The sequence below is a fragment of the Borreliella spielmanii genome, assembly GCF_014201705.1.
In the GTDB taxonomy this organism is placed as follows: Bacteria; Spirochaetota; Spirochaetia; order Borreliales; family Borreliaceae; genus Borreliella; species Borreliella spielmanii.
The window spans coordinates 1-57,671 of sequence record NZ_JACHFA010000001.1 but is presented as its reverse complement, the minus strand read 5'-3'; the positions used below and the strand labels follow the sequence as shown (position 1 = coordinate 57,671).

Genomic DNA, 57,671 nt, shown 5'->3' with positions numbered 1-57,671 from the left:
TACTATTGTTTATAATAACCGAGAAATAACATTTTTAGACACTCCTGGTCATGAAGCTTTTACTATGATGAGAAGTCGTGGGGCTCAAGTTACAGATATTGTTGTTCTTGTTGTTTCAGCAATTGATGGCGTTATGCCTCAAACTATTGAGGCTATTAATCATGCAAAAGAAGCAAATGTTCCGATTATTGTTGCTATAAATAAGATTGATTTGCCAGATTCAAATCCCGATAAAATTAAACATCAGCTTTCAGAATACGACTTAGTACCCGAGGATTGGGGAGGAGACACCATTTTTGTGCTGATTTCTGCTCTTAAAAATATGGGAATTTCTGAGCTTCTTGATATGATTCTTTTGCAGTCAGATATGATGTTATTAAAGGCAAACCCATCTAAAAGAGCTATTGGAAAAGTACTTGATGCTAAGATTGATTTAGGGCGTGGAATAGTTTGTTCTGTTATTATTGAGGATGGAACACTTTATATAGGAGATTCTTTTGTAGGTGGAGCGTGTTATGGTAAGGTTAAGGCATTAATTAATGATAAAGGTGTTTCTGTCAAGAGTGTTGGACCTGCTAAGGCTATTAGTGTTTTAGGGTTTTCTTCAATGCCTCAAGCCGGGGATCCTTTTCAAGTAGCTAAAACTGAAAAAGAAGCAAAATTGATCAGTTCCAAAAGGCAAGATCTTAAAAAATATGAATCTTCTAAAAATGTAAAGAAGGTTACCATGTTAAATCTTTATGATTCAATCAAAGAAGGAGCACTTAAGGAGCTTAAAATAATTTTAAAAGCAGATGTTCAAGGTTCAGTTGAGGCTTTGAAAAATTCTCTTGAAAAATTAACAAACGATGAGGTTCGAGTAAAAGTTGTGCATTCTTCAGCAGGTGTAATAACTGAAACAGATATTAGCTTTGCTTCAGCAAGCGATGCTATTGTAATTGGATTTCATGTAAGACCTACTGTAAAAGCTCAAATACTTGCAGATCAGGAAAAAGTTGAGATTAGAAAGTATAATGTTATTTATGATGCTATAAGTGATGTTAAATCAGTTCTTGAGGGGATGCTTGAGCCAGATGTTGAGCAGCAGTTTATTGGCTTTGCTGAAGTGCGGGCTGTAATAAATGTCCCTAAAGTTGGGGTCATAGCTGGTTGTTATGTTTCTCGGGGGCTAATAAAACGAGATGCGATTACTAATGTGATGAGAGATGGTTTACAGATCCATTCTGGCAAAATTTCATCTTTAAAGCGATTTAAAGATGATGTTAAAGAAGTTGCTGAGCAGTATGAGTGTGGAATTATGATTGATAATTATGCTAATATTAAAGAAGGAGATATAATTGAAGCATTTGAGGTAAAAAAGGTAAAAAAATCTTTTAAAACTTAGTTTTGCTTTATTTATATGTGTTTATGTATAAGGATATAAAAAAGTTCAAACTCGAAAGTTTTATTGCTCAAGAAATTGGCAATTTAATAGTGAGTAGGGGAATTAAAGACCCCAGGATTCATTCATTTTTAACCGTTGTTAAAGTAGAATTTTCAAAAGATTTAATAAATGCTAAAGTGTTTATGGGTTCAATCAAGGAAGGTGCTTCTTTAGATAATGCAGTTAAAGCTTTAAATAACGCTAAGGGATTTATTCAAAGTCAAATTATTAAGCGAATTAAAGTTAGAAGTACCCCTAAATTACTATTTGTTAAGGATGATTCTCTTTCTAAATCATTTTATGTTAATAAAATAATTGAAGGATTAAATACTACAAGAGAGAATTAAATTTGGAAAATGGATTCCTTTTAGTTAATAAAGAACAAGGCAAAACTTCTTTTGAAACTCTTTTTCCTGTAAAAAAATATTTTAATACAAATCGTGTTGGGCATGCTGGTACACTTGATAAATTTGCAAGTGGAGTTTTGATTGCTCTTGTAGGAAAATATACAAAGCTTGCAAGCTATTTTATGTCTTTAGATAAAGAGTATGTAGCAGAATTTAGATTTGGATTAGAAACAGATACTCTTGATCCAAATGGAAGAATAATTGATAAAACAGATTATATCCCTAATTTAGAAGATATATCTTTAAAGCTTAAAGATTTTATAGGAGAGATTTATCAAAGTCCTCCCAGATTTTCTTCTATTCATATTGATGGTAGTAGGGCTTATAAACTTGCTTTGAATGGAAAGTTTTTTGAAATTAAAAAACGAAGAGTAAATGTTTATAATATTCAAATATTAAGCTATGATTTTAGCTCTTCTTTACTTAGTTTAAAAATTAGCTGTTCAAAAGGTACTTACATTAGGAGCATTGCAAGAGATTTGGCTTATTCTTTAAATTCTTGTGCGTATGTTAGCAGTTTAAAAAGAACTAAAGTGGGTATGTTTAGATTAGAAGATTCCACCCTGTGGAAAAATTTAAGTAAGGCTTCCTTAATTAGTTTAGAATCTTTAAGAGACTTTGAAAAGGTTTGCGTTGATTCTAGTAAGATAAATCTTATTAAAAATGGGGCTTATGTTGAAATTCAAATCAATATAAATGAACTTAAGATTTTAAAATCCAAAGATGGGGAAATATTAGCGATCATTAAAGGAATAGGTTTGAATAAATATAAATATGTTATTAAATTTTAGTTTAATATTTGTTTTTGTAAAAAAAAAATAATTTTTTTACTATTAAAAATACCATTGAAAATGGTAAATTATTTTTGTGATTTTTAACAAAAAATATTATAATCTATCATAGTAGTTAGTTTAAATTATAGCAATAGGTTCGTTAGGGCTTTGCTATAATGGTATAGGAGTTGCTTTATGATAGATAAAAAGCAAAAGCAAAAAATAGTTTCTGAATTTGGGAAAAATGATGGTGATACTGGTTCTGTTGGGGTTCAAATTGCACTTATTACAGGTAGAATAAAGTATTTAACTGAGCATTTAAAGGTAAATAAAAAAGACCATAGTTCAAAAAGGGGCTTGTTAAAGTTGGTAGGGCAAAGGCGTAGTTTATTGCGGTATTACCAAAAAAAAGATTTAGAAGCTTATAGGACACTGATATCTAAACTTGGTCTTAGAAAATAAAAGAGGTTGAATTTTGAGGAAAATATTAAAGTTGAAAATAGGTAGAGACGAGTTAGTGTTTGAGACGGGATTTATGGCTAAGCAGGCTAATGGATCGGTTCTTGCAACTTATGGGGGATCTTCGGTTCTTGCGACTGTTTGTTGTTCAAGTAATGCAAGAGAAGATTTAGATTTTGTTCCGCTTTCTGTTGAATATAATGAGAAATATTATGCAGCTGGTAAGATTCCAGGAGGATTTATTAAAAGAGAAGGAAAACCAAAAGATAAAGAAATACTTGTTTCTAGATTAATAGATAGGCCAATGAGGCCTCTTTTTGATAAAAGATTTGGTCGAGAAATTCAAGTAATTCCTACGACTTTGGCTACAGATCAGCTCAATCCTCCTGATATTGTTGGAATGAATGCCGCTTTTACAGCAGTTTTTTTGTCAGATATTCCGTTTAATGGCCCAATTGCAGCTGTTAGAATGGTTTATTTAAATGGTAAGTTTATAGTAAATCCTTCGTTTGAAGAGATTCATGATTCTGATCTTGATATTGTTGTTGCAGGAAGTTTAAATGGAATTACAATGGTAGAAGGCGGTGCTAATGAGGTTAGTGAAGATATTTTGCTGTCAGCAATAGACAGTGCACATGAATATATTAAACAAATTTGCAATGCTCAAAAAGAATTTTTAGATATTGTGGGGGAGAAGGAAAAACTCCCTTTAGCTTTTGAAGAAAAAATATTTGAATTTAAAGAGGAGCTTAGGGATTTTGTTTATGCTGATCTTAAAGAGGCTTGTTTTGTTAAAGGAAAGCTTAATAGAGATAAAGCCATAACTTTGCTGCGAAATAAATCTTATGAGCATTTTTCTTCTCTTGAGAAATTGACCGATACTAATGAGTCTCTTTTTCATAAAGCTTTTGATGATTTTGAGAAGGAGATTGTTAGAAATTCTATTCTTAATGATAAGATTAGAACGGACGGTAGAACGCCTAATGAGATAAGAGATATTCTTGCAGAAGTCGATATTTTAAGTAGAACGCATGGATCTGCACTTTTTACAAGAGGAGAGACGCAAGCTTTAGCAGTAACTACTCTTGGTACAAGTATTGATGAGCAAATAATGGATGATATTGATGGTGATAAGCGTCTTAATTTTATGCTTCATTACAATTTTCCTCCATTTTCAGTTGGTGAAACTGGTAGGCTTATGACTGGTAGGCGTGAGATTGGGCATGGTCATTTAGCTCAAAGAGCTTTAGAATCAATGGTTCCTGGAAAAAACGATTTTCCGTATACTATTAGAGTGGTTTCTGAGATTTTAGAATCTAACGGATCTTCTTCAATGGCTACTGTTTGCGCTGGAAGTATGTCTTTAATGTCTGCAGGGGTTCCTGTTAAAAGGCAGGTCGCAGGAATAGCTATGGGCCTTATTAGCGAAGGGGATAAATATGTGGTTTTAAGCGATATTCTTGGAGAAGAGGATCATTTAGGTGATATGGACTTTAAAGTGGCTGGTACAGAAAATGGGATTACTGGATTTCAAATGGATATTAAGATCGAAAATGTTACTAAGCATTTAATGAGAGATGCTCTTGAGCAGGCAAGAATAGGTAGGATACACATACTGTCTATTATGAATTCTATAATTTCTAATTCAAGAGTTGGTATATCTAAGTATGCTCCCAAAATTATTCAACTGCAAATTGATATTGATAAGATATCTCTTGTAATAGGGTCTACTGGAAAAACTGTTAAAGCCATAACAGATGAATTTGAAGTTAAGGTGCAAATTGAACAAAATGGAAAGATTATTCTTTTCGGTGATGATGATTTTAAGATGCAAAAGGCTAAAGAAAAAATAGAGAGCATTGTAAGGGAACCAAAAGTAGGTGAAATTTATGAAGGAGTAGTTAAAAAGATTAATAGCTTTGGAGCTTTTATTGAACTTACTCCTACAAAAGAAGGATTTTTAAGTACTCGCTTGAGATCTAGAGATAGTAAGTATGGTTCTGGAAGATTTGGGAATAATAGTAATAGATATTCCAGATTTGGTGGTGCTGGTGGAGACAATATAAGGGGCAATACTGGATTAATTAGACCTCCAAAATTAGAAGAAGGTCAGCAAATTAAAGTTAGAATAGTTGATATAGATAAATTTGGAAAAATTGATCTTGAAATTGTTAGAGATAAAGATTATTAAAATAATATGAAATTTGTTTTGAATAATTTATTTAAAGTTTGTCTTGTATGTTTTGGCTTGTTTTTTTCCTGTCTTACTACAAATGATTCTATTCAAGATGAGTCTATTCAAAATAGATCGATTCAAGATTCTAATATTAGTGATCTTGTAGAGAAGAAAAAAGAAGTAGTTGTCATTAGTGACAATAATATTTTTAATGAGAGTAAATTTAAAAGAGACTATTTAATAGGATTAAAAGATAATGAATCCTTTTTCCTTAGTAATGCTTTTTTAAAAGAAAATAATTTTTATTTTAAAAAAGCTAGAGAAAGTTATGCTAAGAAAGATATTGGTTTGACGAACTATTATTTGAATAAAATTGTATCTAATGAGAATCAATATGACAGGGAATTGTTAGCTAAGGCAAATTTGTTTTTTGGATATGTTAATTATGAGAATGGTTTTTATGATCTTTCTGAATATAATTTTGATCTTTTTCTAAAAGATTATAAATATTCTCATGCTAGTTTAAGATCAGCTGAATTGAAATATCTTATTAAAGAAAAATCAGATGCAATTTCTGCATTTAAAGAGATTAATGAATTTTCTATTTCAGGCTATGACAAAGAGATTTATACTTTTTTAAGTAATAAACTTGGGGTGAGTCATTTAAATTTAAAATCTTTAGGATTTCTTGATAATAGTGTTTTTGATGCATTTATTTTTAATGAGAATATATTTGTAACTAATATATTAGGAGGACTTTTAAGGTATAATATTAAAAAAAATGATTGTAGAATCTATCTTAAAGATAAAAAAAGCATTTTTTTAAATGGCATCAGGGGTTTTGCAGATTATAATGGAACAATTTATATTGGGGGGAAAAATGTTGTTTACTATATAGATAATGCTGATGGGGATTTAAAGCAAATAAATGTTCCTAATAATGCTGATTTTAGTAATATACAAGTTTTGCTTGGTGTTAAAAATGGAATATTTGTTGGTACTTTAAATTCTGGACTATGGTTTTATGATTTAAAAAATTGGAAAAATATACCGCTTGGGTCTAATAAAATTTCTTCAATGTGTTTTGATGGTTTGAAAAATTTATTATTAGTTGGAACGGTTGACAAGGCTATTTATAGTATTAATGTTGATAATTTGGAGAAGATCGAACATTTAGATTTTTTTAGCAAAAATGATAGTGAAAAAAATATTAATTTTATAAAAGCCTACAAAGATAGTTATTTTATTGGAACATATGGTGGGGGGCTTTTCGAGCTAAATTTAAATAAAAATAGCTATAAAAAGCACGTTATTGCTAATAATATTGATGTTAATTATTTTATGGACATGGAGATTAAAGATAAAAAGTTGTTGTTTGCAACCTTTGATCATGGGCTATTAATTTATGATTCTGAAAATGACAATTGGGATTATTTTGGACCTAATAATGGACTTCTTAATTTAAATTTAATAAAAGTTTCTAGATTCGAAAATTATGTTATACTGGGTACTCTTAATAACGGCTTGGTTTTTGTAGATGAAAATATTAAAAAACAGTTATGAATCTTACATAATTGCTGAATTTTTTAAATATTTTTTAATTACGTTTTTATTTTTCTTTTTTGTATTTTTTATAAATCAAATTTTATTCTTTATGAGAATACTTCTTCAAAATTATGTTCCCTTTTTTAAAGCTTTTATTTTTATCATATATTCTCTTCCTATGGTGATTGCGCTTTCTCCCCCTTTTGCTTCTTTGATTTCAGTAATTCTTACTATTCATAAATTCAAGATTCACAATGAAATTTTAGCTTTTCGTTCTATTGGTATATCAATTTTTGATTTGCTTGTTCCATTTTTTAAATTAGGAATAATTATTGTTTTTATATCTTTTATATCTAATGATATTTTACTTCCACTTGGATCTATTGGTAGGTTAAAAATTTTTAATGAAATAAAAGAAGAAGTTCCTCATTTGGTGTTAAAGCCTTATTCAAGCAAACAATATGGAGATTTAATTTTTGTTTCTGGTGAAAAATCGGAAAATGGTTATAAAAATGTAACTTTTTTTGATAACACTAGACTTAAAGGATTTGATAGAATATTTATGGCAAAAAATCTTGATATTAGAAAAGAAAATTTTCAAGTTTATTTTATTTTAAATGATGTTCTATCTATTGCTTTAACAGATAGTGAGAGTGGATTTTATGATTATTTTTATGCAGATAAGATGAAATATTCAATCGATCAGGTCACATTTAGTGATAGTTTTTTGTTAAATTATGTAACTCCTTCGCAAATGAGCATGAGAGATGTTATAAAATTAATTAAAAAGCAAAACAATTTAATTGCAGATTCAAATATAAAAAATAATTTAGAAGGAGACTTTTTAAGTTTAAATTTTTCAAATCTTTATTTAAATTATTTATACAATCAAAATTATTATGTGGATGAATCTTATGTATTTGAAAATTTAAACTATATGTATAATTTAAGTTTAAATTTTAAACCTTATCAAGATAGAAGCATGAAACAAAATTTGGCTTTGTTTAATCTTGAATTTTATCAAAAAATTAGTTTGCCACTTTCAGTTTTATTTTTCATTTTTTTAGCTTTTTCAATGGGGCTGTATTCTAATAGGAAATATTCTATTATTCTTGAGCTTGTAATTTCAATTATTATTTGTGTTTTTTATTGGGTAATGTTTATTGGTGGTAAGGTTTATACTGTTCAGTATGCACCAAATCCTATTATTGTTACTATTTTGCCCAATTTGATTTTAATCATTGCAGGAGCAATTCTTTTTTTAAGAATATTAAAAAAATGAAAATAGATAAACTTTTTGTAAAAAGTATCATTCTTACTTTTTTATCTATGAACCTACTTTTCATGATTTTAATTATGCTTGGTGATTTATTTGTCAATCTTCTCAATTATCTTGAAAAAAATATTAGCTTTAAGGATATTCTTTATATTTACTATTTGTATTTGCCAAAAGCTTTCTCAGATGGAGTTGCTTTATCTTTTCTTTTTGCTATTTCTAATCTTATTGGTAATCTTTCTATGAGAAATGAAATAATAGGTCTTTTTAGTTGTGGAGTTTCTCTTACAAGGATATTAAGACCAATAATTTTAATTAGTGTATTTATTTCAGTTATTCTTTTCTTTTTTGATAATTATTTGGTAATAGATACTGTAGCAAAAAGAGATCTTTTGATTAAAAATAGCGTTGGTAATAGTGGATCTAGCGACAAAACTATAATAATTAGAGACCTTGCCAGAGAAATTTATAATATTAAATCTTATGATATTGATGAGAATACTTTTTCTAACTTGATGATTATAATTAAAGACAGTAAAGATGAGTTTCAAACAAGGTATGATATAAATAAAGCTAAATGGAAAGATAATAAATGGAAGCTTTATGGTGTTAGAGAGTTTGTTAAGGTTGGTAGAAAAATTAAGGAGAATGCCTATGATGTTCTTGATGGAACAGGAATTATTAAGCTAGAGCCTGATTACATAAGAACTGTGATGTTATCGTCAAAGGCATTAAATTTTACTAAACTTGTTAATTGGATAAGTTTTCTCAAGAGTGAACGTTTAAATTATTCTGATGCATTGTTTGATTTGCTAAATAGGGTATTCTTTTCATTTAGATTAATGCTTCTCAGCTTTACTGTTGGATTTATTGCGCTTGCTCTTAAGAAAAATATTTTTATACTCAGTTTATTAAATAGCATTGCTTTTGCCGTTGTTTATGTCATTTCTATTGTAATTTTTAGTTTTTTAGCAGATCTTGGTTATTTAAACATATATATGGCAAGCTCTTTTACAACTATATTTTTTTTAATTATCAATTTTTTTGTTTATAGGATTGTTAGAAAATAATATATATAATAATTATTTAGGATGTTTATATGTTTAGCATAATTAAGAATGACAAACATTCTAATGCAAGAGTTGGATTTTTAAATCTTCCTCATGGCAGAGTAGATACCCCTTGTTTTATGCCAGTTGGTACTTTAGGGGCAATGAAAGGATTAAAACATACCGTTCTTGAGAAGTTAGAATGTAATTTGATGCTTGCAAATACTTATCACTTATATTTAAGACCAGGCATTAAGACTATTGAAAAATATGGCGGTCTTCATAATTTTACAACTTGGAATAAAAATTTTTTAACTGATTCGGGTGGATTTCAGGTATTTTCTCTTTCTAGTTTGAGAAGAATTGATCTAAAAGGCGTACATTTTAAATCCCATTTAGATGGATCTTATCATTATTTTACTCCTGAGGGAGTGTTTGCTATGCAAGAAGCTTTTGGCAGCGATATTATTATGCCACTTGATATTTGTAGTTCTTATGGGATTGATTATAATGAAGCCAATTTGTATACAAATATTACAACCAATTGGGCTCGTAGTACATTCAAGGCGTATAAAAATAAAAAAGAGGGATACAACGGGCTTTTGTTTTTAATAACTCAAGGAAATTTTTTTAAAGATTTAAGGAAAAGAAGCATTAATGATATATTAGAATTAGACAGTCCAGGTATCGCCATTGGGGGTATTTCTGTTGGAGAACCAAGAGAAAAATATTTAGAAATTCTTGAATATAGTTCTTTATTAATACCAAGAGAAAAACCAAGGTATGTAATGGGCATTGGTACTCCCCATTACATACTTGATGCCATATACCATGGCATTGATATTTTTGATTGTGTTAATCCTGCAAGAATTGCTAGGCATGGGTCTCTTTTGACGGATAGTGGAATTATGCGCATTAGTAGAAAAGAATACAAAGATGATATTTCGCCGGTAGAAAAAAATTGCAGTTGCACTTTGTGTACAAGGTATTCAAGAGGATATTTAAGACATTTGATAAAATCGAGAGAGCTTTTTGGAATAATTTTGGCAAGTGAGCATAATATTTACTATATGTTTAGATTAATTTCAAAGATTAGAGCTGCAATTTTAAATGATGATTTTTTAAACTTTAAAACTTCATATTTAAAAAAGTATGAAGAGGGAAATTTCGATGAATAAATATGTTGTTTCTACAGTTTTGGTCATGATTTCTACTTTTTGTTCACGAATAATCGGCTTTGCAAAGGTAAAGATTTTCTCTTATTATTTTGGTGCAAATCTTGATGCTGATATTTTTAATTATGTTTTCAATATTCCTAATAATTTACGCAAAATTCTTTCAGAAGGCGCAATGACATCGGCTTTTTTGCCTGAATTTACATATGAAAAAAACAAATCGCACGAAAAAGCTGTTTCTTTTTTCAGAACCGTTATGACCTTTAACATTATTTCTATTAGTGTAATTGTTTTAGTTATGATTATTTTTGCAAAGCCTATTATGTATTTTTTATCTTATTATAGAGGAGAAAACTTAATTTTTGCAAGTTCTATATTTAGTTATTTGGTATTATATATTTTATTAATAAGTCTATCATCAATTTTCATATCTGTGTTAAATTCATATAAAATTTTTTTTATTCCTTCATTTTCACCTATTATGTTTTCTTCAGGAATAATATTGAGCATATTTTTATTGTATGGCCGTTTTGGAATATATAGTGCTGTTATTGGTGTAATTTTTGGAGGGGGATTGCAATTTTTAGTTCCGTTTGTAAATTGCCTTATGATTGGTTTTACCTGGAAACCAACATTTTATTTTAGAGAAAAAGTATTTTTAAATTTTTTAAGCAGATGGGTTCGTATGATTTTTGGATTTTCTATTTCAATTGTTACGCAACAGATTTCATTTGCATTAGCATCTACTCTTGATATAGGAAGTGTTTCTATTCTTAGTAATGCTGTGGTTTATTATCAGCTTCCTGTAGGGATTTTTTATATTTCTATTGCAACAGTAATTTTTCCTAAAATGGCAGAGTATGCTGTTTTAGGAAATAATATAAAATTAAATACTCTTTTAGTAGATGGAATTAAAATTTTATTATTAATTTTTATTCCAGTGTCTTTTTTAATGTTTATTTGGTCTGATTATATTTTAAATTTATTTCTTATGGGGGGCAAGTTTTCTATTTATGATACTCAAAAAACAGCGGGTGTTTTGAAATGTTTTCTTTTAGGTTTACTTTTTTATTCGATGTTTAGTTTTTTCCAAAAATATTATTTTTCTATTCGTGATGCAAAAACACCATTTTATTTGAGTGTTTTATTTTCTATCCTTGATATTCTACTTTCTGTTTTTGGTATTAATTATTATGGTTTGAATGCTTTGGCATTAGCCCAATCTATTTCTTTTATGATTTGTGTTATTGTTTTTTATTTTATAATCTTAAAAAGCGGAGTTAAAATCAATTTAATTGAGATTTTATTTGTTCTTATAAAGTCGATTATTACACTTTTTCCTTTATATGTAATTTATTTCTTATTTGAAAAGTTTGAGTGGGATGTAGGTTTTAGTTTTAAAAATCTTTATTTTTTAATTATGGCAGGAATTATTAGTATTTTTATTTTGTTTATTTGTTATTCTGTTTTAGGAATAAATAAATTTTTTAGGTTTATTAGGAGGGATACTTTATGAAATATTTTAATTTTTTATTTTTTTTGCTTTTTTTAAATGTGTATGCTCAAAATGTTAATTCTCCAGCTCTTCCTAATCCCCCTTTATTACCCGAAATTACAGAAAATAAGCTTGAGAAAAAAGATTCTTTTAGGGATGAGAATTTTTCTAATGTTGGTTTAGATGGCAAGTATGTTAACGATACAATTCTTTATGGACTTGATAGTCAAGTTACAAGTATTATAAAAGCTCTTAAAAAATCAAACGATAGCCAATATAATTTTTCTCTTAAAAAAAGACTTGAGAAAACCTTTAATGCCGAGATTAAAAAAGAAATACTTGAATTATTTATTTCTCTTAAGTATTCAGGCGGTATTGATGCAGCAAATTATATTCTTGAAAATTATGAGAGTAAAAGATATTCAAACGCTTTACTTGGCTTGGCAATTTCGTATCTTAAAGAATTTGATGATAAAGAGAAATTAAAAAAAATTCTTATTGAGATTCTTGAAAATAAAGAGGGCAATGTGGTATCTATTGCAGCCTATTATTTAGGAGAGCTTAATTCTCTTGAGTATTCTAAAAATATAATGGAAGTTTTTGAAAAATATTCTGGAAATGATGGCGCTAGAAGAGAAATACTTATTGCTCTTGGAAAAATGGCTGCTGTTGATTATCAGGATAGAATTTATGAAATTTCGTTAGATAATTATGAGAGTCCATCAATTAAGGCTGCTGCAATAGAAGCGTTGTCATATTTTGCTCCAGAGAAAGTAACTGCCAATGCTGATTTATATCTTCAGAGTAATAATAACAATTTAAATGTTAAATTAGCTATTATTGCTTCTTTATCTAAAGATCCTTCTTTAAAGTCTAAAGAGATTTTACAAGGATTTTTAAGAGATTCTGATGATAATATTAGATTTAAAGCTATTAATGCTATTAAAGGACATAATGACTCTTCAGCAAAGGATATTTTGATTTATAAGATTAAAAGCGATCCATCTCTTAAAGTTAGGGAGGCTTCTGCGAAGGCTTTAATTGATATGGATCTTGGAGATATTGAGATAAAAAACATTATGTTTGATTTTAAGATTGATAATAATTTTAAAATTTCAATGTTTAGTTACCTTTTAGACAAGGATTCTCTAAAAGCATTGTCGATTGCTTTAGAAATGGTTAATAATGATAATATTAACAGACCTTCAAATGTTTTAAAAGGTATTGCTTCAATGTTAGCTGCTAAAAAGGGTAATTTTGATAATTTTTATTCTAAAATCATTGATAGTAAAAATGTTGATTTAAGACATTTTGCATTAAAAGGAGCTATTTATAATAAATCTTCATCACTTTCTGACAAGCTTAAGAAAATTAAAAGTGAAACTAATTCTGAATATATTAAGATGCTTTTAAAAGATTATTGATTGTTAATAGGCTGTTGAGGCAGTATTAGTACAAAATTTTTAAAATTTCTTTAGCTACTTCTGATTTTTCCATTTCTGGTAGTTCTTTTATGCTTTGTTTATTTATTATATAAACTTTGTTCAATCTTGAACCAAAATATTTAAGTTCATTTGCAATAATAAAGTCTAAATTTTTCTTTTTTAATTTTTCTTTGGCTTTTTGAATTAAATTTTTAGAATTCTCAGCGCAAAATCCAACAACAATTTGGTTTTTAAGTTTGTTGTGTCCTATATGTTGGATTATGTCAGGATTTTTTACTAATTTTATATATAATCTATTGATTTTACTTTTTTTAATTTTACTATTGAAAATGTGTTTGGGTCTAAAATCGGCAACAGCTGCTGCTCCAATTATTATTTCAAATTTATTATATATTTTGAGAACTTCCTTATACATTTCCATTGCAGTTTTTATTTTTATAATATTAACCCCCTTAGGTTCATTTTCATTAGTTGGTCCTGTAATGATTGTAACTTGAGCTCCCAGTTTGATAGCCTCTTGTGCTAAACAAAATCCCATTTTTCCCGTTGATGTATTTGAAAAATAGCGAATTGGGTCTATTAATTCTTCAGTTCTGGATGCTGTTATAAGTATTTTTTTATTTTTTAGGTAATTTTTTTGATTAAATTCATTTAATATTATTTTTATAATTTTATCTTCATTTTTAAGGCGTCCTAAACCATTTGATGAGCAAGCCAAAAACCCTTTATCAGGCTCAATGAATTTATAATGATAAGTTTTAAGCTTTTTTATATTTTCTTTTAAAATAGGATTTGAATACATTGCGCTGTTCATTGCTATTGCAAAATAAGTAGGAGCTGTGCTTGCAGATATTATTGTAGTTAGTGCATCATTAGCAATTCCTGATGCAATTTTAGATATTGTATTATAGGTAGCAGGAATAATAAGAATTAGGTGAGCCCATTGCGCAATTTTTATATGTTCAACTTCATTATGCTCTAAATCCCACAAATTAGTAATTATTTTGTTCTTAGAAATGGTTTCTAAGGTTAATGGAGTGATAAATTTAGTTGCATTTTTTGTCATTACAACTTTAACGTTGTATCCTAATTTAACTAAACTAGAAATTATGTAAACTGACTTGTAAGAGGCTATGCCCCCACATATACCAATTAATATATGTTTATTTTTATTCATATAATGTATATTATATAATACACATTATATTTGAATTTATAAGTTTTAATACTCTTTAGTCAAGGTTGTTTTAAATGAAGAATAGGATTTTGTACGCTATATTATTGTATGTTTGTATGTTTTTTTTGTGGTTTTGTTTTGCCTATTTTATCAACACATCGGTTACTATATTTAATATTCCTTTGTGGTTTTTTTTGTCAGGAATTTTGTTTCCCAGCATAAATTTTTTTTGGTTTGTTTTTTTATTTTATTAATTAGTAAAAATTGATATTTTTTATTTTTAGATTTCTTTTAAAAAAAGAAATAGAGGTAATTTTTTGTTATTAAATAAATACTTTCTTGCAAATCGAAGTATTAATTTTATTGTAATGGCCTTGTTATTTTCTTCTAGCTATATTAGTGCTAGTAGTTTTATTTCTGGCCCTTCTGCTGTTTATAAGTATGGGTTGTCTTTTATATTATTAGCTACTATACAAATTCCTACAACTTTAATTGCTTTTGTTATTGTTGGCGAGAGATTAAATCGCGAATCAAAAAAAATTGATGCAATAAATATTATTGACTATATTAGATATAGATATAAAAGTGATTTTTTGGCGCTATTAAGTGGATTTGTATTAAGTTTTTTTTTAATGTTTATGATTTCTGCCCAATTAATAGGTGGCGCTAAGCTTATAGAAGTTTTTTGGGGCATTGATTATGTGCTTGGTCTTTTGTTTTTTGCCCTGTTGGTTTTTATTTATGTATTTTTTGGAGGATTTAAGGCAGTAGCTTATACGGATTTGATTCAAGCATTTTTAATGCTAGTTTCGTCTGTTATTTTATTTTCCAAGATGTTAGATTTGGGAGGAGGTATTAATAATTTATTCAAGACGGCAACGTCTAGTTTAGATAAAAATCTTTTGCTTCCTTCAAATTTTGACTTAAAACCACAATATATAATTTCTTTTTGGATATTAATAGGAATAGGAATATTAGGGCAGCCTCAGATTATTAATAATTTTATAGCATTTAAAGATGAAAATTCTATAAAATTATCTCTTCCCATTTCTACTTTTATTATCAGCTTTTTAATTGTTTTGATGCATTTAATAGGATTTTTCGCTATTATTCTTTTTCCAGATTTAAGTCCAAATGATAAAGTTGTTTTAAATGTAGCTTTAAAAGTTTTAAATCCTTTTTCTTCTTTTATTTTTTTTATAGGTCTTTTGTCTGCAATAATGTCTACAGTAGATTCAAATTTGCTCTTAATAACGTCTGTTTTAATAAAGTCAATATTTATTTATAAAAAAGATTTAAAAGAAGATATAAAGGTTAGTAGAGTAATAAGGATTTCTAATATTTTTTTTATTTTAATAATACTTGTATTTTCTTTATTTCCTCCCAATTTTTTATTCTTTGTTAATATTTTTGCTTTTGGAGCTTTAGAAGTTTCATTTTTTTCTATTATCATTTTTGGACTTTATTTAAATTTTGTAAGTAAAATAGCAGCATTTGCTTCTATGTTTTTAGGTTTGATATTTTATTTGTGTATTTTATGTTTTGAATTGAATATTTGGTTTTTTCATCCCGTTTTTCCATCGTTTTTTGTTTCTATATTCACATTTTTAATAGTTAATTTTTTTTGTAAAAAATATAGCAAAGTTTGTTAGGATGATTATTTCTTGCGTTTGGATAAGTATATTTTTTTAGAAATTCTTGCTAATGATAATGGCAAGCGGCTAGATTCAATTTTAATTAAAATTTTAAATTTGTCTAAAGCTAGAATAATAAAACATATTAGAAAGGGTGATATTAGGCTGAATGGTATAAAACCACATTTTTCATATAGAGTTTGCAAAGGTGATAAAATTTATTTGTATAAATCTTTAGCCCAGGGTCTGAACTTAACTATTAATGAATGTTATAAAAGTGATCTTGATTTTCAATATATTCGAGAAAGAATAATTTATGAGGATAGTGATTTACTTGTTTTGAACAAGCAAAGAGGCATTTTAGTTCATGGGGACAGAAATTCTCTTGATTTTTTAGTGAATGCTTATCTTTCAAGGGAAGATTTAAGATCCTTAAGCTTCAAGCCTTCGGCAGTGCACAGGCTTGACAGAAATACTTCTGGAATTATTGTTTTTGCAAAAAATATAGATACTGCAAGAAAGCTAAGTATATTGTTTAGTAGGGGGTTTGTAACTAAAAAATATTTTGCAATACTTTTTGGGGAGGTTAAGTCAACGGTTGTTTATGAAAATCATTTATTTAGGAATAAAAGATTGAGAAAAACTTTTGTTTTAGAAGGTAAAGATTTTATTAATGCAATTACAAAGGTTAATCCAATATTGTCTTCCAAGAGGGCTACTCTTGTTGAAATTATTATTAAAACAGGCTTTACTCACCAAATAAGGGCCCAATGTTCGTTTAATAATCATCCTTTAATCAATGACAAGAAATACTGCGATAAATTTAAGAAAAGTAATTACTTTTTACATGCTTTTTTGGTAAAATTTAATGAAGCATTCTTTAAAAAGAATGAATTTTACGCTAAGCCTAGTTTAGAATTTTTAAAGCAAGTAAAAGATATTTTTGATGTTTATGAATTTTCAGAATTTTTCAAGTAATTTTTTTTTGAAAAAAATATTTAGCAAGGTTAAAAACTTTGCAACTAGTATTAAACATAAATTTGTTAGAGTGAAGGTGTATGCATTGGTAGGATCTGCTGGAACTGGTAAGAGCTTTAGATCGCATTTGGTAGCAGATAAATATTCAATACCTTTAATCATTGATGATGGTGTGTTAATTAAAAACATGAAAATTATTGCTGGTAGTTCTGCCAAGTTTGAAGATAATGTTTTTAGAGCAGTAAAGCGATCTGTATTTGAAGATGATGCTCATTGCAATGAAATGCTTGAAGTTCTTGGAAGAGAAGAATTTAATAAAATATTAATATTAGGAACAAGTCTTAAAATGATAGATAAAATAATTTCAAGACTTTTGTTGCCAAATGTTTTTAAGATTATTTACATAACAGATGTCTCAACTAGGCAGGAAATAGAAAAAGCAAGGATTTCAAGGCAAATGGGGGAGCATGTTGTGCCAGCAGCTGCTTTTGAAATAAAGTCTGTTAGACCTAATTTACTATTAAACCCAATTAAAGTTTTTTTTAAAAGCGGTTGGTTTTTTACTAAGAAGAAAAATTATATTCGATCTGTTGTAAGGCCTCATTTTTATGAAGAAGGAGTTTTGTCTATTTCTAAGAGAGCTGTAAGGCAAATTATTGAACATTGTGTTTCTGAATATGATAGAAGTTATATTGTTTATGATCTTAAAATTAAAAAAGATGGAAGTAATTACCTTTTTAAACTGTTTTTGAATATTCCTCTTGGAAATAACTTACTTAATAATACAGAAATGCTTAGAACCTATATTATTACTAACGTACTTAAGTATACAATAATTAATATATTGTCTATTGATATAGTTATACATAAATTTTATGACAAAAAAGATTATTTAGAAGAGAGCTATGAAGGTTGATTTTGACAGTTTGAAGAATATTTTTTTTGTAGGAATAAAGGGGAGCGGAGTTTGTTCTCTTGCTTGTTTTTTAAATTCAAAAGGATACCTTGTAGAAGGGGTAGATGTTTCTGATAAATTTCATACCGATGAGATTTTAAGTAATAATAAAATATCTTATTATGAAAATATTTATGAGTTTTCATTAAAAGAACTTGGTAGATCTTTTGATTTAATAGTATATTCTTCAGCTTATGATAAGGGCGGTTTGCAAGTTTTGCTTGAAGCAAAAGAATTGAATATACCCGTTTTATCTTATCCTGAGGTTCTTGGTGAGCTTTCTAGAAAATACTATAGTATTGGAATTGCAGGTTCTCATGGTAAAACCACCACTACGGCGTTTTTAGGTCTTCTTTTTAACAAATTGGGATTAAATCCCAATGTTATTGTGGGATCAAGTGTTAAAGATTTTGGAGATAATTCTGCAATAGCGGGTATTAGTAATATTTTTATTGCTGAAACTTGTGAGTATAAAAAACATTTTTTGTATTTTAGCCCCAATATGCTTATTTTAACTAATATTGACTATGAGCATGTTGATTTTTTTAAAAATTATGAGGCTCTTGAAGACGCTTTTTTACAATATATTAATAAGTTAAAGAAAAATGGGATATTAATAATTAATTCTGATGATAATAATTTACTTAAAATTAAAAGGCAAATCAATAGAAAAGATATAAATATTTTTAGTTTTGGATCTAAAGATTTGTCGAATTTTCAAATAAATAACATTGTAGTTGAGAATGAATATTTTTGTTTTTCTTTTTTGGGCTTGTGTAATATTAAACTTAAGACGGCTTTATTTCACAATGTATTAAATTTTTCGGCAGCGCTTTTGGCTTTAAATCTTTTTTTAGAAAGTAATGGAAAATCGATTTTTAATTTTGAAGAAGCGGTAAAGAAAATTGCAAAAAATTATAGTGGTATAAAAAGAAGGGTTGAAGTTATTAAAGAGAAAAAGGGAGTGATTTACATGGATGATTATGCTCATCATCCTAGAGAAATTAGAGATACGCTTTTTGGTATTAAAAATTTTTATAAGAATAAACGTATAATTTTGGATTTTATGCCACATACCTTCACAAGAACAAAAGAATTTTTTAATGATTTTGTTGAAGTTCTAAGTATTGTTGATATATTAATTTTGCACAATATATATCTTTCTAATAGGGAGAATTTTAATCCAGATGAACTTTCTGTTCAATTGTTTTTAAATATTAAAAAAATAAATAAAAATACTTATTTTTTTAAAGATGTTAAAGATTCTATTGAATTTATAAAAAGTTTATTAATATCGGGAGATTTGTTTATTACAATGGGCGCAGGAAATAATTTTATTTTACACGATTTTCTATAAGGGTATTATAGTGAAAAGCATGACGGGATTTTTTTATTTGGAAAAGATAATTGGTAACTATATGTTTAGTGTTAATTTGAAGTCTTATAATGGAAAATTTTTGGAATTTAAACTTAGGTTACCAGAAATTTTTTCTGGTTATGATCTTGATATAAGAAATTTGATTTCAAAGTATATTAGCAGAGGTAATGTTTTTTTAAATGTAGGATATAAAGAATTGGTTCCCCGTATGAATTTTACAGTTAATCCCAATTATATTGAGGCTATTTCTAGACTTAGAGATTCTTTGGCACATACTGATCTTAATATTAAGAATGAACTAAGTTTGGGCGATTTTTTATCATTAAAGGGAGCTTTAATAATTGATGAGGATAGTGAGCATCAAGAAGAAATTTATGGTTTGTTTAAAGGTGTTTTAGAGGAAACCTTATATCATTATAATAATGGGAGAAGTTTTGAAGGAGAAAATACTAAATCAGATATAATATCAACTCTTGTGCTAATAGAGCGGGATCTTAAAATTATTAAGGATGCTTGTAGTGATATAAATCTCAGATTATTTGCAAGCATTAAAGAAAATATCTCTAAATTAATGGATGAATTTAGAGACTTAACTATTGCAGAAGAGGCAGCTAAAATGGCAATTCGCCTAGACATTAATGAGGAGATCATGCGTTTAGATTCTCATATAGAAACTTTTTATAAAAATCTTGAATATGAGATATGCGGTAAAGTTCTTGAATTTATTTCTCAAGAAATGCATAGAGAAATAACAACTATGAGTAATAAAGCGGTTGATCTTGATATCAAGAATTTGATTTTAAACATGAAGTTAAATTTAGAAAAAATAAAAGAGCAAATAAGGAATGTTGAATGAAAATAGCACTTTCTGGTAAGAGTGGTTGTGGCAATACTACTGTAAGCAGCATGATTGCAAAACATTACGGTCTTGAGTTTATTAATTATACTTTTCATGATATTGCAAGAGAGCATAATATTCCTTTTTCGGAATTTTATGAAAAAGAAATAATAGGAAGAGATGATTATTATTGGGATAGGTATCTTGATAAGAGATTGTCTGCACTTTCTAAAAAGAATAATACAGTGCTTGCTTCTCGGCTTGCTATTTGGATTTCTAAGAGCGCTGATTTAAAAATATATCTTTATGCTAAAATGGAAGTCAGGGCTGAGAGAATAATGACTAGGGATGGAGGTATGTATTCTGATGTTTTAAGCAGTACTTTTAATAGAGATGAAAATGATAAAAAAAGATATTTAGCTATCTATAATATAGATATTGATGATTATTCTTCAGAAACTGATTTAGTGATTGATGTTACAAATATTAATTCAAATGAAGTTTTTGAATTAATTCGAGATGAAATTGATAAAAGAAATTTGAAAAATTAGCCAAACTTATCTAATATGTTAGTTTGTAAGGAGATTAAATGACTAAAGTGCCTTTAAAAAAAATACAAGATTTTGATGGAAATTTTTATGAACTTGTTGTTGCTACTATAATACGTACAGAGCAAATCATAGACAATATTTCTTTAGCAGAGCATATCATTTTTGATGATAAAATATTAGGACAAGCTTTTAATGACGTTTTAACTGGTAAATTTAACTATTCAATTGAGGGAAGATAGAATAGTTTTTATTTTTGGCCCCACGGCTGTGGGCAAAAGTAATATTTTATTTCATTTTCCAAGAAATAAAGCTGAAATTATTAATGTTGACTCTATTCAAGTATATAAGGAGTTCGATATAGCTTCTTCAAAGCCAAGTAAAAATTTGTTGAAGCATATAAAGCACCATTTAGTAGATTTTTTAGATCCCGGAAAAGAGTATACCCTTGGAATTTTTTACGAACAAGCTTTAAGAATAATAAAAGAAATAAGACAGAAAAAAAAAATTCCTATATTTGTAGGGGGTACTGCTTTTTATTTTAAGCATTTAAAGGATGGATTTCCTTCAACACCCTTGGTTACTTCTAAAATAAGAAGTTATGTAAATAATCTTTTAGATCTTAAAGGTAAATTCTATCTTCTAAAAGAATTAGAAAATGTAGATCCTATCAGATTTAATATGTTAAATAAAAATGATATTTATCGTATCAAAAGATCGCTTGAAGTTTATTACCAAACAGGAATTCCTATTAGCCAATTTCAAAAAAAGCAAAATAGTGAATTTAAAGATATTTTGATTATAGGGCTTAGAAGACCTTTTGAAGATTTGAAAACCAGAATATCAATAAGAATTAATGAGATGCTTAATGCTGGATTGCTTTCCGAGATTAAAGGTTTGTTTGGTAAGGGTTACAATGAAAATACCCCAGCTTTTAAAGGGATAGGCTATAATGAGTTTTTGTTATGGAAAAGTAGACCTTGGTATAGTTTAAATGATATAATAAGTTTGATAAACAAAAATTCGTTTTTATATGCAAAAAGGCAAATGACCTTTTTTGCCAAGATTTCTGATGTTTTATGGTTTCATCCAGAGGATGATTTAGATGACATTTTGAATTTAATTTTTAAAGTTGATAAGGAGATTTAAGGAGTGCCTTGCGGAAGAAAAAGAAAATTAAAAAAAATTTCTACTCATAAAAGAAAGAAAAAAAGAAGGAAGAATAGGCATAAGAAAAAAAATAAGTAATTTACTTATTAATCGGACTTTTTCACGGTTATAGTGTAGTGGGCTATTTGGAATGCTCAATTATTATATTGTTGACTATGTTTATATCTTTACTAAAGATGTAGCTTTTAGTTCCTTTATAATTGACTAGGATCCAATTCCCCTCAATTCCATATCGTTCTGTTTTTTCTAGTGTTTTTTCGATTTTTACTACTTCGTCTTTTCTAAGTAGAATTGCGTAATCATAATTCAATTCGCTATTTTTCTTAGTGTTTTTACTAAGAAAAGTATAGTCTTTTATTATTATACCCACTTTATTGCTAAAGCCAAGAATACTGCTTTTGGGCAAATTCAATTTTTGAATGAGAGGAATTTTGTTATTACTATTGCAAGCTAAAAGAATTAAGGATGTTAAATATAATGTTTTTGTATTCATAATTTCCTTGATTTTTTATATACTACTATATATTAGTACTATAATAATAACAAATAATATGGTATTTTTTAGAATTTTTAAGGATTGTTAATGAAGAAATATCTTTTTTTTATTTTATTTCTCATCTCTTCTAATAATTTAATTATTTCTTATCCACTTTCTTTTGGTGGAGGTTTTTCTTATCAATTTACTAATTATACTGATAAAACAAGCTCCACTAAATTTGCTCCAAATTTTACTAGGGCAGATCATGGGATTAATTTTAATTTATTTTTTGATGCAAATTATGCACTTTTTGAAATATCTTATAAAGAGGCTTTTGTTACTACTCACAATGGAAGATATTTTTCATTAGGGCTTTATGGAACATATCCAATGATTTTTAAAGAGCAGATTAGAATGCTTTTCCCATTGATTGGGTTAAAATATGCCTTTGATTTGAGTTCTAATAGGCACAATCTCTTTTTTTTAAGCATGGGGCTTGCTGCGGATCTTTTTATTCCCGATCTTGAGGGTTTATATGTTAGGCCTTTGTTTATGCTTTCCATCTCTCCATTTTCTAATTATAAAAATTTTTCTGGGTTAACAACTGAGATTATGCTTGGATTTAATATTGGTTGGAGATTTTCTAATTAGGGAGTTTTATTCCCAAATGAAATGGGACAGATCTTTCTTGTCCAAAGATGTTCGCAGTAAAGTTTAATTTATGGGGGGCATTATTTGACTTTACCACAAGAGTGCTTGAGCCCCCTCCATCTAGATTAATAGCATTAGTCATGCCATAGCTTAATGCAAAATCAATAGCTTCATTTAGAGAAGCCCCTTTGCTATTGTTAACGCCCCTTCCTTCTATTGTAGCGAGAAATAAATACTTATTATTTTTGTCAGTTCCTATTATTGTTCTTGGGTGCCTTGTTTCTTTAAAGTTTTTTTTATAATTTCCGTTTTTGATTAAAACAAAAAATCCGCTAAATCCGTAATCGGAATCTTTAATTTCGTCTTCTTTGGGATTTAATACAATTTTATTGTGTTTTATTGCAATTTCTCCGTAGTTAGCTATTTGTTTTGAAATCATTTTTTTATTATATATGTACAGTCCTTTTGGAAAAAACATGTTTTGTTTAACTTCGTAAGGACTTGTGTTAATCGCAATATCAACATTATTGGAAATTAAGAAATGACTTGTTGTTTGGCCCTTAAAGTAGTAATTATTTAGCTTTTTGTCGTAAATAGGTTTTGATATAGTGAATCTTAAATCTTTATTTTCAATTTTTACTAGAACATAATTGCTATTTATGAAATAACCCCTAATAATTTTGTATTTGGCTTTTTGAGCGATTGATTTAGATAATATTAGTCCTGATGAGATACTTAAAACTAATATTAGTAGTGTTAATATTTTTTTACTCATTTCTTTTTATTTTATAAGAATAAATGCTTTTAGGATAGTTTGTTAATATGAGGTTTTTAATTCGTGTTGCTAATTTTTTATTTTTAAATTTTATAAGATTAAATATTTGATAAATTATTTTGACATCTATATTTTTTTCATTATTTAAAATTTTTTTAATTTCTTCTTCATTAATATTATCTTCATTTATTCTTAATTTTAGTGAAATGATTTCGTTTTTTATTGTTTGATTTTTAATCTTTTTTTTGTTTATTTTATTTAAAAAAATATTAGCTTCTTTGTATTTTTTTATTTTTAGATAGTATTTTGTAATTAATAGGTAGTATTGTTCTAAGTCAAAATTTTTAATTTTATTTATTGTTTCTAATTCTTTTGGTAAGTTGTTAGTTAAATCATAAAGCATATATAGTTTTATTAAATTTTCTATATTTTCCTTATTATTATTTTGTAATGCAAAAGGAGTAATTACTAAAAATAATAAAGCATAAAAAAAGGATAGCCAGTACATAATTTATTATAAACTTTGTTTTAGGAATACTTTTAAAAAAAGTAATTTAATTTTTTGTAAACTTTATTTATTAATTTTTTTATAAAATGCAGCTTTTGTATGTATTCTTCGTTTTCTATCAGACTTTTTATGCTTTCCATAGATTCTTCTATTGCCATTATGAAATTTTGTTTAGGTTTTAGTCTAAAATTTCCAAACCCATCTGTTTCCAACGATAAAAAAAGAGCTGTTTTTTTTGGAGGATAGCTTATAAACTGCATTGTACACTCTAAAAGATTTTTCATTTTTTCAGGTTCATCAATGTTTACATTGTTTGTTTCATATTTTTTTATACAATGCCAATTTTTTCCCATGCCTTTGACTATTTTTATAGTTTCTAAAAATTTTTTATTGCTGAAAACCGTTGTATTTTTATGCATTAATTGTATTTTAATTTTTTTCAAATCTTCATTATTTTGATTATTTAATTCGTTTTTTACAATCATTTCTTTTAGTGTTTCTAGGTTAATTTTTATTACATAAATGTTGTTTTTGTACTCTGCTTTGAAATTCCTTTTTCCTATTTTGATTTCATTGATAATTTTTGTTTGCTTAGCATTTGTTATTTGTTTCTCTTTCTCAGAGATGTTTTTATGTTCAAGATCTCCATTAAGGTTGATATCATCAATCCATTCTTTTTTTAACACACCAATGGATCTTGCATACATTTTTGTGGTTTCTATAATTTCTCCTGCAACGAAATATTTTACAGAATCGGTACTAATAAGTGATCCGGGATGAATGATTACGTTTTGAGCTTTAATGGTTTTGTATTTCTTTTTTGAAGTTTTAAAACAAATATAATCTCTCATTCCTCTCATTATTGATTTTAAATATCCTTCGTTATCAAAAACACCTTTTTGTATTATTGGTATATTTAATTTGCTAACAATGTTTTCAAGTTGCATTTGTACATTTGCTATCTCTTCAAGTCCTTGTAGGTCTAAATAATTTTCCTTTGTGAAAGCTTCTTTATTTGTAGCTTTTTTAAAATCTTCAAAGATATTAATAAACCCAATTAAATCTCCCATTGGATTTTTATATTTTAAGTGAGCTTGTCTAGCTTCCATCTCTTCATTTTGGGGTAGTAGAAAAATTCCGCTTGTGGATAAAAAGGATAGACCTATTGTGGTTTGATAGATCGCTTGTGGATAATTTATCATTGCTTCAACTAATGCTCTTGAATGTGCTGGCACTAATGGGAATAGTATCATATATTTCCCAATTTCTGTAAGTTCGTTTTTACTGTTTATAGCATCTAGAGATTTTAATATTTTGCTTGCAGTTTGAATCGAATGCGTTGATGGTTTTGAGATAAAGTCAAAGTGGGTAAAATCTCTGATTCCAATATCTGCCATTCTTAGTATTACTTCAGATAGGTCTGTTCTATATATTTCTTCTTTTTGATAATCTTCTCTTAACTGATAATCTTCTCTTTTATAAAGTCTGTAGCAAGTTCCTTTTGAAAGTCGTCCTGCTCGGCCGGCTCTTTGAGTTGCTGATGATTTTGAAATTGGAACTTCTTGGAGTGAATAGGTATGAGTTTTTGTTTGGAATTTATTTGTTTTAACCTTTCCGCTATCAATTACTATTTGAATATTTTCAATTGTGATTGAAGTTTCTGCGATATTTGTTGACACTATTATTTTTCTTTTATTTTTAGGAGTAGTCACAAATATTTGCTCTTGGGCTTCTTTAGACATTCTACTGTATAAGGGAAATATTATTAATTTTTTTTTTGAGTTTAATTCTTGTAATTCTTTTATAGTTTCTTTTATTTCTTTCTCTCCAGATAAAAATATAAGAATATCTCCTGCTTTTTTTTCTTTTATTACGTTTAAGACAATTTCTTTTATTTTTAATATCATTCCTTTTGATGTGTTTAAAAGAGGAGGATTGTATATTATTTGTACTGGATAAGTAATAGTTTCAATACTAACAACTGGTGCATTGTTGAAATATTTTGAAAATATTTTTGTGTTTATTGTTGCAGACGAAATTACGATTTTAAAATCGTCTCTTTTTCTTGAAATGTCCTTAATAAGGCCTAATATAAAATCGATATTTAAACTTCGTTCATGTGCTTCGTCTATTATGATTACGTCATATTCATAAAGCAATGTATCTTTTTTTAGCTCTTGCAGAAGCACCCCGTCAGTCATTAATTTTATTTTGGTTTTTGGACTTGTAATTTCTTCAAATCTTATTTTGTAACCAACTTCTTCTCCAACGTTTACACCAATGTGCTTGGCAATATATTCAGCTATTGATATTGTAGCTATTCTTCTAGGTTGAGTTACGCCAATTTTTCCTAATTTTGCAAAACCCGCTTCATATATTATCCTTGGTAGTTGGGTAGTTTTTCCACTGCCTGTTGGACTTTCAACAATCAAAACATTATTGTTTTTTAATACTTTAATTAATTCATCTTTGTATTTATAAATTGGGAGTTTGAAATCATTCATATTTATAACAAGCTGAATACATATTTTTCATTTATTTCGTCAAGATTAATGTTATCGGGTAAATCAATCTTCTTTCTTTTAATTTTAGCATAAAATTTGTCGTTTTTTTTGTAAATATATATTTTGTTGCCGATCTTGTTTTTAGAAAATGTGATAATTTTAACAATTATACCCACTTTATTAACTCTTTCGTTGAGTAGGTTGATGGCCTTGTCTAGCGTTATGTCATATGCTTTTATATCGTTTTTTAGCGAGCAAGTAATACTTCCGCTTTCAGTTTTAATATAATCCCCAAAAACACCAGTTGCAGCAATGATTTGTTCATTGGTTTGAGGATGCTTGCCGATTGGTTTTGGCAGTGAGAGCAATTTTAAAGCAAGCTCTAATGTCATGTTCTCAGGGTCAATTTTTTTAGCTGATGCTTTTTTTGCTTTTATTATTTTTAATTTTTTAGGTTTTCCCTTTTTTGTATATTCTTGAGGGGCATAAGTGTCTTCTCCAAGTTGTACAATGCTTCCATAAATTGTATTTTTGAAGATTACATTAAGCCCTGTTAAAGGATCAATACCGAGTATATTTGGTTTTAATTCTTTTTCAGTTATTATTTTTTCTATTTCATCTTTTTTGTACAAATTCTCTAATGGAGTTGTTGTAGTAATTGAGTAATTATGGTCTTTGAATATTAAATAAGGTCCATATTTGCCGATGTTTATTGTGTAATTAATGCTATTGTCTTGATTTTCTAGGCTTTTACTTTCAATAACAGTTCTAAATTCAGAGGAATTGATTTTAGGCTCTAGTTGCATTACTATATCTTTGAGTCCTTTTTTTCCATTATAGAATTTACTTAGATATTTTATTTTATCTAGCTTTCCTATTGCTATTTTATCTAATTTTTCTTCCATATTGGAGGTGAAATTTAGTTCAATTAGTACTGGAAAATATTTTTCAAGAAGATTTATTACAGCAGCTCCTTTTATAGTTGGTATTAATGTGTTGTTAAGTTTGAATGCATATTCTCTTTCTAAAAGTGTTGATATAATTGTAGAATAGGTTGAAGGGCGGCCTATTCCCTCTTTTTCCATTTTTTGCACAAGAGACGCTTCTGTATATCTAAGTGGAGCCTTTGTTTCGTGTTCGCTTGTTCGCATTTGAATTATGGAAAACATATCTCCTTTTTTTATTAAGTCAAAATTTATGTTAAGATACTGATCTTTTTCTTTAGTATGTTTAAGAAATCCGTCAAAAATTATTTTTGTAAAATTTGATTTAAAAATTAAGTTTTTATACTTAAAAGTCAGTTTTATATTTTCTTTTAATGCATCTTTCATTCCAGAAATAATGGTTCTATCCCATATTATTTTGTAAATTTCTTTAGCAGTTTTGCTTTCTATTTCTATGTTTTCGTTTGGGATAAACATTTCAGAAGGTCTTATTGCCTCATGTGCATTTTGAGTCATTTTTTCTTTTTTGTAAATTCTATCTTTTTTTTCTATGTATTCTTTTCCATATTTGGTTTTTATTATTTTTGTTATTTTTTCTCTCGCAATTTTAGCAATATTGTGAGAGTCTGTTCTCATATAGGTAATGTATCCGTGTTCGTAAAGTTTTTGAGCGTGCTGCATGATTTGCTTTGTTCCAATTTTAAGGCGTTTATTTATTTCTTGTTGAAGTGTAGATGTAGTAAATGGCTTTGGTGGGGGTATTTTTATTTTTTTAGTTTCTATTGAAATTAATTCAATTTTTTGTCCGGTTTCTAATTCTTTTTCAAGCTCGATCATTAAATCTTGGGTTATTATTATTGTTTTTGCGCTATTTTTAAGTTTTCCAGTTTCGTTTGTAAAGTCTTTACCCTCTGCTATATTCTTGCCGTCAATTTCTTCTAATTTTGTTTCAAGCAATAAATCTTTTTTCTCATGTTTACATTGAAGTAAAATCGAATAATAATTGGCTTTTTTGAAATTTATTCTAGTTTTTTCTTTTTCTATTAATAATTTTAATCCAACAGATTGTACTCGCCCAGCAGAAAGCCCATAAGCTATTTTTTTCCAAAGTAGCGGAGAGATGGTATATCCGTATAGTCGGTCTAGTAGTCGTCTAGCTTCACCAGCATTAACAAGGTTCATGTCTATATTTCTAGTATTTTTTAGTGATTCGTTTATTGCAGTTTCTGTGATTTCATGAAATACCATCCGTTTATAATTTTTAATTTTTAACACTTCTTTTAAGTGAAATGCTATAGTTTCTCCTTCTCTATCTTGGTCGGTTGCAAGATATATCTCATTGATTGTTTTTACTAATTTTTTTAGTTTTGATACAATTGGTTTTTTATTGCTAGGAATAATATAAATTGGATTAAATCCATTGTTATAATCTATAGATATATTTGCCCATTCGTATTTTTTATACTCTTTAGGAATTTCTTGTGCGTTGTTTGGTAAATCTACTATATGTCCAATGCATGCTTCTACTAAGAACGAGTCGTCAAGAAATTTTTTTATTGTTTTGGCTTTTGTTGGTGATTCGACTATTATCAATTTTTTATTTTGCATAAATTCCTTATGTTTATATATTGTATTATAATATATAAACATAATTTAAGAATTAAAAAAAGTGAGAGTATTTTGTGAACAATTATAAAATTCTGCATACCTCAGATTGGCATATTGGAAAAAAAATTGAAAATTTTTCAATACTTAAGGAGCAGAAAAATTTTTTATCTTTTCTCTTAGAATTTATTAAAAAAGAAAAAATAGATCTTTTACTTGTTGCTGGAGATGTTTATGATTCCAAGAGGCCCGGATTTGAAGAACAAAGATTAGTAAATAATTTTTTTTACGAGCTTTCTTTTACTTCTTGTAAATGGTGTGTGGTTATTTCTGGGAATCATGATAAAAAAGATTATTTGAGCATCAATAAAAAACTTCTTTCACGGTTTAATTTTTTTTTAATAACAGAATATGATTCTGATGAGCAAATAGTTTTCTTAAAAGATAATGAAAATCTAAAGTTTATTGTTGTTTGCCTTCCTCATATAAATGAAAGGTTTATTTTAGGGCAAAATTTTAATGATGTTGTTGGATTGGAAGATCCGTCTTCCAGTAAACTATTTCTTGAAAATTTAGAAAATGCTTACAGAGAAAAAATATCAAGTTTATCTAATTTTTTAAAAAACAAGTATAAAGGAATTCCTAAAATATTAATGGCGCATTCTTTTTTTGGTAGTAGTAAAAAGATTGATATTTTAGGAGGTAGTTATATTATTCCTTTTAATGTTTTTGGAAATGGTTTTTCTTATGTTGCCCTTGGACATATTCATAAATTCATGAAACTAAGGGATAATATTGTGTATTCAGGATCCCCTATGCAATATTCATTTAATGAGACCCATGATAAATATATAAATGTTTTACATTTTAATAATAATAAGTTAATTTTGCAAAAAGCATTTCCAGTGCCGATTTTCAATAAATTAATCTTTATTAAAGGTTCTTTGAATGAAGTTCTTGATTTTTTAAATAATATTAGAAAAGAAGAGTCTTTTACTGTGTATTTGAAAATTGAACTTAATGAGGCAATTGATACTAGTGCTGAGGAGACTATTTATGATTTAGCAAAGCTTAATTTTTTGCATTTAGTTTCTATTTCCTATTCTTTACTTTTAAATCAGGATTTGAAAGACGATTCTAGTGATATTAGAGAATTTGAAGTACTTGAAATGGATGAAAAATATTTTTTTGAGAAAAAGTTGAGACGAGATTTTGAGAATGGTGTTATTAAGGATATCAAATTTAAGGAAGAAGAGCTTATTTCTCTTTTTAACGAGGTTTTGACTAAAGGATATTTGGGAGAATATGAGGATAAATAAGCTCATATTTAAAAATATTGCTTCTTATAAAGGTGAGCATGAGTTAAATTTTGATACGCTCTTTTTAAGACAATCAGGCATTTTTTTGATTTCTGGTAATACTGGATCAGGCAAGAGTACTATTTTAGATTGCATAACTTTAGCGCTGTATGCTCGTGTTTATAGACTTGGGAAAAAAATTGTAGATATTATATCAAAAGGTGAGACTAGTGCTTATGTTAAATTAACATTTACTATTTCTGGGAAGATTTATGAATCTTTTATTGAGCTTAATGTAAAAAATATAGAGACCCCTAAGAGTATGTTGCTTAGTTGTTTTTTTGATGATAAGGTCATTGAGGGTCGAACTGATGTTTTAGAGCATATTAAAAGTCTTTGCCGATTAGACTTTAATCAGTTTTGTCAAACTGTAATTTTGCCACAAGGAAATTTTCAAGAATTTTTAACATCAACTCCTAAAGAGAAAACTGCAATAATTGATAATATTTTTAATTTGAAAAAATATGATAATTTGGAATTTTATTTAAAAAGTGACTTTGAGCGTACAAAGTTTAGTATAGATAAGTTATTAAATTCTGAATCTTATGAAAAATCAATTCTTGATTATGATGAGAGGGAGTATAAAGCCCTTAAGGAATATTTGGATTTAGTTGATATTGGTCGATTAGAAATTGATCTTGAAAATATTAAAAGGGCTATTTCTTTGTGTAATCAAGCAATATCGTCTAACGAGAGATATTTAGGCTTGGAAATTGAAATTTCCTCTCTAGAGGACCAATTATCTTCTCAGGTTGAATACCAAGATTCTTTAGAGTCGGATTATTCTTTTCAAAAGAAATTAAAAGAAAATTTAAATTTGGATCGAAAAAATTATTTGTGTTCAGATTTTTGGAATTTGAAAAATCTTGTTGCTATTCAGGGTGAATTATTTAATGATATCAAATTACTTGATGTAGAACTTTTAAAAGTGATGAATAATTTAAAAGAAATTGAAGATTTGGATAGTAATAATTTTAATTTTAATTATGTTAAGGAACTTTTTGATAAAAATTGTAATATTTGTGATTTTACAGTTGTTGAGAATGATTATCAAAGTTTGCTTTTAAGGAAAAATAGTCTTGAGGATGAGAAAAAAGAATTATTAAAGGCTCAAAGTAAAAAAAATGATGAGATTAAAAGTATTAGTTCTGAGAAATCCAATTTTGATTTTGACAAGTATGTTTATTATGAAGCGTTGAAATTATTTCAAACTTTTAATGATGAATTGATTTCAAAATATAGAGATAGGTTGGAATGTTTATTAAAATCCACTGAAAATGAAGATTTTAATAAAAACAAGGAAAAAAATCTTATTAAGATTGATTTATATAAAGAGTTGTTAAAATATCTTGATGATAAAAATTTTTCTATTGAGAATGATAAAGAGAAACTAAAATATATTGAGGTTGAATATAAAAATTATCAGCATAAAGATAAATTGTCGGTTTGTAGTTTGAAAGAGCTTTACATTTTAAATTCAAAACTTCATTTGATACAAAATCAAATTGATGAGCTTAAATATCAGTTATCTTGTAAACAAGAAGAAATCTCTAAGCAAGAGATTAATGCTTTGGAGTTTAAAAAGAATAATGGTGAAATTTTAAGATTGATTGGAAAAAATTTGTTTGATAAATACATAAATTATTCTGAGAGAGCAAAAATTTTAGCATTTGAAAATAAATTGAAAAAGTTTGAACAATTTAAGGGTAGAAAAAAAGATTTAAAAATTGAGATTTATTTAAAAAATCAAAATTTTGACCAAAATCTTTTAAAGATTAAAAGTTTGTCATTAAAACTTAATTTAAGTTTGGGTTTTAGTGATTATTCTTCTTTGAAAAGGGAATTTAATGTTATTTTAGCTAGGCAGAAAAGTATAGAAAATGAATGGAATACTCTTGTTTTAAATCTTAAAAATTTAGAAGATTTAAAAATTAAAACCGAAACCCAAATTAAATTTATAAAGGAATCTATTTTGACTTTAAAGGTGAAATTAAATGAAGAACGAAATAATTTTATGAACATAGTTTCAAATTTAAAAAGAGTTTTTTTTAGTTCATTTTCTTTTGAATCAGAAACTGTTTTAGAACAAATCAATAAGGACAGTCTGCATTTTTTGCAAAAATTGAGCTTGTCAATTGGTTCTAAGCTTGAATTTTTATCTAGAGACATCGAAAAGTATAAAATAAAGTTTTTAAATTTTCAAGCTCTTCAAAAAAAGATTAATCAACAAAAAATTAATTTAGACGTGCTAAGAGGAGAATTGAATCTTGCTAAAGAAAGGAAAGATAAGCTAGATATTTTAAGGAAGGTGGTTATTAGATCTTCTGGATTGAAATATTATGTTCAAACTTTTTTAATTAATGATATTTTAAGGCTGGCAAATGAAAAGTATTTAAGATGGATTTTTCCTGATTTTGAGCTTAAAACCAATAAAGATAGCAAGGAGTTTGATTTTTTAATTGAAGACAGAAAAGATGTTAATAAAATAAGAACGGTAAAAACTTTGTCTGGGGGAGAGAAATTTCTTGTATCTTTAGCTTTGTCTTTAGCTTTATCTGATAAAATAAGGGATAGTGAATTAAAAATAGAAGCTTTTTTTCTCGATGAGGGGTTTGGCAATCTTGATGAAGATACTTTGGCTCAAGTTATGCCTAAGCTTTCTAAGTTTCAAATAATGACCGGACGACAAATTGGTATAATTTCTCATGTTTCTTATTTAAAGGAGATGATTAAAGCACAAATAGTTATAAACAAGATTTCTAAAATTTCTTATATTGCTATGGAAAATTTATGATCATTTATGTACAATTAGGCTTTGGGGATAAATATGAAACATTATTTAGCAATTGATATTGGTGGAACTAGTACTAAATATTCGCTTGCAGATTCAAGTGGTGTTTTTTTTGATAAAAATGAAATAAGTACGGGTGCTACTTCTGATGAGCAGGTAAGTATTTTAGTTAATCTTATTAATTCTTACAAAGAATCAAGCAATATAGCGGGGGTTGCAATTTGTATTCCTGGGTTTGTTGATCTTAAGGGAAATGTCATTAGAGTAAATGCTATTTCTGGCTTTGTTAATTATCCTTTAAAAGAGAGATTAGAATATTTAACTGGAGTAAGCACAGAGATTGAAAATGATGCTAATTGTGTGGCCTTAGCAGAAAAATTTAAGGGTAATGCCATTGATTCTAATGATTTTATTGCTATAACTCTTGGCACAGGAATTGGTGCTGGAATTTTTACAAATGGCAAACTTTTAAGAGGAAGTTCTTTTATGTCTGGAGAGGTTGGATTTATGATTACTAGAGGTATTAGTAATAATATTCCTTTTAATTGTAGGTGGGAGGCCATTTCTTCTGTTTCAGCTTTAAGAAAAAGAGTTGCTATGCGATTAGAAAAGCCTTTAAAAGAGATTTCAGGAGAATGCGTTTTTAATCTTGCTGAGGATGGAAATATTCATGCCAAAAATGAAGTTGATAGATTTTTTGAGAATTTATCATTTGGTATTTTTAATTTAACTTTTATTTTAAATCCTGAAAAAATTTTGATTGGGGGAGGAATAAGTGCAAGGCCCGATTTAATAGATAGAATATATGAAAAGTTAGAAAATTTATGGTCTTTGGAAATGGCTTTTATTAATAATAATAACATAAAAAATCTTGTAGCACTTGAGCCGACTAAATTTAATAATGAATCTGGTAAAATTGGAGCTTTGTATCATTATTTTACTTGTAGAAAGCAAGATAATACCTCTTTTTAGGGATTTGATAAATTTAGGTTTGAATATTTAAAGCCAGTTTTGCTATAAGGCTTTCAACACTAGATTTTTGAATGTTAAATTCTATTTCTACTGTATTTTGGTCTTTTATTGTGGCTTTTATTTGGCTTGATATTGTGAGATTGCTCACGCTTGTCAGGATAGTTGGGATTAGTTTTTTTGACAATATTTTTAGTATTGATGGGTTATTTGTTTGGAGTAGGGATTTTAAAATATATTCGTTTTGATTTAGGCTGTTTATAGATAGGGTTCCGCTGCTAAAAGGGATTAAATTTTTACTACTTGCTATTTGGTCTGGTAACAGTAATTTTGAATCCTGAATCCAAAAAAACATTTCATTTTCTTCTATTTCCTTAATGTATTTTGTTGTTAGTATATTATGTTCTTTTAAAGTTTTCTCTTTTTGGTTTATTGTAATACCGGTTCTAGCTCTGTTTGGAGTAATATATATGTTTGAATTTTTAAGTTTCCATTTTGGGCTTGTAAGTATATTACCTATTGATTCTGTATTTCTATTTTTATGAATTCCCCAGAAAATATCTTTTGGGAAGTTGCCCATTATTAGTAGCGCAAAGTCGTTATTTTCTTTTTTATAGCTAAAGTATAAATCATTTATAAGTCCCAGAATGGATTTATATTTGGGGCCTAAAGAGTTGTAAATAGATCTGTTTTTAATTAAATTTACATGGGCGTATAAATTTGCGTCAGGCAAAAGCTCCATTAAGTAATTTATATTTTGTTTTGGGGGACTGTAAGGCAGGCTAGTGCATCCTAATATGAGGCACGAAATAGTAATTATTTTTGTTAATATTTTTAACATTTTTCAATTCCTATTGTTGTGAATATGTTGTCGTCAAGGTTTATTTTTTTTTCTAGCTTGTTTTTATTAAATATAATATTTAAGGCTAATGTTTCGGTTTTAATATATTTTTCAAATTTATTTAGTATTTCTTGTAATGTTTCATTATTTTCTATGTATAAGTTTATTCTATCGCTAACATCAAAATTTTTTTCTTTTCTTAAATTTTGGATTTGTCTTACAAATTCTCTTGTAAGCCCTTCTAAGTATAATTCTTGTGTTATTAACGAGTCTATTCCTATTGTAATAGACTCTTCATTTATTACTTTTAAGTTATCTTTTTCTTCTCTTTCTAATATTATATCATTTAATGATAAGTAATACTTTTTATTATCTACTTTTATTTCATAAGATATTCCATTTATTATTTTTATTATGTCTTCGTTTTTTAGCTTGCTAATCTTAATAGATACCGTTTTCATATCTTTTCCAAGCTTTTTCCCAAGTTCTTTAAAGTTTGCTTTTGCTTTGTAAGTTATGAGATCTTCTTCGTTAGATTTTATTTTCATTTCTTTTGCATTTATTTCATCTAATATTATTTCTTGCATTTCTATTAGCATATTTTGTTCATTTTGATTTTTTGTGACAATGTATATTGTACTAATAGGCATACGTATTTTTATATTATGTAATGATCTGAGTGATCTTGCCATTGAAGTTATTTTTCTTGCAAGATTTATTTTCTCTTCAATTGTTTTGTTGATGAAATTTTCATTTGCTTTAGGATAATCGTTAAGGTGTATTGATTGTTTGTCCTCATCGGTTTTTAAATTTTGATAAATCTCTTCTGTTATAAATGGAATAAAGGGAGCTAATAAAATCATTAAAGTTTTGATTGCATAATATAATGTTTCGTAGGCATCATTTTTGTCTTTATCGTTTTCTGATTTCCAAAATCTTCTTCTTGATCTTCTTATATACCAATTATTTAATTTATCTATAAATTCAAGTAAAGATTCTATTGATTTTGTTAGATTATATTTATCTATTTCGTTATTTAGTATTTTTTTTAGGCTTTCAAGTTCGCTTATGATCCATTTGTCAAGGTTATTGTTTTTAACTAAGTTGAGATTTTTTGGAGGTTGGAATTTGTCAATTATTGCATAAGTTGTAAAAAAGGAATAAGCGTTCCAAATGGGTATTATTATATTTTTAAGAACGTCTCTTACCCCATTGTCGCTATATTTTAAATCCTCAGCCTTTACCACAGGACTCATTATTAAATAAAGTCTTAAAGCATCCGCCCCAAAGGTGTTTATTACTTCCATTGGGTCTGTATAATTTTTAAAGGATTTTGACATTTTTCTCCCATCACTTGAAAGCACAAGTCCATTTACAATGACGTTTTTGAATGCTGTGTTTTCAAAAAGAGAAGTTCCTAGGATTGTAAGAGTATAAAACCATCCTCTTGTTTGATCTAGACCTTCTGCAATAAAGTCAGCAGGGAATATATTCTTAAAATTGCTTTCATTTGTGAATGGATAGTGATTACTTGCGTAAGGCATTGCTCCAGATTCAAACCAGCAATCTAGAACCTCGCTTGTTCTAATGAATTTACCTCCGTCTTTACTAGGCCAGGTTATTTTATCTACTTTATCTTTGTGTAAGTCTTCGATTTTTTGACCAGATAACTTTTCAAGCTCTTTTTTTGAGCCAACGCAAATTTTTTTTCCTGTTTTTGAGCATATCCAAATTGGAATTGGATTTCCCCAAAATCTGTTTCTACTTATTGCCCAATCTTTTGCATTTTCTAGCCATTTTCCAAATCTTCCTTTTTTCAAATGAGCTGGCATCCAATTAATTTTTTCATTTACTTCTAAGAGCTTGGTTTTTATTTTTTCTACATTTACAAACCATGAGCTTATTGGCCTGTAAATAATTGGATAGTTTGTTCTGTAACAAAATGGATATCTGTGTAGATAATTTTCTCTTTTGAATAAAAAATTGCGTAATTTTAGGTTTTCTATTATTTTTTTATCCGCATCTTTTACAAAAAGTCCTTTAAAATCTTTTACCCGATTTGTAAATTTACATTCAGCATCTAAGGGATCTATTATGTCGACATTTGTGTGGTTTTTAAGTATTTTGTAGTCTTCTTCTCCAAAAGGAGCAATGTGAACAATTCCTGTACCATCCTCAGTTGTAACATAATCTGCTGTGTGAACTTTAAAAGCCCCTTTATCTTTTTGCTCTAAAAAGTAGTTAAAGATAGGTTCATAATCTATGCCTTTAAGCTTGCTTCCTTTGAATTTTTCTATAATAGTATATGAATTTTCATCATCATAATAGCTATTAAGCTTTTTTGATCCAAGTATTAAAATTTCTTCTTTTTTTTTGTCAAAAATTTTAGAATATTCTATTTCTTGTCCTACTGCAATTCCAAGGTTTGAGGGCAATGTCCAAGGGGTTGTTGTCCATGCTAGTAGGTATTCGTTTTTATCTTTTATTTTAAATTTTATTGTCAATGATGGGTCATTGACTTCTTTATATTCTCCAAGATTCACTTCAAAGTTTGAAAGTGGAGTTGCAAGTTTTGGGGAATAGGGGAGTACATAATAACTTTCGTAGATTAAGCCTTTGTTATAAAGACTTTTAAATACCCACCACACGGATTCCATGAAGCTTATATCCATAGTTTTATAGCCTTTTTCAAAATCTACCCATCTTCCAAGCCTCAAGATTATATTTTTCCATTCTTCTGTATATCTAAGTACTATTTTTTTGCATTCTTTGTTAAAATTTTCAATTCCATAATTTTCTATTTCGTATTTTCCAGAAATTCCCAATTTTTTTTCTACTTCGTATTCAACAGGTAGTCCATGGGTATCCCATCCAAAATTTCTTTTAACATATTTACCTTGCATTGTTTGGTATCTTGGAATTATATCTTTTATTGTGTTTGGAACAAAATGTCCAAAATGAGGAAGTCCTGTTGCAAAAGGCGGTCCGTCATAAAATGTAAATTCTTCACACCCTTCTCTTTGTTTCATTGATTTTTCAAAGATTTTATTGTCATTCCAAAATTTTAATATTTTTTCTTCTATTTTAGGAAAATTTGCCTTGGTTTCTACTTTTTTAAACATATTAATATTATAATTCTCCTTTATTATTCTATTATTATTTCTTCTTTTTCTAAATAAATTGTTATTTTATTTGTGTTTTGATTTTCAGCTATTTTAGTGATAATATTTTCTTCTATTTTTTCCTTTATTGCAGCAATTACGCTTCTTGCCCCCGAATTTTTTTTATAGTATTTTGTGGTTATGAATTTGTCAACATCTTTTTTTATTTCTATTTCAATTCCTTTAGAGTTAAATTTTGTTTTAAGGTCATTTAGGTATTTTTTGCAAATTTCTTCTACATTGTCCTTTGTAAGGATATTTAGGATAATTTTTTTTTGAATTCTGTCTAAGAGTGAGAGTTTAAATCTTTTTTCAAGATCTTGTTTTATTTCTTCTTTAAGGGTTTTTGTTTCTGAGCTTTTTTGTTGATTTTTGTTGAATCCAATATTCTTTTCTCCAAGAAGTATTTTAGATCCAACATTTGTAGTCATTATTATAATTGTGTTTTTGAACAGTATTTTATCTTCCTTGCTATCAATAAGTTCTCCATTTTCAAGCATTTGACTTATTAAGTTTAATATAGAGCTGTGAGTATTTTCAATGTTTTCAAACAATATTAAAGTTTCAAATGAATGTTTTAATTTGTTTGTCAGAATGCCGCCATCAGAGTAGCCCACGTATCCTGGATTTGTGCCAATTAATTTTGAGATAGAACTTTCCTCTTTGTAATCTGACATATCTAGTTTTAATACCGAATTTTGATCTTTAATGATTTTTTTAGATAGTTCATCAGTTAAAGTGGTTTTTCCACATCCATTTGATCCTATTAACAATATTGAAGTTAAAGGCTTAGAATCGTCATTAAGTCCAAGTTTGACTTTAATAATTTCTTTAATAAGTTCGCTTACTGCATGTTTTTGTCCGATTACTTTTTGATTGATTTTGCTTTCTATTTCTTTTAATTCTGAAATTTCTTCTTTTATGTTATTTGTTGTTTTAATAGATAATATTTCATTTAGTGCTTTTTGTATATCATCCGATGTTATTATATTGTCTGTTGTGAGCTCTTCCTTTTTAATTGCTCCGGCAATGTCTATTATATCTATGGCTTTATCCGGAAATCTTTTATTTACTAGGTATTTGGAGGAAAGTTTTACTATATTTATAAGTGCATTTTTTTCATAGATTACTCCATGATAGTCTTCGAAATTTTTTGCAATATTTTTAATTATTTTTAGTGTATCTTTTTCATTAGGTTCTCTTACGGTAATTGTTTGGAATCTTCTGGCGAATGCTTTGTCTTTTGAAATATATTTTCGGTATTCACTATAAGTGGTTGCTCCAATAATTTGTATTTCTGCTCTAGAAAGTGATGGTTTTAATATATTTGATGCATCAAGGGCCCCTTCGGAGTTTCCAGCTCCTATTAAAGTATGTATTTCGTCAATAAATATTATTGTGTTTTTATTTTTTTCAATATGTTTGATTATTTTATTTAAACGGTCTTCAAACTCACCTCTATATTTTGTTCCTGATACCAAGTTTGAAACTTTAAGCATTAAAATTGTTTTGTCTTGCAGTTTTCTACTTATTTTTTTTTGTACAATGCTTGATGCAAGTCCTTCAACTATTGCTGTTTTTCCTACGCCAGGCTCACCTATTAGCATTGCGCTATTTTTGTTTCTTCTCAAGAGTATATTTGTAAGAGTTTTAATCTCTGCTTCTCTTCCAATCAAAGGATCTAATTTTTTATCTTTTGCAAGTGCTGTTAAATTCTTGACATACTTTTCAATTTCGAAGTGTTCATTTTCAAGTCGTATTTCTTCATCAAATTCTTTGTAGGTTTCAATTAATCTTATTTTATTTTTTTCCATGTATTCTAATATATTTTGATCTTTAAAGTCGAAGCTAGATTTGCTTAGTTTATACTTTTTTAGAAGTTTTTTATTTTTTAATATTTGATAAAAAATTTCTTTTGCTCCTATTAAGGGTTTGGATTTAAACTCTTTTTTAGCTTCGTTTATGAGAGTAAAAATTTCTTTATTGATTTTTGGAATAATTATTTCATTTTTTTCTATTAAAATTTTCTCTAATTTATCTATTTCGCATAGAACTTCTTGTTTAATATTTTTTAGTGTTTTGGTATCTATAAATTTTATTTCAGATTTTTTGGGAGTGGTAATTATAGACATTAAAAGATGCCAAATTGAAACTTCTTTATTTTTATTTTTTCTTGCAATTTCTTTTGAATCTATTTCTACCAAATTTATTAAATTTTCTGTTATGTTAATATTTTTTTATCTCCATCTTTATTGCATTTATTATACCAAATATTTTATGTTTTTCCTTATACTCAAGTTTTACAGATATGTAAAATTTAATTTTTGGTTCTGTTCCAGAGGGTCTTATAGTTATTACAATTTCGTTTTCAAGTATAAATTTTATTGCGTTTGTGGGATATTTATATTCTTTAATTTCTGAAATTTCTTTTTTGAAGTTAATCTTTTTAAGAGTTTCATAGTCTAATTTTTCAATTACTTTAATTCCTGCAAATTGCATTTTTTGTTCTTTTCTTAACTTTAGCATTAGTGCTTCTCTTTGAATCTCCCCATTAGCTCCTTCAAAGTTTTTTTCTATATTAAATTCTTCATAATATCCAAATTCTTTGTATATCTTTTCAAGATAATTCTTAATCGTTTGTTGCTTAGCTTTTAAATCAATTGCCAAAGAGCAAATCCCCTTTATAGCTGAAAATGCATCCTTATCTCTAACTTTTCCTCCTATTAGATATCCATGACTTTCTTCGCATGCAAAGGCAAATTTTTTATTTGGTTCATTTTTTTCCATTTCATCAATTAAGCTTCCTATCCATTTAAATCCTGTATAAGTTCTAAAAATTTGAGAACCATATTTTTTTGCAATTTTTTCTAGCATTTGTGTTGTTACAAACGATGATATTACAAATGTATTTTTAGGATTTATTTCTTTTGAGAGTATATAGTTCATTAAAATACATGATATTTGATTTCCATTTAAGAATATCCATTCGTTTTGATCTTTAAATGCAACTCCTATTCTGTCAGCATCTGGATCTGTTGCAAGGGCAATGTCGCAATCTTCTTTTTTTGCAAGCTCTATTACTTTAAGCATTGATGTTTTTTTTTCTGGATTAGGATAGTTTATTGTTGGAAATTCAGGGTTTGGCATTATTTGACTTTTTTCCAAAAAAAGCTGTACTTTGCTATTTGTAAAGAGTTTTTTTATTATGGTTCCACCGGTGCCATGTAAAGCCGTGTATGCTATTTTTAAGTTCGTTTTTTTACTATTCTTTTCAAAATCAGGGAATTCTTTGTTTATTGTTTTTATGTACTCTTTGTCGATCTCATTGTCTAGTTCTTTGATAATCTTTTTTGCAATGCCTTCTTTTATGGTAATTGTATTTATTATATTTTTTACCTTTTTAATTTCATTAGTTATTAGTGCGTCATGAGGTGGCATCATTTGAATTCCACCTCTCCAATATGCTTTATACCCGTTATATTCTTTTGAATTATGACTTGCTGTTATCATAACACCAACATCGCAATCAAATTTTCTTATTGTATAAGATAGTTGTGGGGTAGGCCTTAAGTTTTTGTATATATATGTTTCAAAATTATTTGAGGCAAAAATTTGAGCAGTATGGTAAGCAAATTCTTTTGAAAAATATCTTGAATCATAACTTATTGCAACTTTTGGGGTTTTATTTATTTTAAGTACATAGTTGCATATTCCTTGGCTTATTTTTTTTACATTATATGTGTTTATGTAGCATGTCCCAGCTCCAACGACTCCTCTTATTCCAGCAGTGCCAAATTCTAGATCTTTGTAAAATCTGTTTAGAATTTCTGCTTCATTATTTGTTTTTTGAATTTTTATTGCTTCTTCTTGAAAATATATATCTTCTTCAAGAAGAATGTAATTTTTTAATTTTCTTTTAGCTTCGATTTTTTGCATCAGTTATTCCTTTTATTCTATTTTATTTTTTTAAACAAAGATTAATTAAATTATATTGATTTATAATGAATTATATACTTGATATAAAATTTATTATTAGATGATTTGTGAGAATATGTATTAAATTTTGGTCGTTGAATTAATGATAGATTTTTTTTTGAAGTCAGAATATCTTCCTGCTGGTGATCAACCTAAAGCAATAAAAGAGATTGAGGATTCTATTTTATTAGGGAATAAGTATCAAACATTAAAAGGTGTTACAGGAAGCGGAAAGACTTTCACAATTGCAAATATAATTAAAGACTTAAACAGACCCGCATTAGTTGTCAGTCATAACAAAACATTAGCAGCGCAGCTTTATAGGGAGTTTAAAGATTTTTTTCCAAACAATGCTGTTGAATATTTTGTTTCTTATTATGATTATTATCAGCCAGAATCCTATGTGCCTTCAAAAGATTTATTTATTGAAAAAGAAGCTACTATTAATGCTGAGATAGAAATCAAGCGAATAAGGACGGTAACGTCTCTTGCTAAAAGACGAGATGTTATTGTTGTTGCAACCGTATCTTCAATTTATGCTCTTGGATCTCCAGATTTTTTCAAAAAATCAGCACGAGAATTTTTTGTAGGGCAAAGAATTTCTATTAAAGAAATATCAGATATTTTTGTAGAGCTTTATTATGAGAGAACTTTGATGAATCTAGAGAGAGATAAATTTTCAGTAAAAGGAGATGTTGTTGAAGTGTGGCCTAGCAGTGAGCATGGAGAGTTTGCTTATCGAATTTGTTTAGATTTTGATGAAATTGTTAAAATATATAGGATTAGTTCATTTTCTAAAAAAAATTTAGGAGCCACAAATAGTTTTACTCTTTTTGCTAAATCTTATTTTGTAATTCCTTATCAAAACGTATTAGAAGCAATACCTAAAATATCTTATGATTTAGATCTCCAATGTCAATATTTTAAAGATAATGGCAAGCTTGTAGAAGCTGAGAGACTTAAGCAGAGGGTAGAGTATGATTTGGAAATGCTTAGAGAAACAGGATTTTGTTCGGGCATTGAAAATTATTCTAAATATTTGAGTGGAAGCACAATGGGAAGACCTTATTGCCTTTTTGATTTTTTTCCAAAAGATTACTTATTGTTTGTAGATGAATCTCATGTTACATTGCCGCAATTTAGGGGGATGTATAATGGAGATTATTCTAGAAAATTAAATCTTGTTAACTTTGGATTCAGACTTCCTGCAGCGCTTGAGAATAGACCCCTTAAGTATGATGAATTTGACGCATTAATTAATCAGGTTATATTTGTATCTGCAACTCCAGGTTTTGAAGAGAACGATAAGAGTAGTGTGGTTGTTGATCAAATAATTCGTCCTACGGGCCTTGTTGATCCCGAAATTGTTACCAGGCATTCTGATGGTCAAATGGAAGATCTTTATATTGAGATTCAAAAAAGAGTAGCGCTTAAAGAGCGAGTTTTAATTACTACTTTGACAAAAAAAATGTCTGAGGATTTGACTGAATATTTAGTAAATCTTGGTGTAAAGGCAAAATATTTACATTCAGAACTAGACACCCTTGAAAGGGTGGAAGTTATTTCATTGCTTAGAAAATCTGAAATTGATGTTATTGTTGGTATTAACTTGCTTAGAGAAGGTTTAGATATTCCAGAAGTATCTCTTGTTGTGATATTAGATGCCGATAAAGTTGGGTTTTTAAGATCTACCACTTCATTAATACAAACAATTGGCAGGGCTGCTAGAAATTCTAATGGGCTTGTAATAATGTATTACGACAAAATAAGTGTGGCTATGCAGGAAGCAATTGAGGAGACTAATAGAAGGCGTCAAATTCAGATTGATTATAATAAAAAAAATAATATTATTCCTAAGACAATTGTTAAGAAGATTCAAAATATTTTAGAAAAAGAACTTAATAATAAAAATAAAAATATTAGTTATGACTTTGAAAAAATTATTTCAGGCGAGAAATTGTCTAAAAAAAAGCTTATTGATAAGCTTAAATTTGAGCTAGAAGAAGCCGTTAATGATGAAAGATTTGAAGATGCAATTGTTTTAAGAGATAAAATAAAAGAGCTTAGTAGCAAAGGCTCACAATAAATGAAAGAGAGGTGTAATCTTTGGTAAAAAATTTGAAAAAGAAAATTATTGTTAGGGGAGCAAAAGAGCATAATTTGAAAAATATTGATGTGGATATTCCAAAAGATGGTTTAGTTGTAATATCTGGTAAGAGTGGTTCTGGTAAATCTTCTCTGGCTTTTGATACTATCTTCGCAGAAGGGCAAAGAAGATATATGGAATCTGTTTCAGCTTATGCAAGGCAATTTTTAGGTGTAATGAAAAAACCCAATGTTGATTACATAGATGGACTTTCTCCTTCCATAGCTATTGAGCAGAGAACAATAAGTAATAATCCTCGTTCTACTGTTGGAACAATTACGGAGATTTATGATTATTATAGGCTAATATTTGCTAAAATAGGTAAAGCATATTGTCCAAATGATGGAAGATTAATAGAAGAACAATCTTTAGATAAAATAGTTAATACTATTTTAAGTTATTCTGAAGGATCTAAGGTTATACTTTTTGCACCAATTGTAAGAGGCTCTAAAGGTTCTCATAAAAAAGTTTTAGAAAAAATATTAAATCAAGGTTTTAATAGGGTTAGAATAAATTCCAAAGATTATTTAATAGAAGATGCACTTAATTTAGATTTACATAAAAATAAAAAACATACTATTGAAATTATAGTTGATAGGATTAAGCTCGACAATAATATTAGAGTGAGACTTGCAGAATCTATTGAGACTTCTCTTGCTGTTTCTAATGGATATTTAAGAGTGGAGATTGAGAATGATTTAGAAAAAATAGATAAGCTTTTTACAGAGCATAATAGTTGCCCTTTGTGTGGATTTTCACTGCCTTTTATAGAGCCCAGACTTTTTTCATTTAATAGTCCATTTGGTGCTTGCAGCGAGTGTTCTGGTCTTGGTGTTACGCTTGAATTTGATTTTGAGAGCATTTGTCCTGATCCTAGTCTTTCTTTTAATGATGACGCTTTTATTACGTTTAAGACAAGTTCATCTTGGTCTGTAGCTATTTTTAAAGGGCTTGCCAAGCATTATAATTTTAAATTAAATACCCCTATAAAAGACATTCCAGATAAAGTTCTTAAACAGATTTTGTATGGCTCAGATGAAAAAATAGATTTTATTTATCAGTCCAAAGAAATGGAAGCAAAGGAGGTGGATGGAGGATTTCATTATTCTAAAAAGTTTGAAGGACTTTTACCTCTTTTAAAAAGACGATATCTTACAACAGAATCAGAGAGTACTAAAATTTTTTATGAAAATTTGATGTCTAAAAAAATCTGTAATTCATGCAAGGGGAAGCGTTTAAGCGTTGGAGCTTTAACAGTGAAAATTAATGGGAGAGATATTCAAGATCTTACTAATTTGTCTGTATTTGATTCTTATGTGTTTTTTGAGAACTTACAGCTTGATGTGGTGGATGAAAAAATATCTAAAGAAATTTTAAAGGAAATTAAAAGTAGGCTTAAATTTTTAATTGATGTTGGTCTTTCTTATTTGTATTTAAATAGAATATCTGGCAGTCTATCTGGGGGTGAGGCCCAGCGTATTAGGCTTGCTACTCAAATAGGGTCAGCGCTTTCGGGTGTTATTTATGTTCTTGATGAGCCAAGTATTGGCCTTCATCAAAGAGATAATGAAAAATTAATTTCTACTCTTGTTAATCTTAAAAATATTGGCAATACAGTAATTGTTGTTGAACATGATGAACAAACTTTGCGTACTGCAGACTATATTATTGATATGGGGCCTGGTGCTGGAATTCTTGGAGGGGAAATAGTTGCAAAGGGAACTTTAATAGATATTTTAAATAGTAAAAACAGTTTAACCGGTCAATATTTGAGTGGCAAGTTTAAAATAGATGTTCCAAGTTCTAGAAGAAAGACAGACAAGGGAGAGATTTTACTATTAGGTTCTAGTAAAAACAATCTTAAAAATATAGACGTAAGTATTCCTTTGGGAGTTTTTACTGTAATAACAGGTGTTTCTGGTAGTGGAAAAAGTACTCTACTTAACGAGGTGTTATATCCAGCGCTTAACAGTAGATTAAAGTCTAATGGAAAGTATTGTGATGGTTTTAAAGATATTATTGGGTATGAAAGAATCGATAAAATTATTCAAATAAATCAAAAACCAATAGGGAGAACCTCAAGGTCAAATCCAGCAACGTATGTTGGATTTTTTACAGAAATTAGGGAGCTTTTTGCTAAGCTTCCGGATGCAAAGGCAAGGGGTTTTAAAGCCGGTAGATTTTCTTTTAATGTTAAAGGTGGAAGGTGTGAGAAATGCCAAGGAGATGGGTATCTTAATATTCAAATGCATTTTTTACCAGATGTTTTTGTTCCTTGTGATTTGTGCAAGGGCAAAAAATTTAATGAAGAAACTTTAGAAGTTAGGTATAAAGGAAAAAACATACATGATGTTTTAGAGATGAGTGTGTTTGAAGCTAAAAAATTTTTTGAAAATGTTCCAAAAATTAATCATTATTTAAAATTTTTAATTGAAGTTGGGCTTGAATACATTAAATTGGGTCAATCTGCAACAACTTTATCAGGAGGCGAAGCCCAACGTATTAAGCTGGCTTTTGAGTTAAGTAAAAAGAGTACGGGTAAAACCTTTTACATTATTGATGAACCCACAACTGGATTGCATTTTGATGACATAAAGAAGTTATTAGAGGTTTTGCAGCGTTTAGTTTCTAATGGTAATACAGTTGTGCTCATAGAGCATAATTTGGATGTAATCAAACAGGCAGATTATATAATAGATTTAGGGCCTGATGGTGGATTGGCAGGGGGTAATGTCGTTGTTTCTGGTATTCCCGAAGAGGTTGCAAAATGCGAGAATTCCTATACAGGAATGTTTTTAAAAAATCTTTTGTAAGATTGTTATTTTTTTTAACATTTTCTAATGTAATTTTTGCTCAGACTTTAAATGATGAAAATTCTAAAAAAAGAAATAAGTTAACTTTAAGTCAAAAATCTTATTTGAGAGAGCTTGAGCTTTCAACTGATGAGGATTTGAAAAAATGGGCCTTAAAAGAAGGCCTAAAAGAAACGGATGTTGTAAAAATACGAGAATTGCTTTTAAAAAAGTTTGGAATAGATCCAGTGCTTTTTGTTAAAGGAAAAGGACTTGCTGGATCTGGTAGATATAAAATAATAATTGAAACTACAGACAATCTTGAAAATTTCACTTATGGACTTACTAAGGATGAAAGCATTGTTTTTGAAGGAAGAGTTAATATTTTGGTTGAAGATATTAAAGAAAACAAGAAGCATAATATTAAAGGTGATAGGATAGTTCTTAATAGGAACTCTAAAAAACTTTATTCTATTGGGAATGTCGAATATGTTCTTGATATGGATGCTAATGAAAAACTTTATTTTTATGGTAATGAATTTTTTGTCGATTTTGATTCTCAAAATTTTCTATTAAAAGATGGCATTCTCCAGAAAAAAATGCAAAAAAATCAAATAGATCATATTCTGTCGTTTGGAGGAAAGGTTTTAAAAAAAATAGACAATGATGTTACTATTTTAGAACAAGCTTTTGCAACAACTAGTAAAATTCCAGAGCCTTATTATTCAATCAAGGCTTCTAAAATATGGGTATTGCCTTCAGGAGATTTTGGGTTTTTAAATGCCATATTTTATATGGGAAGAGTTCCAGTATTCTATATTCCTTTTTTTTTCAGACCAGGAGATAGTTTGTTTTTTAATCCGTCTTTAGGTGTAAATCCACGAAAAGGATTTTCTGTTTTTAATACCATTTATCTTTTTGGAAATAAATCTTCAAGCGAAGATTCTTCTTTTTTGGATTTTGATTTTAATTCTGTTTATAATTCAGGCAAAAAACCTTATATAAGAAATGGATATTTAACTTATTTTTTTGCAGAAAATTTAGCACATAATATTAATAAAGATTATGTTAAGTTGATCTTTGATATTTATGCTAATCTAGGATTTTATTCTGGAATTGATTTTGATTTTAGTAGTACTTTAGGGCATTTTAAAACCTTAGAAGGAAGTTTTGGATTAGGTTTTACTAGGAATGTTTATAGTTACGATGGAGGATATTATCCTTTTGATAATAGAACTTTAAAACAATCTCTTTTTAGTTTTTCTAATCTTAATAAAGGAGATATATTTGGGTTTGAAGTTCCTTTTAGATATTTGCTTAAATTGAAAACCGAATTTCTTTTAAGTGATGCACTTTTTTCTGCTGTTTTAGAGCACTATTCCGATCCATATGTTAATATTGATTTTAGAGATAGAATAGAGAGTGCTTCATTTTTTTCTCTTTTAAATTTAGATAAAGATTCAGTTAAAGAGCCAACTAGTATTAGCACTTTTGATTGGAATTTGTCTTCTTTTTATAGCCGAACATTTAGTGATAATTCAATTTTAGATTATAAATTAAATAATTTAGGCTTAAGTTTTAAATTGTCAGGATATGAGAATCTTTATGTTAAGTCTCCTTTGGAAAAACCAAAAGAGATTAATGATCCTACAAGAAAATGGTTTTATTTAGAGAGAATTTATGCTCCATATATTGATTTAAATTTTCAAAAAGATATTTACAATAATCAATGGACGTTTTCTTCAGCTGATGCTAAAGAAATTATAATGCGTCCAGAAATTAAAAATTTAGAAGATAAAGGTAAATATAAAAAGAGTGTTAAGGGAGAAAAGCCCGAAAAAATAAAAGATTTAAATAAAGATTTATATATTTCTCCAGAACCGATTACTTTAAAAAGTATTGATCAATTTGATTCTTTTTTCATTAGGTTTGGCATTAACCCCTATTTAAGAAATAATGTTTTTTTTAATAATTATGGTATCACAAGCCCAAAAGACTTTAATTATGAAATAAAAAATTATTTATTTGATATAAAAAATAAAACGGATATAAAAATTCATGCAGATTTTTACAATCGTTTAATTACTTTTGAAAATTTATTATATCTTAATACTATTGAATATAATCCTTTGACTAAAGATTTTAAAGTTGAAGATAAAGATAAAAAAAGTGAGCATTCTGTTATTAATCAAATAAATGTAAACTTGCTCCCTTTTATTAGGTATCCTGTATTATCTAGAAGCATTTTAAAGCTTGAGAATAAGGCTACTTTATATTCATTTAATAAAAAATATGATACTGATGTAAAATCTTTAGTTAATAAGAATAGTAGTATTTTTTTCTCTGATCCGGAAACTTTTTATCAAAGTTTAACAGCTTCTTTGATTTATGATTTTAATTATTTTAATGCTGAGCTTTCAGGTGAATTAAAAAATAGTTTTGAAGACATTAAAGCTTCTTCTGAACTTAAACTTTCTTTAGATTTTCCTTATTTATTACAAGAAGCTGGGATTGGAATTAAATATTATAAAAAGTTTAAAGAAGATGCTATTAAAAACTCTGGAATTTCTGGCGTTCAGTCTTTATTGAACCCTTTAGAGCCCCAAAAACCATCTTCACCTTATAAAAATTTAGAAATGTCCCCCGCTTTGTATTATAAAATTGAGCCAAGATATTTGAATTATTTTAAATTTAGTTTTTTAGCTGCTTATGATCCTTTGATAAATAGAGTTTCTGAACTTTCGTTTAAGCTTAATGTTTTTGATTTCCAGTTTTTGTTTGCGATGAAAGATGACTTTGAATATAACTATGATCCTTTAAAAGGGGATTTTTCCAAGGTTGGCATTACAACTAAACTTGTTCCATATTCTATAGATTCTAGTTATAAAAAAGAATTTAACGTTTTAAATTTGTTTGATAAGAAGCTTTCTTTTACTCTAGGGATAGATGCTGGTTGGAAAATAAATTTGCAGAAATTTACGGATAATGAACTTTGGTCAGCATTGACTTTTAAATTTAAATATACAGAATTTTTAGAAATTTACTTTTCTACTTTTTCAATAAATACCAAGACTTTTAGGTATTTTAAAGGATATATGGATCAAATTGGCCTTGAGACCGTTAATATCTTTACTGATTTGTTAAAATCTTTTAATTTCTTTAATTCTCAAGACAGAAAAAATTCACTTTTTAAAATTAAAAAATTTTCATCTGGCTTTAAATTTAATTTTTATGATTGGAAATTTGTTGGCGAATATAATTTAGAACCAGATTTGCTGATAGGATCTGATGGGATTTATTCTCCTATTTGGAGAAATAATTTTACAATTTACATCTCTTGGAATTTTTTTGCTCCTGTAAAAGCATCATTTGAAAACAATAAAGATACAAATTATGAGCTTATCATTAATAGAAAAACAAAAAAATAATAACGATTTTATGTATTATTGCTAGCATTAATTTTTATAGTTCTTGTTATTAAAATATTTATTGTTCTTTTTGTTTCAATGCCTACTTTTGTTATGTTGAGTTTGAAAATAGACGGATATTTAATAGCTGAGCTTAAGGAATTGCTATTTTTAGTTTTAGAGAAAATTTTTGGATATGCTTTAAATTTAAATGACGTTTTAGGACCAATAAAAAACTCCCTATATTTATTTTTATACTTTATTTCATTGTTTATTGTAAGATCTTCTTTTTTTAAGACAATTTTATTGTTGTCAAGACTGGTGTTTTGCCAATTTATTTTTACTATGTCTAAACTATTGTTTGTGATTTGAATATAAATATATTCATTTTTTGCTTTAATTAAATCTATGTTAATGTATTTAGAAGGAGATTCTAAAATTTTAAAATCAGTTTCATAATCAGGGTTTATTTTGACCGTTGCACAACAGTCAAAATAAACCATTGAAATCAAAAATATTGTTTTTATGTATTTTTTAATAATATTTTTACTTAGTTTTGTGAAAACCAAGATCTGCAATATTTTCATTTCCCGGAATAAAAGAGATTTTTCCACCTTCTTTTTCAAATTTTTTCCTTAGTTCAACTGTTTTTTTGATTAAATCAATAGTAATTTGTTTTAGTTTTTTGCTATTATAGATTCCTTTTGACCAATAGTCAATTATTAATTTACTGTCGCCAAATATGTTTGCTATATTTTCTTTTAATGCTATTTTGAGTGCTGCATATAAGGCAAGTAGTTCTCCAAAATTATTGCTAATCCCTTGAAAATTTTTGACATAATGATTGCCATATTCATTAATTAGGGATTTGTCCAGTATTTTATCTAATATGGAAATTCCTTTTTCGTTTACAACTTTAATTTCTACACCCTTTCCTCTTCCTGTTCCAGAATCAAAATATATTCCAATAGGATGATGATAAATTATTGTATCCCCATTATTGGATAGCCAATTTTGAGCTTGTTCTATTGTTTTAAAACTTTTTATTTTATTATTTTTACCTTTAATAGTAGTTTTGCATTCTTCCCAAGATTTGAAAATAATTTTTTCATTACTATTAATCAAAATGCATGCATAATATTTTTCCATATAGAGCAGTATTAACTTCCTGAGCACCAGAGGTTTGTTATATTGCAAGCTCTTCCAAAAATTTTTTCTTCCGATTTTTTCAATTCCATTGAATCTACTATTTCTTTATTATAGCCAATGAATTTTTCTTTTAAACTTGGTTTAATAAGTCTTTTTGGAAGCGCGCTGGGGAGTATTCCTGCAATCGTATAAGACATGTAAAAATTGTATGCGGCTGCATTTATTTCTCCAGGAGTAATTATTCCCGAAATTTCGTAATTTCTTGATACATTAAGTCCTGCTATTTTATATATTCTATCAACTACTAAAGAACAATAGGTTTTGTTATGAATTTCTTCAAGATTAAATGAATCTGTCCATAAATTAGAGGATATTAGTGGTATCATATATCCAAAGTTATTGTCAATATATCTGCTTCTTCCAAAATTAATAGCTTTTTGAATTGTTCTTGTGTCTGTTATTGGTGAGAATATTTTTAATATTCTTGATTGTACATATGTTGAAAGTTTTTCGTATCCTGAGCCTTGAGTAGATGCTGTATCGAATTTGATTTGATTGCTTGTGATTATTGATTTTATATCAAAACTATCATTCCCATTAAACGCAATTTTTTTAGTGGCTTCGTATTTTTCTTCATCAAATATTCCTACATGTTGCCAAAAATAAAAAAACTCTGTCCAATCTATTTTAGGTTTTATTAATATTATGTCGCCATTTGATAAAAGAGATCTTAATTTTTCAGGAGTTATTTCAATGCCCGTACTTGGGTCTATTATTTTGGGTATTAGATTATATTGATTGCTATTGCTATTATTGGAGTCATCAGTCGATCTTTTTCGCCTTTTAGATGTTTTAGGTGGTGGTGATTGTTTCGAATAGTACAATTCATTGTGAAGATCTGCAATTTTTTGTTTTTCAATTATAGTTTTTATTGTACTGTTTTCAACTTTTAAAAAATGCATAAATTGTTCAAAATATTTTTTGTCTTTTATTTTTAATAATTGATTTGCTATTATGTGAGGTGCAATATATTCTTCTCCATTTATTATTTCTTTTGTTATTGTGTTTATATTTTCTTGAGGGAAGAATGAATTAATGTGGCTTAATTGTATATATCCTAAATTATTATCATGGAATATTTGTTCAATTAAGTTTAAAATTTCTTTTTCTAGTTGCATTTGCAATTCTATTAATGCTGTCAATTTTTCATTATCTGAATTTTGATTAAAATTTGTTTTTTTCTCAAAAGCAGTATCAATTTTAATTGTTAGATTGCCATTAATACTGCTTTGATCTAAGAACTTTATCCATTCTGTTTCATTATTTAAATAATTTTTATAAGCATTTAAATAGTTTTTTATTTCTTCTAGTTTTTGTGGGCTTATTTTGATTTTTGCTGCTGTTTGTTTGATTAAAAAAGAATTATCGTTATTGTTTAAAATTTCTTGGATGCTGGATGTTGGTATTCGATATTCTGTGCTAGAAAGATTCTTTATTAAAGATCTTTCTATTGGTGTTATTTGTGTTAATATGACTTCTGATGTGTTTAGATTTTTTGGCTTGTTATCTGAAATTAAGGAACAAGAGAATAGCAAGACTTGTGCAGTTAATATTAATAATCCATTAGCTTCCTTCATGGTAGTATTTTAGCATAATTATTGTCAATATTTTTGATTTAAGATTCTATTTTAGAGATCATTTTTTGTTTTTAGTAAGTTTTCTACTTTTTTATAATATTTTTTAAAAATTTTAATAAATAATTGATCTTTTTTAAGATAAACTATAATATTTTAATATATGGCAATTTTTATAAAGGGGAAGCCGATGGAAGAATATTTAAATCCTATAAATATATTTTCGGAAATAGGTCGTTTGAAAAAAGTTTTGCTTCATAGGCCAGGAGAAGAATTGGAAAATTTGACACCTTTTATTATGAAAAATTTTTTATTTGATGATATTCCTTATCTTGAAGTTGCAAGACAAGAGCATGAATTTTTTGCAAATATTTTAAAAAATAATTCAGTTGAAATTGAATATGTTGAGGATCTTGTTACTGAGGTTCTTGCTTCTTCTGTAGCAATTAAGAATAAATTTATATCTCAATTTATTCTTGAGTCAGAAATAAAAACAGATGCTACAATTAATATTTTAAAAGATTATTTTTCTAGTTTAACTATTGATAATATGGTCTCTAAAATGATTTCAGGTGTTGCAAGAGAGGAGCTTGAAAATTATGTGTCTTCTCTTGACGATTTGGTTAATGGTTCAGGGCTTTTTATTATTGATCCTATGCCCAACGTTTTATTTACCAGGGATCCTTTTGCTAGTATTGGCAACGGAATTACAATAAATAAAATGTTTACTAAAGTTAGACATAGAGAGACAATATTTGCAGAGTATATTTTTAAATATCACCCTATTTACAAAGAAAATGTTCCAATTTGGTTAAATAGATGGGAAGAGACTTCTTTGGAAGGTGGAGATGAGCTTGTTTTAAACAAAGACCTTTTGGTTATTGGAATTTCCGAAAGAACAGAGGCTAAGTCTGTAGAAAAATTAGCTATTAGTCTTTTTAAAAATAAGACTTCATTTGACACAATTTTAGCTTTTCAAATTCCAAAAAATAGATCTTATATGCATTTAGATACAGTTTTTACTCAAATTGATTATAGCGTTTTTACAAGTTTTACAAGTGACGATATGTATTTTTCAATTTATGTTTTAACATATAATTCAAGTTCTAGTAAAATTCATATTAAAAAAGAAAAAGCCAGACTTAAAGATGTTTTGAGTTTTTATCTTGGTAGGAAGATTAACATAATAAAGTGTGCGGGTGGAGACTTAATACATGGCGCTAGAGAGCAATGGAATGATGGTGCTAATATTTTAGCTATAGCTCCAGGAGAAATAATTGCTTATTCTAGAAATCATGTGACTAATAAATTATTTGAAGAAAATGGTATTAAGGTTCATAGAATTCCATCTAGCGAGCTTTCAAGAGGTCGTGGAGGTCCAAGATGTATGTCTATGCCTTTAGTAAGAGAGGATATTTAAAGGATATTTAATAATTTGAGTTAAATAAACCAAATGGGTTTTTTAAAACCAATTGTAAGGTTAGGGGTTATTATGTATAATTTACGAAATAGGAGCTTTTTAAATCTTTTAGATTTTACAAGCAAAGATATTAAATATCTACTTGATTTATCGATCGATTTAAAAAAGTCAAAATATGCAGGAATTGAAGTGCAGAAGCTTAAAGGTAAGAATATAGTTATAATTTTTGAGAAAGATTCAACAAGAACGCGGTGTGCTTTTGAGATTGCAGCGTATGATCAAGGGGCAAATATTACATATTTAGGATCTAAAGGTAATCAAATAGGCTTAAAAGAGTCCATGAAAGATACCGCTAGAGTTTTAGGGCGCATGTATGATGCCATTGGGTTTAGGGGGTTTTCTCAACAGACTGTTGAATGTTTGGCAAATTATTCTAATGTTCCTGTTTACAATGGATTGACAGATATTTCTCATCCAACCCAAATACTAGCCGATTTAATGACAATAAAAGAGCATAAGGGAAGTTTAAAGGGGATTAAAATAGTATTTTGTGGGGATGGTAGGGGAAATGTTGCTAATTCTTTGTTGAAAGGCTGTGCTATTATGGGGCTAGATTTTAGAATTTTTGCTCCCAAAGAGCTTTTTCCAGACCCCAATTTAGTTCTTAAGGCCAAGTCTTTAGCTTTAAAAAGCGGAAGTAAAATTACAATTACAGATTCTAAAGAAGAAGCCGTTAAATGCGCTGATGTTGTGTATACTGATGTTTGGGTGTCTATGGGCGAGAGTAATTGGGAAGATAGAATAAATCTTTTAAGGTTTTATCAGGTTAATAAAGAGTTGATGTGTATGGCAAAAGATGATGCAATATTTATGCATTGTCTGCCTGCTTTTCATGACTTAAACACCGTGGTTGGTAGGGATATTTTTGATAAATATGGATTTGATGGAATTGAAGTTACAGAGGAAATTTTTGAAAGTAGTAATTCAGTTGTTTTTGATGTTGCTGAAAATAGAGTGCATACCATTAAAGCTGTTATGATATCGACTTTGGGATAAAAGTATTTTATTTATTATATGAAATTTGGAATTATTTAGGAGGAACGTTATGATCAAAATGCCAAGTAGTTTTACAATAATATTCTCTTTAATTGTATTTGTTACCATCTTAACATATGTGATTCCTGCTGGTAAGTTTGATAAAGAATTTAGACAAATAGGCGATGGACCTAAAAGGGAGATAATTGTCGCTGGAACTTATCAATCTATAGATCGAGATCCTAGAGGATTTTTACATCCCATTATGACTATTTTAACTGCAATGTCAAAAGGTATGGAAAATGCAGCTGAAGTTATTATTTTTGTTTTAATTGTTGGGGGTGCTTATGGGATTATTATGAAAACAGGGGCAATAGATGCAGGAATTTATTGTTTAATTAAGAAGTTGGGGCATAAAGATAAATTGCTTATTCCTTTGTTAATGTTTATTTTTTCAATTGGTGGAACTGTAACCGGAATGAGTGAAGAGACCCTTCCTTTTTATTTTGTTATGATTCCTTTGATAGTGGCCTTAGGTTATGATACTCTTGTTGGTGTGGCTATTATTGCTTTGGGAGCTGGAGTGGGCACCATGGCTTCTACTGTAAATCCATTTGCTACGGGAATTGCATCTGCAATAGCTTCTATTAGTTTGCAGGATGGATTTTCTTTTAGAATTGTTCTTTATTTTGTATCAGTATTAGTTGCTATAATTTATGTTTGTGTTTATGCATCTAAAATTAAAAAGGATCCCTCAAAATCACTTGTGTATTCTCAAAAAAATGAACATTATCAATATTTTGTAAAAAAAAATGAAGTTTCTAGAGAAGATAATACCCAAAAAGATGCTCTTGAGTTTACCTTTGCTCGTAAATTAGTTTTACTTTTGTTTGGGTTTATGATATTGTTTTTAGTATTTAGTATTGTCCAGCTTGGCTGGTGGATGCAAGAAATGACAATGCTATATCTTGGAGTTGCTATTATATCGGCTTTTATTTGTAGATTGGGTGAATCTGAAATGTGGGATGCTTTTGTTAAAGGTTCTGAAAGCCTGATAACAGCAGCTCTTATTATTGGACTTGCTAGAGGTGTTATGATAGTATGTGATGATGGTTTGATTACAGCTACTATATTAAATGCTGCTACTAATTTTTTATATAATCTTCCAAGACCTTTTTTCATCATTTTGAATGAAATTATTCAAATATTTATAGGATTTATTGTTCCATCTTCATCAGGTCATGCGAGTCTAACTATGCCAATAATGGCCCCGCTTGCTGATTTTTTGTCAATGCCAAGGTCCTCAGTTGTTATTGCCATGCAAACTTCATCAGGACTTATTAATTTAATAACACCTACAAGTGGAGTTATAATGGCTGTATTGGGGATATCTAAGTTGAGTTATGGTACTTGGTTTAAGTTTGTGTTACCGTTATTTATTATCGAGTTCTTTATTTCTATTTTAGTTATTATAGCTAACATATATTTGAGTAGTAGTTATATTTGAGTAGTAGTTATATTTGAGTAGTAGTTATATTTGAGTAGTAGTTTAAATTATGTTTGATGGATTTTAGCTTTTATACTATTAAATTATATATTAATATATAATTTGATGGTTGATTAGCTA

The 57,671-nt window shown here is 27.9% G+C and carries 42 protein-coding genes (1 of these 42 running past the window's edge); 29 read left to right on the top strand and 13 right to left on the bottom strand.

Annotated features, from left to right (window positions below; all coding sequences use genetic code 11):
• The 11 genes from infB to HNR35_RS00160 all read left to right on the top strand — a co-directional run.
• Nucleotides 1–1,384, top strand: the 3' portion of a protein-coding gene (infB, locus tag HNR35_RS00210) for a translation initiation factor IF-2 (protein WP_183223170.1). Its footprint begins 1,148 nt before the window's first position; 1,384 of the gene's 2,532 nt are visible here — the last part of the coding sequence; its start codon lies off the left edge, out of view; it ends in the stop codon at nt 1,382–1,384.
• 23 nt (nt 1,385–1,407) lie between these two features.
• Nucleotides 1,408–1,770, top strand: a complete 363-nt coding sequence (rbfA, locus tag HNR35_RS00205; protein ID WP_183223168.1) for a 30S ribosome-binding factor RbfA — start codon at nt 1,408–1,410, stop codon at nt 1,768–1,770.
• Between the two features lie 2 nt (nt 1,771–1,772).
• Nucleotides 1,773–2,621 carry a tRNA pseudouridine(55) synthase TruB gene (gene truB, locus HNR35_RS00200; protein ID WP_183223166.1) on the top strand — a complete coding sequence of 283 codons (849 nt, stop codon included), beginning with the start codon at nt 1,773–1,775 and terminating at the stop codon, nt 2,619–2,621.
• A 177-nt stretch (nt 2,622–2,798) separates the two neighbouring features.
• On the top strand, nt 2,799–3,065 hold the full coding sequence (gene rpsO, locus HNR35_RS00195; RefSeq protein WP_183223164.1) for a 30S ribosomal protein S15: 267 nt from the start codon (nt 2,799–2,801) through the stop codon (nt 3,063–3,065).
• A gap of 13 nt (nt 3,066–3,078) precedes the next feature.
• The gene (pnp, locus tag HNR35_RS00190) at nt 3,079–5,253 is read left to right on the top strand and encodes a polyribonucleotide nucleotidyltransferase (RefSeq protein ID WP_183223162.1); all 2,175 of its coding nucleotides are present in this window, start codon (nt 3,079–3,081) and stop codon (nt 5,251–5,253) included.
• A 6-nt stretch (nt 5,254–5,259) separates the two neighbouring features.
• Entirely contained in the window at nt 5,260–6,801 is a 1,542-nt protein-coding gene (locus tag HNR35_RS00185; RefSeq protein ID WP_183223160.1) for a ligand-binding sensor domain-containing protein, read from the top strand.
• Nucleotides 6,776–8,065 (top strand): LptF/LptG family permease, encoded by a 1,290-nt coding sequence (locus HNR35_RS00180; RefSeq protein WP_006433387.1) that lies wholly within the window; start codon nt 6,776–6,778, stop codon nt 8,063–8,065. Before HNR35_RS00185 ends, HNR35_RS00180 begins: the two co-directional genes overlap by 26 nt.
• The gene (locus HNR35_RS00175; protein WP_183223158.1) at nt 8,062–9,129 is read left to right on the top strand and encodes an LptF/LptG family permease; all 1,068 of its coding nucleotides are present in this window, start codon (nt 8,062–8,064) and stop codon (nt 9,127–9,129) included. Before HNR35_RS00180 ends, HNR35_RS00175 begins: the two co-directional genes overlap by 4 nt.
• Nucleotides 9,130–9,158: 29 nt before the next feature.
• Entirely contained in the window at nt 9,159–10,286 is a 1,128-nt protein-coding gene (tgt, locus tag HNR35_RS00170; protein ID WP_183223156.1) for a tRNA guanosine(34) transglycosylase Tgt, read from the top strand.
• A complete protein-coding gene (gene murJ, locus HNR35_RS00165) occupies nt 10,279–11,799 on the top strand; it encodes a murein biosynthesis integral membrane protein MurJ (RefSeq protein ID WP_006433388.1) in 1,521 nt (506 codons plus the stop codon). The genes tgt and murJ overlap by 8 nt, the downstream gene beginning before the upstream one ends.
• Nucleotides 11,796–13,202, top strand: coding sequence for a HEAT repeat domain-containing protein (locus HNR35_RS00160; protein ID WP_183223154.1), 1,407 nt, complete (start codon nt 11,796–11,798; stop codon nt 13,200–13,202). Before murJ ends, HNR35_RS00160 begins: the two co-directional genes overlap by 4 nt.
• 25 nt (nt 13,203–13,227) lie before the next feature.
• On the opposite strand, the gene coaBC is transcribed toward HNR35_RS00160, so the two are convergent.
• Entirely contained in the window at nt 13,228–14,400 is a 1,173-nt protein-coding gene (coaBC, locus tag HNR35_RS00155; RefSeq protein ID WP_183223152.1) for a bifunctional phosphopantothenoylcysteine decarboxylase/phosphopantothenate--cysteine ligase CoaBC, read from the bottom strand.
• Between the two features lie 284 nt (nt 14,401–14,684).
• On the opposite strand from coaBC, the gene panF reads away from it, so the two are divergent.
• From panF to miaA, 8 genes are read left to right on the top strand one after another with little or no spacing between them, the layout of a single operon-like run.
• Nucleotides 14,685–16,052, top strand: coding sequence for a sodium/pantothenate symporter (gene panF, locus HNR35_RS00150; RefSeq protein ID WP_183223593.1), 1,368 nt, complete (start codon nt 14,685–14,687; stop codon nt 16,050–16,052).
• Nucleotides 16,053–16,064: 12 nt separating this feature from the next.
• Nucleotides 16,065–17,012 (top strand): RluA family pseudouridine synthase, encoded by a 948-nt coding sequence (locus HNR35_RS00145; protein WP_006433379.1) that lies wholly within the window; start codon nt 16,065–16,067, stop codon nt 17,010–17,012.
• Nucleotides 16,981–17,928 carry a hypothetical protein gene (locus tag HNR35_RS00140; protein ID WP_183223150.1) on the top strand — a complete coding sequence of 316 codons (948 nt, stop codon included), beginning with the start codon at nt 16,981–16,983 and terminating at the stop codon, nt 17,926–17,928. The genes HNR35_RS00145 and HNR35_RS00140 overlap by 32 nt, the downstream gene beginning before the upstream one ends.
• The gene (murC, locus tag HNR35_RS00135) at nt 17,918–19,324 is read left to right on the top strand and encodes a UDP-N-acetylmuramate--L-alanine ligase (RefSeq protein ID WP_183223148.1); all 1,407 of its coding nucleotides are present in this window, start codon (nt 17,918–17,920) and stop codon (nt 19,322–19,324) included. The genes HNR35_RS00140 and murC overlap by 11 nt, the downstream gene beginning before the upstream one ends.
• A 10-nt stretch (nt 19,325–19,334) precedes the next feature.
• Nucleotides 19,335–20,201 (top strand): YicC/YloC family endoribonuclease, encoded by an 867-nt coding sequence (locus HNR35_RS00130; protein WP_183223146.1) that lies wholly within the window; start codon nt 19,335–19,337, stop codon nt 20,199–20,201.
• Nucleotides 20,198–20,734, top strand: coding sequence for a (d)CMP kinase (cmk, locus tag HNR35_RS00125; protein ID WP_183223144.1), 537 nt, complete (start codon nt 20,198–20,200; stop codon nt 20,732–20,734). Before HNR35_RS00130 ends, cmk begins: the two co-directional genes overlap by 4 nt.
• Nucleotides 20,735–20,772: 38 nt before the next feature.
• Nucleotides 20,773–20,973 carry a DNA-directed RNA polymerase subunit omega gene (locus tag HNR35_RS00120; RefSeq protein ID WP_006433351.1) on the top strand — a complete coding sequence of 67 codons (201 nt, stop codon included), beginning with the start codon at nt 20,773–20,775 and terminating at the stop codon, nt 20,971–20,973.
• On the top strand, nt 20,960–21,880 hold the full coding sequence (gene miaA / locus HNR35_RS00115; protein WP_183223142.1) for a tRNA (adenosine(37)-N6)-dimethylallyltransferase MiaA: 921 nt from the start codon (nt 20,960–20,962) through the stop codon (nt 21,878–21,880). The genes HNR35_RS00120 and miaA overlap by 14 nt, the downstream gene beginning before the upstream one ends.
• Nucleotides 21,881–22,022: 142 nt before the next feature.
• Here miaA and HNR35_RS00110 read toward each other — a convergent pair whose 3' ends face one another.
• Nucleotides 22,023–22,394, bottom strand: a complete 372-nt coding sequence (locus HNR35_RS00110; RefSeq protein WP_183223140.1) for a hypothetical protein — start codon at nt 22,392–22,394, stop codon at nt 22,023–22,025.
• 90 nt (nt 22,395–22,484) lie between these two features.
• On the opposite strand from HNR35_RS00110, the gene HNR35_RS00105 reads away from it, so the two are divergent.
• Nucleotides 22,485–23,030 (top strand): hypothetical protein, encoded by a 546-nt coding sequence (locus tag HNR35_RS00105; protein ID WP_006433390.1) that lies wholly within the window; start codon nt 22,485–22,487, stop codon nt 23,028–23,030.
• On the opposite strand, the gene HNR35_RS00100 is transcribed toward HNR35_RS00105, so the two are convergent.
• Genes HNR35_RS00100 through topA form a run of 4 tightly spaced genes read right to left on the bottom strand, consistent with a single transcriptional unit; the run spans nt 23,023 to nt 29,369 of the window.
• Nucleotides 23,023–23,805 carry a phosphodiester glycosidase family protein gene (locus tag HNR35_RS00100; RefSeq protein ID WP_006433338.1) on the bottom strand — a complete coding sequence of 261 codons (783 nt, stop codon included), beginning with the start codon at nt 23,803–23,805 and terminating at the stop codon, nt 23,023–23,025. The genes HNR35_RS00105 and HNR35_RS00100 overlap by 8 nt on opposite strands.
• Nucleotides 23,798–24,313, bottom strand: coding sequence for a hypothetical protein (locus HNR35_RS00095; protein ID WP_183223138.1), 516 nt, complete (start codon nt 24,311–24,313; stop codon nt 23,798–23,800). Before HNR35_RS00095 ends, HNR35_RS00100 begins: the two co-directional genes overlap by 8 nt.
• A gap of 32 nt (nt 24,314–24,345) precedes the next feature.
• A complete protein-coding gene (locus HNR35_RS00090) occupies nt 24,346–26,817 on the bottom strand; it encodes an ATP-dependent RNA helicase (protein ID WP_183223136.1) in 2,472 nt (823 codons plus the stop codon).
• Between the two features lie 2 nt (nt 26,818–26,819).
• Complete coding sequence (topA, locus tag HNR35_RS00085; RefSeq protein WP_183223134.1) at nt 26,820–29,369, bottom strand: type I DNA topoisomerase; 2,550 nt, start codon at nt 29,367–29,369, stop codon at nt 26,820–26,822.
• Nucleotides 29,370–29,443: 74 nt separating this feature from the next.
• Here topA and HNR35_RS00080 point away from each other — a divergent pair, with 74 nt between their 5' ends.
• The 3 genes from HNR35_RS00080 to HNR35_RS00070 are packed head-to-tail and all read left to right on the top strand — an operon-like array spanning nt 29,444 to nt 34,487.
• Entirely contained in the window at nt 29,444–30,685 is a 1,242-nt protein-coding gene (locus HNR35_RS00080; RefSeq protein WP_183223132.1) for an exonuclease subunit SbcD, read from the top strand.
• The gene (locus HNR35_RS00075; protein WP_183223130.1) at nt 30,672–33,518 is read left to right on the top strand and encodes an AAA family ATPase; all 2,847 of its coding nucleotides are present in this window, start codon (nt 30,672–30,674) and stop codon (nt 33,516–33,518) included. Before HNR35_RS00080 ends, HNR35_RS00075 begins: the two co-directional genes overlap by 14 nt.
• 33 nt (nt 33,519–33,551) lie before the next feature.
• Complete coding sequence (locus HNR35_RS00070) at nt 33,552–34,487, top strand: ROK family protein (protein ID WP_183223128.1); 936 nt, start codon at nt 33,552–33,554, stop codon at nt 34,485–34,487.
• A gap of 13 nt (nt 34,488–34,500) precedes the next feature.
• On the opposite strand, the gene HNR35_RS00065 is transcribed toward HNR35_RS00070, so the two are convergent.
• From HNR35_RS00065 to HNR35_RS00050, 4 genes are read right to left on the bottom strand one after another with little or no spacing between them, the layout of a single operon-like run.
• A complete protein-coding gene (locus HNR35_RS00065; protein WP_183223125.1) occupies nt 34,501–35,325 on the bottom strand; it encodes a hypothetical protein in 825 nt (274 codons plus the stop codon).
• A complete protein-coding gene (gene ileS / locus HNR35_RS00060) occupies nt 35,319–38,447 on the bottom strand; it encodes an isoleucine--tRNA ligase (protein WP_183223123.1) in 3,129 nt (1,042 codons plus the stop codon). Before ileS ends, HNR35_RS00065 begins: the two co-directional genes overlap by 7 nt.
• A 23-nt stretch (nt 38,448–38,470) precedes the next feature.
• The gene (locus tag HNR35_RS00055; RefSeq protein WP_183223121.1) at nt 38,471–40,690 is read right to left on the bottom strand and encodes an AAA family ATPase; all 2,220 of its coding nucleotides are present in this window, start codon (nt 40,688–40,690) and stop codon (nt 38,471–38,473) included.
• A gap of 22 nt (nt 40,691–40,712) precedes the next feature.
• Nucleotides 40,713–42,422 (bottom strand): phospho-sugar mutase, encoded by a 1,710-nt coding sequence (locus HNR35_RS00050; RefSeq protein ID WP_006433381.1) that lies wholly within the window; start codon nt 42,420–42,422, stop codon nt 40,713–40,715.
• 142 nt (nt 42,423–42,564) lie between these two features.
• Between HNR35_RS00050 and uvrB the strand changes: the two genes are divergently transcribed.
• From uvrB to HNR35_RS00035, 3 genes are read left to right on the top strand one after another with little or no spacing between them, the layout of a single operon-like run.
• On the top strand, nt 42,565–44,547 hold the full coding sequence (gene uvrB / locus HNR35_RS00045; protein ID WP_183223119.1) for an excinuclease ABC subunit UvrB: 1,983 nt from the start codon (nt 42,565–42,567) through the stop codon (nt 44,545–44,547).
• Nucleotides 44,548–44,567: 20 nt separating this feature from the next.
• Nucleotides 44,568–47,420, top strand: a complete 2,853-nt coding sequence (uvrA, locus tag HNR35_RS00040) for an excinuclease ABC subunit UvrA (protein ID WP_006433386.1) — start codon at nt 44,568–44,570, stop codon at nt 47,418–47,420.
• The gene (locus HNR35_RS00035) at nt 47,375–50,827 is read left to right on the top strand and encodes an LPS-assembly protein LptD (RefSeq protein ID WP_183223117.1); all 3,453 of its coding nucleotides are present in this window, start codon (nt 47,375–47,377) and stop codon (nt 50,825–50,827) included. Before uvrA ends, HNR35_RS00035 begins: the two co-directional genes overlap by 46 nt.
• Nucleotides 50,828–50,835: 8 nt before the next feature.
• Here HNR35_RS00035 and HNR35_RS00030 read toward each other — a convergent pair whose 3' ends face one another.
• Genes HNR35_RS00030 through HNR35_RS00020 form a run of 3 tightly spaced genes read right to left on the bottom strand, consistent with a single transcriptional unit; the run spans nt 50,836 to nt 53,592 of the window.
• Nucleotides 50,836–51,384 carry a hypothetical protein gene (locus HNR35_RS00030; protein ID WP_095456352.1) on the bottom strand — a complete coding sequence of 183 codons (549 nt, stop codon included), beginning with the start codon at nt 51,382–51,384 and terminating at the stop codon, nt 50,836–50,838.
• Nucleotides 51,353–51,955: a ribonuclease H family protein gene (locus HNR35_RS00025; protein WP_183223114.1), complete on the bottom strand. Its 603-nt coding sequence runs from the start codon at nt 51,953–51,955 to the stop codon at nt 51,353–51,355. The genes HNR35_RS00030 and HNR35_RS00025 overlap by 32 nt, the downstream gene beginning before the upstream one ends.
• 11 nt (nt 51,956–51,966) lie before the next feature.
• On the bottom strand, nt 51,967–53,592 hold the full coding sequence (locus tag HNR35_RS00020) for a hypothetical protein (RefSeq protein WP_183223112.1): 1,626 nt from the start codon (nt 53,590–53,592) through the stop codon (nt 51,967–51,969).
• A 187-nt stretch (nt 53,593–53,779) separates the two neighbouring features.
• Between HNR35_RS00020 and arcA the strand changes: the two genes are divergently transcribed.
• From arcA to HNR35_RS00005, 3 genes are all read left to right on the top strand, one after another.
• Nucleotides 53,780–55,009 carry an arginine deiminase gene (gene arcA / locus HNR35_RS00015; RefSeq protein WP_183223110.1) on the top strand — a complete coding sequence of 410 codons (1,230 nt, stop codon included), beginning with the start codon at nt 53,780–53,782 and terminating at the stop codon, nt 55,007–55,009.
• 72 nt (nt 55,010–55,081) lie between these two features.
• On the top strand, nt 55,082–56,065 hold the full coding sequence (gene argF, locus HNR35_RS00010; RefSeq protein ID WP_183223108.1) for an ornithine carbamoyltransferase: 984 nt from the start codon (nt 55,082–55,084) through the stop codon (nt 56,063–56,065).
• Nucleotides 56,066–56,114: 49 nt separating this feature from the next.
• Nucleotides 56,115–57,551 carry a YfcC family protein gene (locus HNR35_RS00005; RefSeq protein WP_183223105.1) on the top strand — a complete coding sequence of 479 codons (1,437 nt, stop codon included), beginning with the start codon at nt 56,115–56,117 and terminating at the stop codon, nt 57,549–57,551.
• Nucleotides 57,552–57,671 lie beyond the last annotated feature (120 nt).

What these genes read in the sequence shown, in the direction of transcription:
- rbfA (WP_183223168.1), top strand. Translation starts at nt 1,408, where the DNA reads ATGTATAAGGATATAAAAAAGTTCAAACTCGAAAGTTTTATTGCTCAA.
- rpsO (WP_183223164.1), top strand. Translation starts at nt 2,799, where the DNA reads ATGATAGATAAAAAGCAAAAGCAAAAAATAGTTTCTGAATTTGGGAAA.
- HNR35_RS00185 (WP_183223160.1), top strand. Translation starts at nt 5,260, where the DNA reads ATGAAATTTGTTTTGAATAATTTATTTAAAGTTTGTCTTGTATGTTTT.
- HNR35_RS00180 (WP_006433387.1), top strand. Translation starts at nt 6,776, where the DNA reads ATGAAAATATTAAAAAACAGTTATGAATCTTACATAATTGCTGAATTT.
- HNR35_RS00175 (WP_183223158.1), top strand. Translation starts at nt 8,062, where the DNA reads ATGAAAATAGATAAACTTTTTGTAAAAAGTATCATTCTTACTTTTTTA.
- tgt (WP_183223156.1), top strand. Translation starts at nt 9,159, where the DNA reads ATGTTTAGCATAATTAAGAATGACAAACATTCTAATGCAAGAGTTGGA.
- murJ (WP_006433388.1), top strand. Translation starts at nt 10,279, where the DNA reads ATGAATAAATATGTTGTTTCTACAGTTTTGGTCATGATTTCTACTTTT.
- HNR35_RS00160 (WP_183223154.1), top strand. Translation starts at nt 11,796, where the DNA reads ATGAAATATTTTAATTTTTTATTTTTTTTGCTTTTTTTAAATGTGTAT.
- coaBC (WP_183223152.1), bottom strand. Translation starts at nt 14,400, where the DNA reads ATGAATAAAAATAAACATATATTAATTGGTATATGTGGGGGCATAGCC.
- HNR35_RS00140 (WP_183223150.1), top strand. Translation starts at nt 16,981, where the DNA reads ATGTTTATGAATTTTCAGAATTTTTCAAGTAATTTTTTTTTGAAAAAA.
- murC (WP_183223148.1), top strand. Translation starts at nt 17,918, where the DNA reads ATGAAGGTTGATTTTGACAGTTTGAAGAATATTTTTTTTGTAGGAATA.
- cmk (WP_183223144.1), top strand. Translation starts at nt 20,198, where the DNA reads ATGAAAATAGCACTTTCTGGTAAGAGTGGTTGTGGCAATACTACTGTA.
- HNR35_RS00120 (WP_006433351.1), top strand. Translation starts at nt 20,773, where the DNA reads ATGACTAAAGTGCCTTTAAAAAAAATACAAGATTTTGATGGAAATTTT.
- HNR35_RS00110 (WP_183223140.1), bottom strand. Translation starts at nt 22,394, where the DNA reads ATGAATACAAAAACATTATATTTAACATCCTTAATTCTTTTAGCTTGC.
- HNR35_RS00105 (WP_006433390.1), top strand. Translation starts at nt 22,485, where the DNA reads ATGAAGAAATATCTTTTTTTTATTTTATTTCTCATCTCTTCTAATAAT.
- HNR35_RS00100 (WP_006433338.1), bottom strand. Translation starts at nt 23,805, where the DNA reads ATGAGTAAAAAAATATTAACACTACTAATATTAGTTTTAAGTATCTCA.
- HNR35_RS00095 (WP_183223138.1), bottom strand. Translation starts at nt 24,313, where the DNA reads ATGTACTGGCTATCCTTTTTTTATGCTTTATTATTTTTAGTAATTACT.
- HNR35_RS00090 (WP_183223136.1), bottom strand. Translation starts at nt 26,817, where the DNA reads ATGAATGATTTCAAACTCCCAATTTATAAATACAAAGATGAATTAATT.
- topA (WP_183223134.1), bottom strand. Translation starts at nt 29,369, where the DNA reads ATGCAAAATAAAAAATTGATAATAGTCGAATCACCAACAAAAGCCAAA.
- HNR35_RS00075 (WP_183223130.1), top strand. Translation starts at nt 30,672, where the DNA reads ATGAGGATAAATAAGCTCATATTTAAAAATATTGCTTCTTATAAAGGT.
- HNR35_RS00070 (WP_183223128.1), top strand. Translation starts at nt 33,552, where the DNA reads ATGAAACATTATTTAGCAATTGATATTGGTGGAACTAGTACTAAATAT.
- HNR35_RS00065 (WP_183223125.1), bottom strand. Translation starts at nt 35,325, where the DNA reads ATGTTAAAAATATTAACAAAAATAATTACTATTTCGTGCCTCATATTA.
- ileS (WP_183223123.1), bottom strand. Translation starts at nt 38,447, where the DNA reads ATGTTTAAAAAAGTAGAAACCAAGGCAAATTTTCCTAAAATAGAAGAA.
- HNR35_RS00050 (WP_006433381.1), bottom strand. Translation starts at nt 42,422, where the DNA reads ATGCAAAAAATCGAAGCTAAAAGAAAATTAAAAAATTACATTCTTCTT.
- uvrB (WP_183223119.1), top strand. Translation starts at nt 42,565, where the DNA reads ATGATAGATTTTTTTTTGAAGTCAGAATATCTTCCTGCTGGTGATCAA.
- HNR35_RS00035 (WP_183223117.1), top strand. Translation starts at nt 47,375, where the DNA reads ATGCGAGAATTCCTATACAGGAATGTTTTTAAAAAATCTTTTGTAAGA.
- HNR35_RS00025 (WP_183223114.1), bottom strand. Translation starts at nt 51,955, where the DNA reads ATGGAAAAATATTATGCATGCATTTTGATTAATAGTAATGAAAAAATT.
- HNR35_RS00020 (WP_183223112.1), bottom strand. Translation starts at nt 53,592, where the DNA reads ATGAAGGAAGCTAATGGATTATTAATATTAACTGCACAAGTCTTGCTA.
- arcA (WP_183223110.1), top strand. Translation starts at nt 53,780, where the DNA reads ATGGAAGAATATTTAAATCCTATAAATATATTTTCGGAAATAGGTCGT.
- argF (WP_183223108.1), top strand. Translation starts at nt 55,082, where the DNA reads ATGTATAATTTACGAAATAGGAGCTTTTTAAATCTTTTAGATTTTACA.
- HNR35_RS00005 (WP_183223105.1), top strand. Translation starts at nt 56,115, where the DNA reads ATGATCAAAATGCCAAGTAGTTTTACAATAATATTCTCTTTAATTGTA.